The organism is Dactylosporangium aurantiacum, assembly GCF_000716715.1.
Classification (GTDB): domain Bacteria; phylum Actinomycetota; class Actinomycetes; order Mycobacteriales; family Micromonosporaceae; genus Dactylosporangium; species Dactylosporangium aurantiacum.
Window position 1 is genome coordinate 56932 of record NZ_JNYJ01000009.1, and the last position, 56309, is coordinate 113240.

At 74.0% G+C, this 56309-nt stretch carries 50 protein-coding genes, 4 pseudogenes and 1 riboswitch (2 of these 55 only partly in view); of the genes and pseudogenes, 29 read left to right on the top strand and 25 right to left on the bottom strand.

Going from position 1 to position 56309, the window contains the following annotated elements:
• The 4 genes and pseudogenes from OP18_RS12605 to OP18_RS55050 all read left to right on the top strand — a co-directional run.
• Window positions 1-80, top strand: partial view of a response regulator gene (locus OP18_RS12605; RefSeq protein ID WP_033359028.1) — the end only. Its footprint begins 577 nt before the window's first position; the window shows 80 of its 657 coding nt (coding positions 578-657); its start codon lies beyond the left edge, outside the window; it ends in the stop codon at window positions 78-80.
• Window positions 81-182: 102 nt separating this feature from the next.
• On the top strand, window positions 183-1979 hold the full coding sequence (locus OP18_RS12610) for a GMC oxidoreductase (protein WP_063745502.1): 1797 nt from the start codon (window positions 183-185) through the stop codon (window positions 1977-1979).
• Window positions 1980-1997: 18 nt separating this feature from the next.
• Entirely contained in the window at window positions 1998-2639 is a 642-nt protein-coding gene (locus tag OP18_RS12615; RefSeq protein ID WP_033359029.1) for a hypothetical protein, read from the top strand.
• A 41-nt stretch (window positions 2640-2680) separates the two neighbouring features.
• Window positions 2681-3573: pseudogene (locus tag OP18_RS55050) on the top strand (IS5 family transposase).
• 145 nt (window positions 3574-3718) lie between these two features.
• Here OP18_RS55050 and OP18_RS55055 read toward each other — a convergent pair.
• Complete coding sequence (locus OP18_RS55055; RefSeq protein WP_245635360.1) at window positions 3719-3982, bottom strand: cation efflux transmembrane domain-containing protein; 264 nt, start codon at window positions 3980-3982, stop codon at window positions 3719-3721.
• 136 nt (window positions 3983-4118) lie between these two features.
• On the opposite strand from OP18_RS55055, the gene OP18_RS12635 reads away from it, so the two are divergent.
• Both OP18_RS12635 and OP18_RS12640 read left to right on the top strand, forming a co-directional pair.
• On the top strand, window positions 4119-4928 hold the full coding sequence (locus OP18_RS12635; protein ID WP_211273520.1) for a phosphatase PAP2 family protein: 810 nt from the start codon (window positions 4119-4121) through the stop codon (window positions 4926-4928).
• 35 nt (window positions 4929-4963) lie between these two features.
• Complete coding sequence (locus OP18_RS12640; RefSeq protein ID WP_162189785.1) at window positions 4964-5641, top strand: phosphatase PAP2 family protein; 678 nt, start codon at window positions 4964-4966, stop codon at window positions 5639-5641.
• 220 nt (window positions 5642-5861) lie between these two features.
• Here the strand turns inward: OP18_RS12640 and OP18_RS60510 are convergent, their stop codons facing one another.
• A complete protein-coding gene (locus OP18_RS60510) occupies window positions 5862-6047 on the bottom strand; it encodes a helix-turn-helix domain-containing protein (RefSeq protein ID WP_245635361.1) in 186 nt (61 codons plus the stop codon).
• Window positions 6048-6227: 180 nt separating this feature from the next.
• A pseudogene (locus tag OP18_RS55060) lies at window positions 6228-7088 on the bottom strand (helix-turn-helix domain-containing protein).
• A 138-nt stretch (window positions 7089-7226) separates the two neighbouring features.
• On the opposite strand from OP18_RS55060, the gene OP18_RS12655 reads away from it, so the two are divergent.
• On the top strand, window positions 7227-7961 hold the full coding sequence (locus tag OP18_RS12655; RefSeq protein ID WP_156089479.1) for a hypothetical protein: 735 nt from the start codon (window positions 7227-7229) through the stop codon (window positions 7959-7961).
• 35 nt (window positions 7962-7996) lie between these two features.
• Here OP18_RS12655 and OP18_RS52370 read toward each other — a convergent pair whose 3' ends face one another.
• Complete coding sequence (locus tag OP18_RS52370; RefSeq protein WP_052386625.1) at window positions 7997-8734, bottom strand: TetR/AcrR family transcriptional regulator; 738 nt, start codon at window positions 8732-8734, stop codon at window positions 7997-7999.
• Window positions 8735-8874: 140 nt separating this feature from the next.
• On the opposite strand from OP18_RS52370, the gene OP18_RS12665 reads away from it, so the two are divergent.
• Both OP18_RS12665 and OP18_RS12670 read left to right on the top strand, forming a co-directional pair.
• The gene (locus OP18_RS12665; RefSeq protein ID WP_052386626.1) at window positions 8875-11118 is read left to right on the top strand and encodes an MMPL family transporter; all 2244 of its coding nucleotides are present in this window, start codon (window positions 8875-8877) and stop codon (window positions 11116-11118) included.
• Window positions 11119-11169: 51 nt separating this feature from the next.
• Window positions 11170-11541: a CYTH domain-containing protein gene (locus OP18_RS12670; RefSeq protein ID WP_033359035.1), complete on the top strand. Its 372-nt coding sequence runs from the start codon at window positions 11170-11172 to the stop codon at window positions 11539-11541.
• 442 nt (window positions 11542-11983) lie between these two features.
• On the opposite strand, the gene OP18_RS12675 is transcribed toward OP18_RS12670, so the two are convergent.
• Window positions 11984-13288 carry an FAD-dependent oxidoreductase gene (locus tag OP18_RS12675; protein WP_033359036.1) on the bottom strand — a complete coding sequence of 435 codons (1305 nt, stop codon included), beginning with the start codon at window positions 13286-13288 and terminating at the stop codon, window positions 11984-11986.
• A gap of 58 nt (window positions 13289-13346) precedes the next feature.
• Complete coding sequence (locus tag OP18_RS52375; RefSeq protein ID WP_081970716.1) at window positions 13347-14837, bottom strand: serine/threonine-protein kinase; 1491 nt, start codon at window positions 14835-14837, stop codon at window positions 13347-13349.
• Between the two features lie 101 nt (window positions 14838-14938).
• Here OP18_RS52375 and OP18_RS12685 point away from each other — a divergent pair, with 101 nt between their 5' ends.
• The 5 genes and pseudogenes from OP18_RS12685 to OP18_RS62525 form a co-directional block, all read left to right on the top strand.
• On the top strand, window positions 14939-15949 hold the full coding sequence (locus OP18_RS12685) for a methyl-accepting chemotaxis protein (protein ID WP_052386628.1): 1011 nt from the start codon (window positions 14939-14941) through the stop codon (window positions 15947-15949).
• 190 nt (window positions 15950-16139) lie between these two features.
• On the top strand, window positions 16140-16994 hold the full coding sequence (locus OP18_RS12690) for a PfkB family carbohydrate kinase (RefSeq protein ID WP_052386629.1): 855 nt from the start codon (window positions 16140-16142) through the stop codon (window positions 16992-16994).
• A gap of 145 nt (window positions 16995-17139) precedes the next feature.
• Window positions 17140-17376: a hypothetical protein gene (locus tag OP18_RS12695; protein ID WP_033359038.1), complete on the top strand. Its 237-nt coding sequence runs from the start codon at window positions 17140-17142 to the stop codon at window positions 17374-17376.
• Between the two features lie 91 nt (window positions 17377-17467).
• The gene (locus tag OP18_RS12700; protein ID WP_033359039.1) at window positions 17468-18838 is read left to right on the top strand and encodes a condensation domain-containing protein; all 1371 of its coding nucleotides are present in this window, start codon (window positions 17468-17470) and stop codon (window positions 18836-18838) included.
• A gap of 155 nt (window positions 18839-18993) precedes the next feature.
• A pseudogene (locus OP18_RS62525) lies at window positions 18994-19803 on the top strand (carbohydrate kinase family protein); the annotation flags it as partial.
• A 258-nt stretch (window positions 19804-20061) separates the two neighbouring features.
• On the opposite strand, the gene OP18_RS12710 reads toward OP18_RS62525, so the two are convergent.
• Window positions 20062-21342: a YbiU family protein gene (locus tag OP18_RS12710; protein ID WP_033359041.1), complete on the bottom strand. Its 1281-nt coding sequence runs from the start codon at window positions 21340-21342 to the stop codon at window positions 20062-20064.
• Between the two features lie 90 nt (window positions 21343-21432).
• Between OP18_RS12710 and OP18_RS12715 the strand changes: the two genes are divergently transcribed.
• On the top strand, window positions 21433-22545 hold the full coding sequence (locus OP18_RS12715) for an ROK family transcriptional regulator (protein ID WP_033359042.1): 1113 nt from the start codon (window positions 21433-21435) through the stop codon (window positions 22543-22545).
• Between the two features lie 62 nt (window positions 22546-22607).
• On the opposite strand, the gene OP18_RS12720 is transcribed toward OP18_RS12715, so the two are convergent.
• Both OP18_RS12720 and OP18_RS12725 read right to left on the bottom strand, forming a co-directional pair.
• Complete coding sequence (locus OP18_RS12720; RefSeq protein ID WP_033359043.1) at window positions 22608-23786, bottom strand: cytochrome P450; 1179 nt, start codon at window positions 23784-23786, stop codon at window positions 22608-22610.
• Between the two features lie 41 nt (window positions 23787-23827).
• Complete coding sequence (locus OP18_RS12725; RefSeq protein WP_033359044.1) at window positions 23828-24073, bottom strand: CBU_0592 family membrane protein; 246 nt, start codon at window positions 24071-24073, stop codon at window positions 23828-23830.
• 15 nt (window positions 24074-24088) lie between these two features.
• Window positions 24089-24155, bottom strand: a riboswitch (guanidine-III (ykkC-III) riboswitch).
• A gap of 100 nt (window positions 24156-24255) precedes the next feature.
• Between OP18_RS12725 and OP18_RS12730 the strand changes: the two genes are divergently transcribed.
• Entirely contained in the window at window positions 24256-25494 is a 1239-nt protein-coding gene (locus tag OP18_RS12730; protein WP_081970694.1) for an outer membrane protein assembly factor BamB family protein, read from the top strand.
• A 93-nt stretch (window positions 25495-25587) separates the two neighbouring features.
• Window positions 25588-26229, top strand: coding sequence for a hemerythrin domain-containing protein (locus OP18_RS12735; RefSeq protein WP_033359046.1), 642 nt, complete (start codon window positions 25588-25590; stop codon window positions 26227-26229).
• A gap of 573 nt (window positions 26230-26802) precedes the next feature.
• On the opposite strand, the gene OP18_RS12745 is transcribed toward OP18_RS12735, so the two are convergent.
• From OP18_RS12745 to OP18_RS52380, 7 genes and pseudogenes are all read right to left on the bottom strand, one after another.
• A complete protein-coding gene (locus OP18_RS12745; protein WP_052386630.1) occupies window positions 26803-30006 on the bottom strand; it encodes an ATP-binding protein in 3204 nt (1067 codons plus the stop codon).
• Between the two features lie 15 nt (window positions 30007-30021).
• Window positions 30022-30960: a ribose-phosphate diphosphokinase gene (locus tag OP18_RS12750; RefSeq protein WP_033359048.1), complete on the bottom strand. Its 939-nt coding sequence runs from the start codon at window positions 30958-30960 to the stop codon at window positions 30022-30024.
• A gap of 75 nt (window positions 30961-31035) precedes the next feature.
• On the bottom strand, window positions 31036-32283 hold the full coding sequence (locus tag OP18_RS12755) for a glutamate-cysteine ligase family protein (RefSeq protein ID WP_033359049.1): 1248 nt from the start codon (window positions 32281-32283) through the stop codon (window positions 31036-31038).
• A 589-nt stretch (window positions 32284-32872) separates the two neighbouring features.
• On the bottom strand, window positions 32873-33352 hold the full coding sequence (locus OP18_RS12760) for a CAP domain-containing protein (protein WP_052386631.1): 480 nt from the start codon (window positions 33350-33352) through the stop codon (window positions 32873-32875).
• 251 nt (window positions 33353-33603) lie between these two features.
• Window positions 33604-33751: pseudogene (locus OP18_RS55070) on the bottom strand (transposase); the annotation flags it as partial.
• Window positions 33752-33930: 179 nt separating this feature from the next.
• A complete protein-coding gene (locus OP18_RS12765; RefSeq protein WP_156089481.1) occupies window positions 33931-35007 on the bottom strand; it encodes a hypothetical protein in 1077 nt (358 codons plus the stop codon).
• A 946-nt stretch (window positions 35008-35953) separates the two neighbouring features.
• On the bottom strand, window positions 35954-38116 hold the full coding sequence (locus OP18_RS52380; protein ID WP_052386632.1) for an ATP-binding protein: 2163 nt from the start codon (window positions 38114-38116) through the stop codon (window positions 35954-35956).
• 202 nt (window positions 38117-38318) lie between these two features.
• Here OP18_RS52380 and OP18_RS12775 point away from each other — a divergent pair, with 202 nt between their 5' ends.
• Together OP18_RS12775 and OP18_RS12780 are read left to right on the top strand one after the other, a co-directional pair.
• Window positions 38319-38612, top strand: a complete 294-nt coding sequence (locus OP18_RS12775) for a hypothetical protein (RefSeq protein WP_156089482.1) — start codon at window positions 38319-38321, stop codon at window positions 38610-38612.
• A gap of 119 nt (window positions 38613-38731) precedes the next feature.
• Window positions 38732-39481, top strand: coding sequence for a PP2C family protein-serine/threonine phosphatase (locus tag OP18_RS12780; protein ID WP_033359052.1), 750 nt, complete (start codon window positions 38732-38734; stop codon window positions 39479-39481).
• A 28-nt stretch (window positions 39482-39509) separates the two neighbouring features.
• Here OP18_RS12780 and OP18_RS12785 read toward each other — a convergent pair whose 3' ends face one another.
• Together OP18_RS12785 and OP18_RS12790 are read right to left on the bottom strand one after the other, a co-directional pair.
• A complete protein-coding gene (locus OP18_RS12785; protein ID WP_033359053.1) occupies window positions 39510-39875 on the bottom strand; it encodes a hypothetical protein in 366 nt (121 codons plus the stop codon).
• 339 nt (window positions 39876-40214) lie between these two features.
• Window positions 40215-40787: a TetR/AcrR family transcriptional regulator gene (locus OP18_RS12790; RefSeq protein ID WP_033359054.1), complete on the bottom strand. Its 573-nt coding sequence runs from the start codon at window positions 40785-40787 to the stop codon at window positions 40215-40217.
• A 55-nt stretch (window positions 40788-40842) separates the two neighbouring features.
• Between OP18_RS12790 and OP18_RS12795 the strand changes: the two genes are divergently transcribed.
• Both OP18_RS12795 and lon read left to right on the top strand, forming a co-directional pair.
• Complete coding sequence (locus tag OP18_RS12795; protein WP_211273521.1) at window positions 40843-42057, top strand: FAD-dependent monooxygenase; 1215 nt, start codon at window positions 40843-40845, stop codon at window positions 42055-42057.
• A 44-nt stretch (window positions 42058-42101) separates the two neighbouring features.
• Window positions 42102-44408 carry an endopeptidase La gene (lon, locus tag OP18_RS12800; RefSeq protein WP_033359055.1) on the top strand — a complete coding sequence of 769 codons (2307 nt, stop codon included), beginning with the start codon at window positions 42102-42104 and terminating at the stop codon, window positions 44406-44408.
• Between the two features lie 54 nt (window positions 44409-44462).
• On the opposite strand, the gene OP18_RS12805 is transcribed toward lon, so the two are convergent.
• The 4 genes from OP18_RS12805 to OP18_RS12820 form a co-directional block, all read right to left on the bottom strand.
• Window positions 44463-46127, bottom strand: coding sequence for a DUF262 domain-containing protein (locus tag OP18_RS12805; RefSeq protein ID WP_033359056.1), 1665 nt, complete (start codon window positions 46125-46127; stop codon window positions 44463-44465).
• A gap of 8 nt (window positions 46128-46135) precedes the next feature.
• Complete coding sequence (locus OP18_RS12810) at window positions 46136-47083, bottom strand: hypothetical protein (RefSeq protein ID WP_033359057.1); 948 nt, start codon at window positions 47081-47083, stop codon at window positions 46136-46138.
• Window positions 47073-48374, bottom strand: coding sequence for an AAA family ATPase (locus OP18_RS12815; protein WP_033359058.1), 1302 nt, complete (start codon window positions 48372-48374; stop codon window positions 47073-47075). The genes OP18_RS12810 and OP18_RS12815 overlap by 11 nt, the downstream gene beginning before the upstream one ends.
• A 69-nt stretch (window positions 48375-48443) precedes the next feature.
• Window positions 48444-48746, bottom strand: a complete 303-nt coding sequence (locus OP18_RS12820) for a hypothetical protein (RefSeq protein ID WP_033359059.1) — start codon at window positions 48744-48746, stop codon at window positions 48444-48446.
• Between the two features lie 50 nt (window positions 48747-48796).
• On the opposite strand from OP18_RS12820, the gene OP18_RS12825 reads away from it, so the two are divergent.
• Entirely contained in the window at window positions 48797-49231 is a 435-nt protein-coding gene (locus OP18_RS12825) for a DUF1877 family protein (protein ID WP_033359060.1), read from the top strand.
• Between the two features lie 76 nt (window positions 49232-49307).
• Window positions 49308-50213 carry an endonuclease III gene (gene nth / locus OP18_RS12830; RefSeq protein ID WP_052386634.1) on the top strand — a complete coding sequence of 302 codons (906 nt, stop codon included), beginning with the start codon at window positions 49308-49310 and terminating at the stop codon, window positions 50211-50213.
• A 1-nt stretch (window position 50214) separates the two neighbouring features.
• Here nth and OP18_RS12835 read toward each other — a convergent pair whose 3' ends face one another.
• Window positions 50215-51276, bottom strand: a complete 1062-nt coding sequence (locus tag OP18_RS12835) for a DNA glycosylase AlkZ-like family protein (protein WP_033359061.1) — start codon at window positions 51274-51276, stop codon at window positions 50215-50217.
• A 53-nt stretch (window positions 51277-51329) separates the two neighbouring features.
• Between OP18_RS12835 and OP18_RS12840 the strand changes: the two genes are divergently transcribed.
• The 3 genes from OP18_RS12840 (at window position 51330) to OP18_RS12850 (ending at window position 52790) form a co-directional block, all read left to right on the top strand.
• Window positions 51330-51779: an SMI1/KNR4 family protein gene (locus tag OP18_RS12840; protein ID WP_033359062.1), complete on the top strand. Its 450-nt coding sequence runs from the start codon at window positions 51330-51332 to the stop codon at window positions 51777-51779.
• Between the two features lie 268 nt (window positions 51780-52047).
• A complete protein-coding gene (locus OP18_RS12845) occupies window positions 52048-52353 on the top strand; it encodes a hypothetical protein (protein WP_033359063.1) in 306 nt (101 codons plus the stop codon).
• Between the two features lie 128 nt (window positions 52354-52481).
• Entirely contained in the window at window positions 52482-52790 is a 309-nt protein-coding gene (locus tag OP18_RS12850) for a hypothetical protein (RefSeq protein WP_033359064.1), read from the top strand.
• 63 nt (window positions 52791-52853) lie between these two features.
• Here the strand turns inward: OP18_RS12850 and OP18_RS12855 are convergent, their stop codons facing one another.
• Window positions 52854-53105, bottom strand: coding sequence for a hypothetical protein (locus tag OP18_RS12855; RefSeq protein WP_033359065.1), 252 nt, complete (start codon window positions 53103-53105; stop codon window positions 52854-52856).
• A gap of 41 nt (window positions 53106-53146) precedes the next feature.
• Here OP18_RS12855 and OP18_RS12860 point away from each other — a divergent pair, with 41 nt between their 5' ends.
• Complete coding sequence (locus OP18_RS12860; RefSeq protein WP_033359066.1) at window positions 53147-53926, top strand: methyltransferase domain-containing protein; 780 nt, start codon at window positions 53147-53149, stop codon at window positions 53924-53926.
• A 70-nt stretch (window positions 53927-53996) separates the two neighbouring features.
• The gene (locus OP18_RS12865; RefSeq protein ID WP_033359067.1) at window positions 53997-54983 is read left to right on the top strand and encodes a malate dehydrogenase; all 987 of its coding nucleotides are present in this window, start codon (window positions 53997-53999) and stop codon (window positions 54981-54983) included.
• A gap of 123 nt (window positions 54984-55106) precedes the next feature.
• On the opposite strand, the gene OP18_RS12870 is transcribed toward OP18_RS12865, so the two are convergent.
• On the bottom strand, window positions 55107-55385 hold the full coding sequence (locus tag OP18_RS12870; protein ID WP_033359068.1) for a DUF6582 domain-containing protein: 279 nt from the start codon (window positions 55383-55385) through the stop codon (window positions 55107-55109).
• A gap of 114 nt (window positions 55386-55499) precedes the next feature.
• Between OP18_RS12870 and OP18_RS12875 the strand changes: the two genes are divergently transcribed.
• Window positions 55500-56309, top strand: the 5' portion of a protein-coding gene (locus OP18_RS12875) for an STAS domain-containing protein (protein ID WP_033359069.1). 57 nt of this gene lie beyond the right edge of the window; only the first 810 of its 867 coding nucleotides appear in the window; its start codon is at window positions 55500-55502; its stop codon lies off the right edge, out of view.

Here is a 56309-nt window from a genome sequence, read left to right on the forward strand (position 1 = left end):
CCAAGCTGCAGGTCGCCGACCGGGCCCACGCGATCGACGTGGCCCGCGAGGCCGGTCTCGGCCGGCCCGGCACCGGATGATCAATACGCCGGTCCGGTGGTGCCGCCGCCGGTAGGCTCGCTGGTGCCGGCTTCCTCCCTTTGGTTTGGACCTCGACCCACCAGCCCGGAGGTCTCAGCCCCATGCACACCGCAGCCTCGACCCCGAACGCCAACTACGGCTACCCCGTCCCCGGCCCGCAGCAGCCGACCGGCCAGGACGTGATGGACAACGTCTTCTTCGTCGGCGCCGACGACTGGGAGCGCATCCGCGCCCAGGAACGCTTCGACCACATCGTCATCGGCACCGGCCACTGCGGGCTCGCCTTCGCCGAGCGGGTTTTGCAGCGCCGCCCGGAGGCCAGGATCCTCATGCTGGAGCGCGGCACCTTCTTCCTCGCCGAGCACTTCCAGAACCTGCCGCTGCCGTACGAGCAGACCCTCGGCGGGCTGTCCGAGACGTTCCCGTGGACGCTGTCGTCGCGGACCGTCAACGGCAAGCACATCCGCTGGCAGCACGGCATGGTGCCGTTCGTCGGCGGCCGGTCCATCATGTGGAGCGCATGGTGTCCCCGGCCGACGGAGGCGGAGATGGCCGGCTGGCCACGGCCGGTCATCGACGTCGCCCACGAGTACTTCGAGTCCGCCGAGCGGCTGCTCAATGTCGTGTCGGCCAACGACATCGACAGCGGCCCGACGGCGCCGCCGCCCGGGTACCGGCCGATCTTCGGGGCGCTGCAGCACCGGCTCACCGAACGTCTCGGCGCGCACCTGGACCGGATCCCGGCCGCGACCCGGGTCATGCCGGCGCCCCTGGCCGTCGGCGCCCCGCAGCTGCACGGGCTGGACTTCGACAAGTTCGCCACGCCCGGCCCGCTGCTGGGCCTCGTCGACCGGCAGCGCCGGCTCGCCGTCGAGGGCCACGGCAACCCGCTGCACGTCCTCACCGGCTGCACCGTGCGGCGGGTCGTGTCGCAGGACGGCCGGGCGACCGCGCTGGACACCAGCCGCGGCATGATCACCGTCGGGGACGCCGACGTGGTGCTCGCCATGGGCACCCTGCCGCCGACCACGCTGATGCTCAACTCGTTCCCGCGGCTGCAACGGGCGGGTGAGCGGTTCACCGCCCACTTCATCAGCGCGGTCGTGGCGCGCGTACCGCGGCAGGACTACCCGTTCGCCGCCGAGATCGGCGACCTGGAGCTGGGCGCGATCTACCTCGCCGGGCTCGACGAGGGCAGCCAGGGCCAGTTCCACGTGCAGCTTTCCGTCCTGGCCGACCGTGACCCGCAACGCAACGCGCAGACCGCGGCCCGGCACATGCCCGACGTGGTGGCGACCGCGACGCCGGAGCAGCTGCGCACGTCGACCGACCACGTCGTGTTCGTCTGCGCGGTCCTCGGCGAGCTCGACGCCGACAACCCCGACAACTGGCTGCACCGGCACCCCGACGGGCCCAACGCCGACGACCCGACCACCAACGTGCTGCTGCAGGTGGTGCAGAACGACCGCGACGCGTCCACCTGGCACACGATGGACACCGCGACCTTCGCGATGCTGGAGGAGGTGCTGTCACCCGCCGGCGCCGGCCGGGTCGAGTACTGGCACGTCGACACCGACGGCCGGCACGGCCGCTGGCTGCCGCAGCGCCCGCCCACCGACCAGATCCGGGTGCCGGCCCTGGTCCACGAGGGCTCCACCATGTGGATCGGCGAGCACGACGACGCCCCGGTCGGCCTGGACTACCGGCCGCGCGGCGTCGACAACGTCTTCGTCACCGGCGGCTCCCTTTGGCCGCGCGGCGGCTCGTGGAACCCGACGATGACGATGGTCGCGCTCGCCCAGCACCTCGCGGACCTGCGGACCGACGCGGCGAAGAACCGGGTCCGTGACCCTCTCGGCTCCCTCGAACAGCGCCACACGCCGTACACGATGTCCTGAGGCCATTATCCTGCAGCGGTGGACTGGCTCGATGTCGTCGGCTGGGCCGGCTCGGTGGTGCTCGTCTGGTCGCTGTCGCAGGCCCGTCTGCTGCGCCTGCGGGTGCTCAACCTGATCGGGTCCGTGGTCCTCGTCGGCTACAACGCCGCGTTGAGTGTCTGGCCGATGGTCGGCCTCAACGCGGCGATGACCGGCGTCAACGCCTGGCACCTGTACAAGATCCTGACGACCCGGCACGACGAGGCCACCTACACGGTCGTGCAGGTCGGCACCGACGACACGTTCCTCGCCCACGTGCTGCGGGTGCACTGGGCGGACCTGGCGAAGTTCAACCCGTCGTTCCGCTTCGACGACGCCCCCGACCGCGCCGCGTTCCTCATCATGCGCGGCGACGAGGTCGTCGGCGTGCTCTTCCTGCGCCCCGCCGGTGAGGGCGTCGCCCAGATCGAGCTGGACTACGTCACGAAACGCTTCCGCGACGTGAGCCCCGGCGAGTTCGTGTTCCGCAGCAGCGGCCTGCTCACCGCCCGCGGCTACCACCGCGTCCGCACCCCGCCGGGCATGGTCGCCCCGTACTACGGCCGCCTCGGCTTCCAGCGCCACGGCGACCACTACGAGCTGGAGCTCGCCGACCCACCACGGGACCGCGACGCCGACTAGGCGGTGACTAGCGGATCTTGGGGTTGGGTCGTCGTACCGGTGTGGCGCGTTTCGATCTGACCGATCGTGAGTGGGCGATTCTGGAGCCGTTGCTGCCTGTGCAGGGCGGGCGCGGCGGGCGGTGGCGGGATCACCGGCAGGTGATCAACGGGATCTGCTGGGTGGAGCGAACCGGGTTGCCGTGGCGGGACATGCCGGAGCGGTACGGGCCGTGGCGGGCGGCGCGTCTGCGGTTCCGGCGATGGGCGGAGGACGGGACCTGGGCCCGCCTGCGGCAGCAGGTGATCGCCCTTGCGGAGGTGGATGGTGACATCGACTGGGAAGCGCAGGCGGACTCGACGGTGGTCCGGGCGCATCAGCATGCCGCTGGGGCTCGTAAAGGGGGCTCGATCCGGCTGATTCGCAGGCGCGGCAAGGCCTGGGTCGCTCCCGTGGGGGACTGACCACGAAGGTCCACACTATGGCCGACGGGCGCGGGCGGTCGCTCGCCACGCGGATCACGCCCGGTCAGGCTGCCGACACCAAACAGTTGATCGCATCGCTGGAGCAGATTTCGGTGACGCGGCCGGGTGGGGTGGGCCGGCCGCGGAAGAGGCCGGACTCGGTGACGGCGGACAAGGCGTACTCGTCCAAGGCGAACCGGGCGGCGCTACGGGCTCGTGGGATTGTCGCGGTGACCCCGCAGCCGAAAGACCAGATCGCCAACCGGGCAAGGAAAGGATCACGCGGCGGTAGGCGACCCGCGTTCGACCCGGACCGATACAAACGCCGGAACCAGGTCGAACGCGGCTTTGGCCGCCGCAAGCAGTGGCGCGGGCTGGTCACCAAATACGACAAGCTCCTGACGAGCTACCGGGCCACAGCCGACCTGGTCGAAACCCTCGACTGGCTCCGCGCCGTCCCCGACCGCACCCAAGATCCGCTAGTGCTCTGACCACGAACGTTCACGGTGTTGCATGACACGCCACCATTACCGTCTGGGGTCTGCCGGCCGCCTCGACAGCAGGAACATGCACCACGCGGCGGCGACGTTGACCACCACCCCTGCTCGGTCGCGGCCAACACGAGCCCGCCCGCGGTCAGCGGCGGGTCCAGCAACCGGTGCACGGCCTCGTAGCCGAGCCACCCGCCGAGCAGCAGCAGGGCCCCAGGCCGTTGGCCTGGGCGGAGAGGATCTCGGCGCGTTTCAGGCCGTAGGTGTAGCCGCCTTTCGGTGGCCGGGCCGCCAGCCGCGTCGCGACCAACGCGAGCACGATCGCGGCGGCGTCGGTGAGCATGGGCGCCGCGTCCGACAGCAATGCCGGGGGTGCCGACCTGCTGCGCCTGGTCGGCTCGATCCGCACCGGCGCGTGTCAGCCTGCGACGTGCTGCGGATGCTGTCCCCGGGCGGCGCGGCGACCCAGCCCGGCGAGGCCCTGGCCTCCAGGCGATGCGCAACCTCCACGAGGTTCAGGATGCGGAATCGAGCCCGGCATTTCCGTGATCGCGGAGGCGCTCTGGTTGATCTGGCCGCCTTCTGGGCACCAACTCGGGGTGGCCCACACTGCCGATTCGACGCTGACGGGGCGCTGGCACCGCCTGCGATTGCGCCCGCGCCTCGCCCTGGCGGCGCTGGCCGCATTCGTGATCGCGGTTCCGGTGACGCTTCTGACCCTGGCCGTGCGCAGTGGATGGGGGCCGGTGCACCAGCTCGACCTGTGGGTCGCCGATTACCTGCACGGAGCCGTCGGGTCGCGGCCGGCGCTGCTCAGCGTGCTGCTCGTCGTTCAGGACGTGCTGCACCCGCGGGTCTTCCGGGCCGCGGTCGCCGTGCTCGTAGTCGTGCTGTTCGTGCGCGGCGCGCGCCGGCTTGCCTGGTGGGCGGCGATCACCATGACCGCCGGCAGCTTCCTCGGCTTCGCCCTCAAGCTGCTCGTGGCCCGCACCCGTCCGTCGTTCGACCTGCCGCTGGACACCGCACCCGGCTACAGCTTCCCATCGGGTCATGCGTTGAACAGCGCCGTCGGCGTCTTTGTGCTGGCACTCGCGCTGCTGCCTGTGGTGCGCAGCGCCCGGTCGCGGCTGATGTTGTGGCTGGCCGGGGCGTTCGTGATCGTATTGACCGGGTTCGACCGCATCGCTCTGGGCGTCCACTACCTCAGCGATGTGGTCGCAGGCTGGCTGGTGGCCGGGGCTTTGGTCGCTGCGACCGTCGCCGCGTTCGAGACCTGGCGACGCGATGTCGGGAGGCCGCCGCATGATCCGCTGGAGGGTGTCGACCCTGAGGATGCTGAGCGGGTGATGTCATGAATTTCCGGGCGGCGGGCCGGCACGTTCTGCGCCGGGTGGTGGCGCCGGGCCTGATCGTGTACCTGGTCCTCGTCGGGTGCGGGCTGCTGCTCACCCGTCCGCTTCGGGGGATCATCGCCGGCGAGGACGAGGTCAACCGCGGCTTCGCCGAGGGCCGCACCCACGACTGGAATTTCGCCACCCACCTGATGAGCATGGCGTCCGACACCTCGACGGTCGTTCCGGTGCTGCTGGTGTCCGTGCTGCTGATGCGGTGGATCTTCCGCCGGTGGGCGGAGGCGGTGACGTTGGTGACGGCCGTGGCTCTGCAGGAGACGGTGTTCCTGCTGGTCGTGTTCGTGATTCACAGGCAGCGGCCGGACGTGCCGCACCTGGACCCCGCGCCGCCGACGTCGAGCTTCCCATCTGGGCACGCCGGGGCGGCCGTCGCGCTGTACGGCACGCTGGCAGTAATCATCGGCTGGCGCATGCGCAATGTGGTGCTCAAGGTGGCGCTGCTCAGCGTGCTGATGTCCCTGCCGTTCCTCATCAGCGCGTCGCGCATGTACCGCGGGATGCACCACCCGTCGGACGTGCTCTTCGGCGTGGCGAACGGGATCGTCTGGGTGGCGATCGCCGTGCACGCCTTCCTCCCGACGGCCGGGCAGCCACGACCGTTCCAATGGCGAGTGGTCAGGCCGCGTTTGCCCGATGATGACCGGGTAGACGCATGACCCCATCGGCGGTGCGCGGAATGTTGCGGACCATGCTGCCGAACACGACGGCGTGGAACGGCCACACCGCGGCCCGGTACCCGTATCCGACCAGGTCGCGTGGCAGGAAGACGGCCCGTTCGGCGCTCATTCGCCGGGCAGGATCCGGGCCGACCGCGGTCGTAGCTTCGTAGCAGTCGGCGGGCAGGTCGCCGGCGGCGGTCTTGCGGACGCCGGCGTTCTACGCGGTGGTGGTGATCAGCTCGGCGAGGGCGCAGCCAAGGATGTCGCACAGCGGGGACAGCACCTGCAGCGAAAGCCACTCGAGGGTGCCACTGCCGACGATCGCGCGGTGGTTGCGGAGGGACGACATGGGAAGGCTCGACCGTGCCATGGATGAGCTGACCTCGAACGTCGACCAGATCATGCGCCGAACCTGCATCGCCGACCGTGACCACGGTCGGGACTGCGCCCGGGTCGATGACCACCGTAGATAGACAGATCAAGGCCGGATGCCGGGATCGGCATTGGTGGTGGTGCTTGCTGATCGGTGGCTGGATGCGATGGGTCTGGCTGGTGCTCTGACCACGAACGTTCACGGTGTGGGTCAGGCCGCCGCTTGTGCGGCGGGCTGACCCCATCTGCGTTGGCGTTCGGAGCGGATGCGGGCGCGTTCGCGGCGTTGCGCTTTGAGGACGTCGGGGTGGCGGGCACAGCGGAGCGCGGCGAGGGTGTTGCTGCGGACTTCCGTCGGCGGACAACACCCCACAGGGTGTCGTCGCCGACGCTGTAGCAGCCGTGGAACTGCCGGACGCCGTGCAGCTTGTGGTAGTTCGCGGGGAGCCGGTCGGGGTGCCCGGCCGGCGCCCAGGTCGCACCTGCGTGCGGGCGGATGGTCAGCGGCCCGAACTCGTCGAACGCGAAGACCCGGTCCGGGAACTCGGTCATAACCTGTTCGATCCGGGCGAGCTTGACCGCCTTGGCCGGGTCGTTGGACTCCTTCCACGTCTTCGTGCGCTGGAAGGTGATGTCGTGCTTGCGCAAGATCTACCGGAGTCGTTCCCGACCGATCCGTATGTGGCGGGGCCGTGGTTGTGGGTGAGGTAGTCGGCGAGTTTGCGCAGGCTCCACCGGGTGAACGGCTGGTCGAGGGCTTCGGGTCTGGTGCTGGCCGCCGCGACGACGACCTGCTCGTCGTCTTCACTGATCAGGCGGGGACGGCCACCCGCCCACTGAGGGTTGAGGCAGGCCATGCCCATCTCGTTGAACCGGTGGATGACCTGCCGGACGGAGTCCTCATCGGCTTGGACCAGCCTCGCGATCACCGGCACGCTGTTGCCGCCGGCGGAGGCGAGGACCACCATTGCCCGGCGGAGTTTGATCGCTGAGCTGGTCCTCGTCTGGTTATTCGCAGGAGCTGCTGACCTTCCTGGTCAGACAACCGCCGCACACGCACGGGTTCTGCCATCGGCACAGCCTGAACGCAGACACGCCGCCCACCCCGGAGGCTGAGCGGCGAGTCATCCAACACCGTGAACGTTCGTGGTCAGAGCACTAGTCACCGCCTAGCCTCCTCTGGCTGGACGCGATCGGGGGAGGCGCCGTAATGATCGCCGCGCGGGCAAGGGCGGCCGTGGCGCCGCTCGCCGGGTTCTCCCTCATGCTCGTGGTGCTGCTGGCCGGGGTGCTGGCCCTGTTCCTCGCGTACGCCCGGCTGTACCCGGCCGTCGCCGCGCCGATCGACGGGTGCTGGACCGGGAGGCCGACGCGACCCTCGTCGCGCTCGCGGGCCGCACCGGCGCGGCCGAGGTCCTGCGGCGCGGCGCGGTCGTCGAGGTGGCGTGGCAGCAGTACCGCAGCGGGCTCGTCGACCCGTTGCGCGAGCGGGGGGTACGTGCCCGCCGACCTGTTCGGCGGCTTCGCGCGGTTCCTGGCCGCGCGCGGCGAGCCGGCGCTGCCCGCCGAGGTCCGGGACCGGATCGCGGTGATCACCGCCGGCCCCGGCGCCGGAGCCGTCACCGACCTGCGCCCCGCGCCGCACCTGGTGAGCGCCGACCTCGACGAGCTGCTTCGCCGGCTGGAGGCCGGCGCGTTCCAGGGGCCGGGCCTGCGCGTCATGCCGTGGCCCGAGCTGTCGGCCCGGGCCGCGACCAACGCCGCCCAGCTCGACGCGGGCGCCGCCACCTGGCAGCACTCGTGGACCGGCCCGGCGCGGCTCGTCGCCCACGACGGCACCCCGGTCCCGCTGGACGAGCTCACCGCCCGCGGCCTCGACCGGCGACCGCCGGCGACCTCGCCGCCGAGCTGGCCGCCGAGCTGGCCGCGGCGACGCCCCCGGTGACCGCGGGGCGCCCCGGCCGCCTCCGGTGGCTCGCGTCAGTCGTGGCGGGCGGTATTCGGGGCGGGGATGCCGGCGACCTCGGCGGCGAGGCGGGCGTGGCCGTCGAACAGGGCGTCGCGGCCGGCCTCGTCGATCCAGTCGAAGTGGCCGTACGCCTCCAGGGCGGCGAAGCCGTGCAGCGTCGACCAGGTGTGCAGCATCGCCTGGAACGTCTCCGGCGGGATGGCGGTGGCAAGGTGCTCGTTCTTCTGGGCGGCGCACTCCGCGATGACCGGGTGGACGTCGCGCAGCCGCGGCGGGCCCAGCACCCCGCGCTCGATGGCCTGCACGAACAGCGACGACAGCTGTGACATGGCGCGCTGCGCGGCCTCGGTGGTGGGGCCGTCGACGGGGGCGGCGTAGCCGGCCACGGGCAGGCCGAGGATGAGCGCGAACTGCTGCGGCTCCTGCCGGGCCCACTGCCGGTAGGCGTGCGCGACGGCCAGGAAGCGGGCGCCGATGTCCTCGTCCGGGACGGCGTCGCGGGCCTCCGCCACGACGCGGCCGAGGTCGTTGTACGCGTCGGCGATGAGCGCGCTGAGCAGCTCGTCGCGGTCGGCGAAGTACCGGTACAGCGCGGGCGGCGTCATCTCCATGGCGCGGGCGATGTCGGCGAAGCGGAAGTCGACCGTGCCCGTCTCCCGCATGTGGGTGAGCGCGGTGAGCTTGATCTCGTCGATGGTCGCCGCTCGGGCCTTCTCGCGTCGGGGGGCCGAGCGGCTTGACGTGCTCATTGTTCCTCCTGATGACCGTTGCGTTAAGCATCGTTACAGACGTGAAGGCGCTTGACAAGTGACGTGGCGTCGTGTTGGTTAATAGTCGTAACGCTACTGATGCCCATTCACTCATAAGCCCAAACCAGGCGGGGACAACCATGACCGAGCTCGTCACACAGCCGAAAGAGCCCGACCTCCCGAATCCCGTGCTCGGCCCGCTCGGGCGGCTCGCCCGGGTGGCGTACCGGCGCCGCGGCCGCACCCTCGTCGCCTGGGCCGTCGCCCTCGTCGCGGCCGTCGTGCTGTCCATGGCGTTCGGCGGCGAGTTCGCCGCCGACTACTCCGCGCCCGGGTCGGACTCCAAGGCCGCGCAGCGGCTGCTGCAGGAGCGCTTCGCCAGCCAGTCCGGCGCGACCGTCACCGTCGTCGTGCGCGCCGACAACGGCGTCGCCGGCGCGAAGAGCGACGTGCAGGCGCTGCTGGCCAAGCTCGCCACCGCGCCGCACGTCGCCGGCGTCGCCGACCCGTTCGCCGCGCCCGGCGGGATCTCCGCCGACGGCCGCACCGCGGTCGCCGACCTGCGCTTGGACGTGGTCAACCCCGACGACATGCCGGTCGAGGCCAGCCAGCGGCTGATCGACATCGCCGGCGAGTTCGGCCGCGACGGGCTGAAGGTCGCCCTCGGCGGGCAGAGCATCCAGCGCGCCGAGCAGGGCGAGATCGGCTCCGAGGGCATCGGCCTGGCCGCCGCCATCATCATCCTGCTGCTCATGTTCGGCTCGGTGATCGCCGCCGGCCTGCCGGTCCTCGTCGCCGTCGCCGGGCTCGCCGTCAGCAGCACCCTCACCGGGGTGCTCATCCGGTTCGTCGACGCGCCCGACTGGTCCACGTCCCTGGCCACCATGATGGGCATCGGCATCGGCATCGACTACGTGCTGCTCATGGTCACCCGCTTCCGCGAGTGGCGGGCCGCGGGCCTGGACCCGGAGGCGGCGACCGTCGCCACGCTGGACACCGCGGGCCGCTCCGTCATGGTCGCCGGCAGCACCGTCGTGGTCAGCATGCTCGGCCTGTTCGCGATGGGCCTGTCCTTCATGCGCGGCGCCGCGCTCGTCACCATCCTCGGCGTCGTGGTCGTCCTGGCCGCCAGCGTCACCCTGTTCCCGGCGCTGCTGGGCTACCTCGGCAGGCACGTCGACCGGCTCCGCCTGCCGCTCGGCCGGCGCGCCACCGTCACCGTCGCCGCCGGCGGGCACGTCGAGCCGGGCCGCGGCTGGCTGCGCTGGAGCGCCCTGATCCAGCGGCACCGGTTCGTCTCCGCCCTGCTCGGCGTGGCGATCCTGCTCGCGCTCGCCGCCCCGTTCCTCGGCGTCCGCTTCGGCTTCCCCGACGCCGGCAACAACCGCGAGGAGACCACCACCCGCCAGGCGTACGACCTCGTCGCCGACGGGTTCGGCCCGGGCGCCAACGGCCCGCTCGTCCTCGCGGTGCAGCTGCCCCGCGCCGGCGACACCGCGGCGCTGGACAAGCTCGCCGCCGCGCTGCCCGGCGTCGACGGGGTTGCCGCCGCGATGCCCGCGCAGGTCAATCAGGACGGCACCACCGCGGTCGTCACCGTCCTGCCGCGCACCGGCCCGCAGGACGCCCGCACGGAGGACCTCGTCGAGCGGCTGCGCGACATGCTGCCGCAGACCGTCGCCGGCACCGGCGCCGAGGTCCACGTCGGCGGCGTCACCGCCACCGCCATCGACAGCACCGCCAACATCGCCCGGCGGATCCCGCTGCTCATCGGCGGCGTGGTGCTGCTGTCCATGCTGCTGCTCCTGGTCTCCTTCCGCAGCGTCGCCGTCGCGGTCAAGGCGGCCGTGATGAACCTGCTGTCCGTCGCCGCCGCGTACGGCGTGGTCGCCCTCGTCCTGCAGGGCGGCTGGGCCGGCCGGCTGGTCGGCATCGACACCGAGACGCCGCTGCCCGCGTTCGTGCCGGTGCTGATGTTCGCGGTGCTGTTCGGCCTGTCCATGGACTACGAGGTGTTCCTGGTCAGCCGGATGCGCGAGGTCTGGACCCGCACCGGCGACAACCGCCGCGCCGTCACCGACGGCCTGGCCAGCACCGCCCGCGTCATCACCGCCGCGGCCGCCATCATGATCGCGGTGTTCGCCGCCTTCATCCCGAGCCCCGACCTGGTTCTCAAGGTCATCGGCGTCGGCATGGCCTCGGCGATCCTGCTCGACGCGACCGTGGTGCGCCTGCTGCTGGTGCCGGCCGTCATGCACGTCCTCGGCCGGGTCAACTGGTGGATGCCGAGGTGGCTGGCCAGGGTCCTGCCCGAGCTGCACGTCGAGGGCAAGGCCGAGGAGCACCTGCCGGCCGAGCACAAGGAGCTGGTCGCCGCCGGCTGACCCCGACCGGCGGGCGCCCCGGCACACACCCGTGTGCCGGGGCGCCCCTGTATGCCCGGCGTTCACCCGAGGTCCCAGCCTCAGCGGATCGGCGGTCATCGCGCGCTCCCGCGGCGCAAGCTGCGGATCCGCCACCAGGGCGACCGGTTCGGCGGCACCGACGACACGACGGTCCACGTCGAGATCAAGCAGCGGGTCAACCGGGTCACGCAGCAACGGCGGGTGCCGCTGCGGTACCGGCCTGCGGGTAACCCTCGACCACCGGTCCGCGCCCGGGACCGCTGGGTCCACCGGTTCACCCAGCGCGACGTGCTGATCCGGCAGTACCGGCAGCTCCTCGCCGGCTGCGCCGCGTTCCTGGCAGTGCTGACGCTGGTCTTCGGCACCGACCGGGTCCAGCCGTTCGTCACCGGCCCAGGCTGAGGGGCAACTCGACCCTCGCCGGACTGACCAGAAACGGTCAGGCCGGGGAGGGCGGGTTCCGTCCCGGCGGCGGCGCAGCGCCCGGCGGGATCGGCCGGACCGTGCTGCGGGCGGAACAGCCCGAGACGCTTGCCTGGCTGATCAGTTTCGACACGAACGTCGACGGCCGCCGCCACGGGCCGGTTCAGGGTGGTGGCCTGGGACCACAACCTCACCTTCCGCGGCACCGCCGACCAGGGCCCCTACGACGCCGGCCGCACGCCCGGCCGGCTGGGCGGGCACCGGCTCCACACTGGACGCGATCACGAAGGTGCCCGGCAACGACCCGGCCGCGAGCGCCGGCGGCGCCGAACGGCTGCGGACCCTGCTCGTGGCCCGCACCCAGCACCTCGCCGCCGACCGGTCGCCCGACGCGCTCCGGGTCGTGGCGGCGGGCGCGGGGTCAGGCGGACAGCACCCGGCGCAGGACCGCGGGGGCGAACAGCGTCTGCGGCGGCGCGGTCAGGTTCACCACGCGGTGGAAGGCCACCGCCACCTCCGGCGAGGTCTCCGCGGCGCGCAGCAGTCTGGCGATGTACCAGTTGAAGAACCGCACCTTCGCCGTCCGCCGGCCCGGCACGGACGGGAACGCGAGGTCACCGCCGACGGCCATGTCCCACGGCGTGTCGATCACCGTCGACGCCCTGGCGTAGAAGCGCCGGGGCAGGCCGGCCAGCCCGTCGCGCAGCGCCGCGCGCAGCTCCAGCGCCTCCAGCGCGGCGACGGTCATGCCCTGGCCGTAGATCGGGTTGAAGGCGCAGATGGCGTCGCCGAACGCGACGAAGCCCTCCGGGTGGCGTCCGATCCGTTCGTACCGCCGGCGCACGCTGGCCGGGACCCGGAACGGCCGGGGCGGGGTCAGCGGCCGGGACCGGTGCACGACCTCGGCCAGGTCGGCGATCGGCAGGCGGGTCGCGTAGGCGGCGAAGCCCTCCTCGTCGGTCGGCGGCACGTCGTCGCCGAGGCCGGCGAGGGTGAGGATCCAGCGGTCGCCCTCCATCGGCAGCAGCGCCGCGCCGAACGGGTACCGCGGCGTCACGCCGGTCAGCACCCCGAGGGTGCCGCCGGGCAGGGGTGCCCGCTCGTACTCGCGGGTCGCGTACACCACGCCGGCCATGACGCTGTCCTGCTCCGGCGGTGCGTAGCCGAGCTCGGCGAGCCAGGTGGGGCCCCGGTTGCCGCGGCCGGTGGCGTCCACGACGAGGTCCGCGGGCAGCGCCTCGGTGGCGCCGCCGGGGCCGAGCGGCACGACCCGGGCGCCGGTGACGGTGCCCGCCTCGTGCAGCAGCCCGGTCGCCTCCAGCCCGCCGCGCAGCCGCACGTTGGGCAGCTTGCCGACGCGGGCCCGCAGGTAGTCCTCCAGCGCGGGCCGGCTGACGGCCAGGACGACGAGGTCGGACGCGGCGCGGGCCATCGGCGCCGGGCCGTTGTGCCAGGCGAACCCGGCGTGGATGTCGACGGTGAGCGCCCCGGCGGCGACGAGCTCGTCGGTGAGCCCGGGGAACAGCTCCTCGAGGATCTCGCGGCCCCGGGCGAACAGCATGTGGGCGTGCCGGCCCTGCGGGACGCCCTTGCGGGCCCCGCTGCCGGTGAGGTCGTCGCGGTCAAGGACGGTGACGGTGTCGAAGGTCTCGCTCAACGCGCGCGCGGCGAGGAGCCCGGCGATGCTCGCGCCGAGGACGACCGCGCTGGTGGTTGCTCTGCTCATGCCCCCAGACGACCATTGGTCATCGGCGATGCATAGGTAGAAGTGCGCACAGCGCGGATCAGCGGGTGTCGCGGGTCACCGTCATCTCGGGGGTGCCGGACGGGCAGGTGAAGGCCATCCGGACCAGGTCATTGCCGCGCCGGAACTCGACGGCGGCGGTCGCGGCCGGACCGTTGTGTTGGGTTTCCGTCTTGTACGGCCGGATCGCCGCCGCCGTGACGACCCGGACCTGACCGCCGCCGGCGCAGGCGACCTGGACGGTGCCGGCCTCCGTGGTGAACGTGACCGGGCGGGTCGGCGCGGGCGACGGGCCGGCGGTCCCCGGCGGCGGTGCCGTGCCGGTGACGGTGGCCGCGCCGCCCGGCGGCGCGGCCGGCGACGACGCCGAGCCGTCGGTGGCCGAGCCCGGCAGCTGGCCCGGCTGCTGGCCCGGCTGCGTGGCGGACTGTGCCCCGCCGGTCGGCCCCGCCGCCGCGCCGCCGGCGGACCCGCCCGCGGCGGTGTCGGGCGCGGCCGTCACCGCACCGGCGGTGCCCTGCGGCCGGTCGGCCCGGTCGATCGCGGCGGCCAGCCACGGCAGCCCGGCGGCGAGCAGCAGCACGACGGCGGCCAGGGCGTACCAGCGGGCGCGCGACCGCGTCGGGTCCGGCACGGCGGCGTGGTGCGCCGGGACCCGGGCCGGCAGTGGTGCGGCCGCCGTGGCCGGTGCCGCGGCGGACGGCTCCGGATCGGTGGCGGCGGCCAGGACCGCGGCGGACGTGGACGACTCCGGGTCGGCGGCGGCGGCCAGGACCGCGGCGACCCGGCCCGCGGAGGGGCGGGCGGACGGCTCCTTGTCCAGGCACGCCATGCACAGCCGGGCGACCGCGTCGGGCACCCCGGGCAGCGGCGGCAGCGGCACCGGCGGGGTGAAGACGTGGTCGCGGATCAGCTGGGTGGTGGTGCCGGCCGGCCACGGCAGGGTGCCGGCGAGCAGCCGGTAGAGCAGCACACCGAGGGCGTAGACGTCCGAGGCCGGCACGACGTGGCCGGACAGCCGCTCCGGCGCCAGGTACGCGGGGGTGCCCAGCACGTCCTCGACCGGCTGCGGGCCGACGGGGGCGGCGAGCCCGAAGTCGACGAGCTTCGCACCGCCGTCGGTGACCATGATGTTGGCCGGTTTGACGTCCTGGTGGACCAGGCCGGCCGCGTGCGCCGCGGCGAGCCCGGCGGCGACACCGGCACAGATGCCGAACACCTCCGCGGGCGGCAGCTCCCCGGCGTCGACGTGCTGCTGCAGGGTGCGGCCCCCGACCAGCTCCATCACCAGGAACGGGAAGCCGTCCTCGCCGAAGTCGTGCACCTGGGCCAGGTTGCGGTGCGACAGGGCGGCCGCGGCGCGGGCCTCGCCCATGATCCGCTCGCGGGCGGCCGCGTCGCGCAGGTGCAGCACCTTGACCGCGACCGCCCGGTGCAGGACCTCGTCACGGGCCTGCCACACCACCGACATGCCGCCCGAACCGAGCAGCTCCTCAAGGCGATAACGCCCGCCCAGCAGCAGCTCACTCATCGCGACCATCCTGCACCATCGATGGCCGAAGTCCATCATCGGCAACCGCCGTTTCCCTGTGCCGCGCCCGTCCGCTGCCGATAGGAGTCGGGGAGGCTGCCGTGACCACGATCTTGATCATGCTGGTATGCGCCGTGGCGGGCGCGGGGATCGGTTTCGCCGCGGGCCGGCGGCGCACGGGCGGCTGGGACGCCGCCGCCGCGGTGCTGCGCCGCGCCGCCGCCGGCGACCTCACCGGCCGGGTCCTGGCCGGCGCGGACCCGCAGGTCGCCGCGGCCGTCAACGGCACCCTCGACCGGGTCGCCGGCATCGTCCGGCAGGTCGCCGCGGCGAGCGGTGCCCTCACCGACGCCGGGCGGCAGCTGGGCGGTGTCGTCGAGGAGATGCTGACCTCCGCCGAGCGGTCCGTCGCCGCGTCGCAGCGGGTCCTGGACGCCGCCCGGGACGTGCACGCCCAGGTGACCAGCGTCGCCGACGGGGCGAAGCAGCTGGACACCAGCATCGGCGAGATCTCCCGCAGCAGCACCGAGGCGGCCACCGTCGCCGCCGACGCGGTGCGGGTCACCGACGCCACCGGCAGGACCATGACCCGGCTCGGCGACTCGTCGTCGGAGATCGGCGCGGTCATCAAGGTCATCACGTCGATCGCGGAGCAGACCAACCTGCTCGCGCTCAACGCCACCATCGAGTCCGCCCGCGCCGGGGCGATGGGCAAGGGCTTCGCCGTCGTCGCCAGCGAGGTCAAGGATCTGGCGCAGGAGACCGCCACGGCCACCGAGGACATCACCCGCCGCATCGCCGCGCTGCAGTCCGACACCACCGGCGCCGTGCAGGCGATCGGGCGGATCACCGACGTCATCGGCCGGGTCAGCGGGTACCAGAGCACGATCGCCCGCGCCGTCGAGCTGCAGAGCAGCACCACGGCCGGGATGAGCGGCGGCATCGGCCGGGCCGCCACCGGCGCCGCCGAGATCGCCGACACGATGACCGCCGTGGCCGCCAAGCGCAAGGAGGCGCACGACACGGTGCTGCGGGCCCGCGACCTCACCACCCGGCTGGACCGCCTCACCACCGACCTCGCCGGGGCGGTCAGCGGATTCACCATCGGCTGACCCCGACCCCGCGGCCGGTCCTCACCGTTCGGGTGGTGTCGTGGCGGTTCCCGCCCTGTGACCGCACGGACGGCTGAAACTGGTGGTACCGGAAGCGAAGCACGCGATCGCACAAGCTCACCGGAAGCGAGACGGCCGGCCCGGGTGGCCGCGGGCCGGCCGGCGCTCGCAAGGGTGCATGATCGGGGGCGTGACCGTCCTCGTCGTCGGTGCCGTCAACACCGACCTGGTGATCGAGACCGCCCACATCGCCGCCCCCGGCGAGACCGTCATCGCGGCCCGGTCCTCGACCGGCCACGGCGGCAAGGGCGGCAACCAGGCCACCGCCGTCGCCCGCCTCGGCGGCGCCTGCACCCTCGCCGCCCGGGTCGGCGCCGGCTTCGACCCCGCCTCCCTGCCCGGCGTGGACACCTCCGCCCTGGTCCACGACGCCGCCCCGACCGGCCTCGCCGTCGTGCTCGTCGCCGCCGACGGCGAGAACGCGATCACCGTAGTGCCGGGCGCCAACGCCAACCTCGCCCCGGCCGACATCAGGCTGCCGCCCGGCCCGCCCGGCGTCGTCCTGGCCAGCCTCGAGGTGCCCCTGCCCGCGGTCGCCGCCGCCGCCCGCCTCGCCCGCGCCGCCGGCTGGCGGGTCGTGCTCAACCCGGCGCCCGCCGTCGCCCTCCCGCCGGCCCTGCTCGCCGACGTCGACGTCCTGGTCCCCAACGAGCACGAGCTGGCCGTGCTGGGCTCCCCCGCCGACCTGCTCGCCGCGGGCGTGGGCGCCGTCGTGGTGACCCTCGGCGCGGCCGGCTGCCGCGTGCACCGCCCCGGCGGCACCACCACCGTGCCCGCCCACCCGGTGCACGCCGTGGACACCACGGGCGCCGGCGACGCGTTCTGCGCCGCCCTGGCGTGGGCCCTGGACACCGGCCGCCCCCTGGACGAGGCGGTCCGGCTGGCCTGCGTCGCGGGCGCGCTCGCCACCCGCGCGGTCGGCGCCCGCGCCGCCCTGCCGGCCGCCGCCGACCTGAGCCGTGCAGCATCGTCTGCCGGCCGTTGACCGGGATCTGATCCGGGGCGCCGTGACCGGTGATGACGGCGGCGGCCCGGTTGACCGGTGGCCTCACCCGTCGGTCCTCACCCCGGCCCGCCCTCGGGTGACGGAACGCGGCGACGGCTGGCACACTTGCCCCATGTTGCGACGGATGCGGTGGGTTGTCGTGCCGGCGGTGGCACTCGTGGTCTTGACGGCGCTGCCCTCGGCGGCCCACGCGCGGCCGGCCGGTGGCGCGGGCGGCACCTCGTTCCTGTCGGACCTGTCGCTGCACGACCTGACGATGATCGTGGCCGGCATCGGTGTCTTCGGCGCGCTGCTGATCGTCATCGGCGTCGTCGCGCTGCGCCGGTCCCGCGCCGCCCGCCGGGCGTCCATCGCCCCCTGACGCGTCCGAGGACCGCGACCGCCGGACGGCCCATTGACTTCTGCGGATGCTCGCCCACAATTTCCATGGGCGGTCACAGAAGGGAATAGCGATGGGCATTCGCACAAGTCGCATCCTCGTGCCGTTCCACGGTGAGGGATCCGGCGTCGCCGAGCTGACCTGGGCGCAGCTCGGGATCTGGCAGACGATGCGCGACACCGGGCTCAGCATGAACATCGGCGGGACCGTGCCGATGCCGCCCGGCACCACCGTGCAGGGCATGGAGATGTTGCTGCGCTACCTCGTCGGCCGCCACCAGGCGCTGCGGACCAGGCTGCGGTTCGACCCCGACGCCACCCGGCAGGTCGTGTCCGCCGAGGGCGAGCTGACCCTCGAGGTGCTGGACACCGACGACGACCCGGCCGCCGCCGCCGAGCAGCTGCGCTCGCGGTACGAGCGGACCCCCTTCGACTACGAGCACGAATGGCCGGTGCGGATGGGGGTCGTGCGCCACGGCGGCGAGGTGACCCACGTCGTCGTGCTGTACTGCCACGTCGCCGTCGACGGCTCCGGCATCGACGCGATCGTGCGCGACATGGCCAACCTCGACCCCGAGACCGGCACGACCACGGCGCCGGTGTCGGGCCTCACCCCGCTGGAGCTGGCGGCGAAGCAGGCGACCCCGGCCGGGCGGCGGCAGAGCGAGAAGTCGCTGCGCTACTGGGAGCAGCTGCTGCGGTCCATCCCCGCGCAGCGTTTCGGCGTCTCGGACGACCCGCGGCGGCCACGGTACTGGGAGGTCACCCGCCGCTCGCCGGCGATGCACCTGGCGATGCAGCTGGTCGCGCACCGTACCGGCGCCGGCGTCGGCTACGTGGTGCTCGCCGCCTACTCGGTCGCCCTGGCCAGGCTGACCGGGCGCAGCCCGAGCGTGGCGCAGCTGGTGGTGAGCAACCGGTTCCGCCCCGGCTGCGCCGACTCCGTCAGTCAACTGGCCCAGCTGGCCATCTGCGCCGTCGACGTGGCCGACGCGACCTTCGACGAGGTCGTCGCGCGGGCCTGGACGGCGGCGACGAACGCGTACATGCACGGACACTTCGACCCCCTGGCACTCACCGCGATGCTGGAGCGGGTCCGCGCCGACCGCGGCGACGTCGACTTCTCGATCATCGTCAACGACCGGCGGACCCGGGACGGCGCGCCGCCACCGGCGGACCTCGCCACGCCGCAGCAGCTGCGCGCCGCGCTGCCCCGCTCGACCAGCTGGTGGAACCGGAAGGTCGACGTGCTCGACGCCGAGCTCAACATCAGCGTCGACGCCGCGCCCGACGCGGTGGACGTGTCGATCTGCGCCGACACGCACCGGCTCGGCCCGGCCGAGATCGAGGCCCTCGCGCAGGAGATGGAGCGGGTCACGGTCGAGGCGGCGTTCGACCCGGCCGCACCGACCCGGGTCGGCGCGCCGATCGCGGCGGGCGGCTGAGGAGCAGGGTGGGTTTCCGGTTCGACGTCGTCGGGGTGGGGGCGCTCAACTTCGACTCGATCGCCCCCGTCTCGACCGCCGCGCGGTCCCTGCTGCGCGGCGCCGTCGACTGGGGCGGCGAATGCCGGGTGGGCGCGGCCACCGTGGACGCGGCGATGCGCACCGTGCCCGCCGCGGCGGTCCGGGTCGCGGTCGGCGGGTCGGCGTACAACACGGTCGCCGCGCTCGCCCACACCGGCGCCGGGCTGCGGCTCGGCTACATCGGCGTGGCCGGCCGGCTGCCGGCGCCCGGCGCCCCGATCGTGCAGCGGCTGCGGCGGCTCGGCATCGACACCGAGCACGTACGGGACGTGCCCGGCGAGCTCAGCGGCGTCTGCCTGTCCCTGGTCGAGGAGGGCGAGCGGACGCTGCTGGTGCACCCCGGCGCCAACGACCGCATGGCCGCGCACCTGGAGTCGCGCTTCGAGCAGGTCGTGCAGTACCTGTCGGCGGCCAGGACCGTGCACGTCACGTCGCTGCTGGACGAGCGCAGCCCCGCCGTCCTCGCCGACATCCTGGCCACGGTCCGCGACCGCAGCCCCGAGACGGTGCTGACGTTCGACCCGGGGCACGTGTGGGCGGCCGGCGGCGCCGCCCCGGTCGCGGCCCTCGCCACGATGGCCGACCACGTGCTGGTGAACGAGCGGGAGCTGCTGGCCCTCGGCGCCACCGGCGACGACACGTGGGCCGCCGACCGGATCCTGCGCGTCGGCCGGCCGGGCCGGGTCGTGCACGTCAAACGCCCGTCGGGGGTCACCACGTTCACCCGCTCCGGTCCGCTGCTGCGGGCACGGTTCCACCCGCAGGACACCGTCGCGCCCGACCTGGTGCGGGACGCCACCGGCGCCGGCGACCTGTACGCGGCCGGCGTGCTGGCCGCGCTCGCCGGCGGCACCCACCTGTACGACGGTGTCCGGCTCGGCCTCGCCCTGGCCCGGCACAAGCTGCTGCACCTGGCCGACGCCGGCCACGCCGACCTCGCGGCGGTCTTCGACGACTGGCGGCAGACCACCCCGCGCACGCCGTCACCTGCGCTACCCCTCCGGCGCCGCCGCGAGCCAGGACTGAGGTACGCGAAGCCGGCGCGCACCGCGGCGGCGCCCAGGTGCCCGCCGACCGCGAAGCGCGGCATCCCAGCGCCCGGGTGGCACCTGGAAGCCACGCCGGCGGTGCCACCACGCTGCTCAGCCGTCGATCGCCAGGCCGCGGCGGCCGGTGGCGTTGAGCTGCTCGACGGTGAAGCGGCCCGGCCAGTCGCGCTCGTAGTGCTCCTCCGGGAAGTCCGCCGGGCTGGAGCCGGTGAGGAACGCCGCGCGCACCGACGCGCTGTACGCCTCGTTGCGCGGGCACCACGGGGCGGCCGGGATGTACATGACGTTGCCCCAGCCGCGCTGGTCGGTGACCGGTGCCACCGAGTGGATCATGTCGCAGTGCCACCAGACGGAGTCGCCGGCGCGCACGTCGGGGATGCCGCTGAGCGCGCGCAGCAGCGGGCCGTGCCAGCGCTCGTCGCCGGCGGGGAACGCCTGGTTGACCGTGACGCCGCACATGTCGTCGTCGGCGACGTCGGGCAGCAGCGGGCGCAGCATCAGCCAGGCCATCGCGCCCGGGATCGGCACCGTGTGCAGCACGCCCTGGTCGTGGTCCATGTCCGACAGGGCGGTCCAGCCCTGGAACGTGCGGAACGCCGAGCACATCGTCGAGCCCGGGTACTGCGGCCCGGCGGTGCGGTAGGCGGCGTCCCACGGGTCGTACTGCTCGACGCTGCCGTCGAACAGGTGCCGGAACGCCTGCTGGTAGGCCTGCGTCAGCCACAGGTCGAGGGTGCCGGGGTCGAGGTGCGCGCCCAGCCCGCCGGAGGTCGCGCCCGGCGGGCGGCGGCGGATGCGGTCCGGGTACATGGCGTCGCGCCGCGGGTCGAACCACCGCACCCCCTCGGACTCGTGCTTCCACAGTCCGTTGAGGAACGCCTGCACGGCCGCCATCCGGTCGCTCTGCCGGGCCTGCATCTGCGGCTGCGACCAGTAGATCGGGTAGATCTCGGGCTTGGACGCGACGCTGCCGAAGAAGTCGTCGGCCGGGCCGCGGTACTGCTCGAAGAAGGCGTTGCGTTCGACGTACGAGACGATCTCGCGATCCCAGCCGAGCGCCTGCTCCCGGTCGAAGTGCCCGCGCACCACCAGGCAGCCGCGGCGGCGCAGGTGCGCGAGGTCGGCCGCGGACACCGTGCCGGCGGCGATGTCGGCGTAGTCGATGACGGGCCAGACGGTCTCGCCGCGCTCGCGGGCCGCCTCGATGTCGGCGACCTCGGCCTCGACGCCCCGCTGGACGACGGCGAACACCTCCTCGACCGTGCGCCCGGACGCCGCGATCCGCGCCCTGATCGCGGCCTTGACCTCGCGGGTCGCCGCGCGCAGGTCATCGGGCGTGGTCTCCCAGTGCGGCAGTGCGGTCTGGACCGGCATGGCGTCGCGCTCCTTCTAGTCAGGACTCCTTACTAGATGACCGTACGGCGGGTCGCGGTTTTAGGCAAGAGTCCTGACTAGAATCGCCGCGTGACGCCGGTCAAGCCTTCGCTGGAGCTGCTGCGCTCCCTGTCCGACGAGCACGTGCTGCGCGCCCTCATGGACGCCGGCCGGCTGACCAGGGCGGAGCTCGCCGCGCTGGCCGGCATCTCCAAGCCGACGGTGTCGGAGAGCATGCGCCGGCTCACCGCGTCCGGCCTCGTCGTGGACACGGGGGAGCGGACCACGGGCCGCGGGCGGATCGGCACGTACTACGGGCTGTCACCGTCGGCGGGGACCGCCCTGGCCATCGACATCGCGCCGTCCGGGGTGGTGGCCGAGCGTCTCGACGCGCACGGCACCGTCCTCGCCCGGGCCGCGCGGCCGGTGGAGCGCCCGGCCAGCGCGGAAGGGGTGGCGGCGGCGCTGGTGGCGGTCGCCCGCGAGCTGACGGGCGGTGCTTCGGGCCTGCCGGGCGGCGGTGGTCCGGTGCGGGTGGCGGCCGTCAGCGCCGCCGACCCCGTCGACCGCGGCACCGGCCGGCTCGTCCACCTGCCCGACGCCCCGTTCCTCGTCGGCGACCTGGACCCGGTGCAGCTGCTCGCCCCGTACGTCACCGGCCCCGTCACCGTCGACAACGACGTCAACTGGGCCGCCCGCGCCGAGCACGCCGGCGACGACTTCGTCTACGTGTACCTCGGTGAGGGCCTCGGCTGCGCGGTCGTCAGCGCCGGCGAGGTCCTGCGCGGCCACGCCGGCTTCGCGGGCGAGATCGCGCACCTGATCACCACCGGCCCCGGCGGCCGCGCGATGCCCTTCACCGACGTGTTCGCCGCCCTGCGCCTGCGCCGCCCCGACTCCACCGCGATCCACGTGCCGTCCCTGCTCGCCGCCGCCCCCGGCGTCCTGCCCGTGATCGGCACCGCCGTCGCCGGCGTCCTGGCCGCCGCGGTCGCCCTCGCCGACCCGGCGCTCGTCGTGCTCGGCGGCCCCTGGGGCAGCCACCCGCCGGTCCTCCAAGCGGTGCGCACCGCCTTCGCCGGCCTGCCCCGCCACGTCCCCGTTCGCGCCGCGGCCCGCACCGACCACCCGTCGCTCGCCGGCGCCCGTACCCACGCCCTGCACGCTCTGCGCGCCGCCATCGTCACCGCCGCGTCGAGCTGACCCGGGCCGGTCTTGCGCCGGCGCCGCGGTCGCCGGATCCAGGCCGTGCCGGCGGGGCCGGTTCAGGTCCCGTACGCGATCGGCAGGTGGGTCGGGCCGTACACGGCCTCGGTGGGCGGCAGCCAGTCGGCGGGGCCGTCGGCGCGTGGGGCGGGCAGGGCGGCGGCGAGCCGGGGCAGGGACTCCTGCAGCTCGACCCGGGCGAGGGCGGCGCCCAGGCAGAAGTGGATGCCGCCGCCGTACGTGAGGTGCGGCGCGCCGATGCGGGTGATGTCGAACGTGTCGGCGGCCGGGAACACGCGCGGGTCGCGGTTGGCGGCGCCGGTCACCGGCAGTACGCAGCTGCCGGCAGGCAGGACCAGGTCGTTGACGGTGACGTCGGACTTCGCGATCCGAGGTACGCCGAGCAGCGCCGACGGGCAGTAGCGCACGACCTCCTCGGCGGTGCGGGCGGCGAGGTCGGGCCGGTCGCCGAGCAGCCGCCACTGCCCGGGGTGGGCGAGGAACGCCGCCATCGCCGTGCCGAGCTGGTGCTGCACCGTGCCCTGGCCGGCCGACATCAGGGTGACGACCATGGCGCGCAGCTCGGCGCCGGTGAGCCGGCCGTCGGTGACGAGGGCGCTGAGCAGGTCGTCGCGTGGCTCGCGGCGGCGCCGGGCGAGCAGGTCGTCGAGGAACGCGTCGAGGCCGGCCAGGGCGGCGGTGATCCGGTCGCGGTGGGCGGCGACGTCCATGCCGAACAGCAGCCCGACGTCGGCGGTCCAGCGCTGCACGTCGGCCGAGCCGTCCACCGGGATGCCGACGAACGTGTACAGCACCCGCAGCGCGAACGGCTGCGCGAAGGCGGCGACGAAGTCGCAGCGGGACGTGGCGGTCAGGTCCGCGACGAGGTCGGCGGCGATGCGCGCGACGACCGGGCGGAACGCCTCGATCCGGCGGGTGGTGAACGCCCCGCTGACCAGGCGCCGGACCCTGGCGTGCGGCTCGCCGTCGGTGTTGAGCAGGAAGCCGCGCATGGTGTCCACGAGCGGTCCCTCGGTGATGCCCTGCAACGCCAGGAGGTCCGCGCCCGGGGTGCGCAGCTCGCGCAGCTGCAGCAGGCGCTGCACCTCGGTGTGGCGCAGCACCGCCGTGCCGATCGCGGTCCGCGCGTACCAGCTCTGCTCACGCAGCCGGGCCAGTTCGCCGTACGGATCCGCGTGGAACTGCGCACCGTACAGGTCCAGCCACGGAGCGTCCATATATCGACGGTAATGGTTGCGGGTGGCGGCGGCCACCGGTGTCACTCGACCGGTACGTCTGCGTTGTCCGCCCTGACCTTGGTCAGCGAGTGCAGCGACACGGCCGCCCACACGCCCTCCAGCAGCAGGAACCCCCAGTCGTGGCCGATGGCGGCCTCGACCGCGAGCAGCGAGGAACCGGTGAGGTTGAGCCAGCCGTACCAGCGCGACGTCGACGACAACCGGCCCAGCTGGACCAGCACGAACGGCACCAGCACACACAGCGACCCGAACACCTGGACGAACATGGCGCACTCCCGGACACCACGCCGTCTTGTCGGGCCGGGTACGACGTGACTCGTCCGGGACGGCACAGGTGCGTGCCGCCGCACCCCGACTATGGCACGCGGTGCAGCTCAGCGGCCACACGGGCGGGTGGGAGTGCGGTGGTTCTCACCACCTTGCAACCTCACCCTGCTTCGCTGGGACCATGATCAGCAGGATGGCGGCGGTCGCCGCCGTGTGCGTCACCGGCGTGCTGCTCGCGACCCCCGCGGCGGCGCCGGCGGCCACCCCGGGCAACTGGCCGCAGCACGGCGGCGGCGCCGCCAACGACAACTACCAGCCGGGCACCGGCGGGCTCGACGTGCGGCGCCAGGTGTGGCAGCGGCAGGCCGGCCGCGACGACACGGTCGGCGGCGCGGCGGTCGCCGGCGGCCGGCTCACCGTCGTCTACGGCAAGGGCGCGCTGCGCCGCGTCGACGTGCGCACCGGCGCCGTCACCGTCCTCGGCGCGCTCGCCGGTCGCCGCCCGCAGCAGCTCGCCGACGTCGACGGCGCCCTGTACGTGCGCAGCCTCGACGCCGACGGCACCCGCAGCCGGCTCGCCTCCTACGACCACGCCGGGCGGCGCCGGTGGGAGGTGACGCTGCCCGACGACGAGGCGGTCCTGCCCTTCACCGTCGCCGGCGGGCACGTCCTGGTCACCAGCGGGCCGAAGTGCCACGACCTGTGCACCGGGCACCGGCTGCGCGCGTACCGGACCCGCAACGGCACCCTCGCCTGGTCCGGCGCGGTCGACGGCGACGCGGGCGGCGCCCCGGCCGTCGCCGGCGACACCGTCGTGCAGGCCGCGTACGGCCCGGTCAGCGGCACCGGCGACGGCAGCGGCGGGGCGAGCCTGCTCTTCGCGTTCGACGTGCGCACCGGCGTGCGCCGGTGGACCCGCATCCGGCCCGGGTTCGCCCTGACCGGGCACCGCGGGTCGCTGCTGGCCGCCGGCGCCGGCACCGACGCGCTGTGCTCGCTGGTCCCCGCGACCGGCGCGGCCCGCTGGTGCCGCGGCACCACGGCCGCCGACGAGTGGGTCGACGGGCTGTCCGCCGGCGGCGGCGCGGTGTTCGGCTACGGGCTCACCGGCACCGTGCGCCGCTACGACCCGGCGACCGGCGCCGCCGCCTGGGCGACCCCGCTGGCGCTGCCCGGGTACGCGTACAACGCCCTGCACGCGTCGCTGGTCAGCGGCGGCGGCCAGGTGTACGCCGCGGTCCACCACGGCAACTTCACCCCGGCGTCGGAGTTCACCGAGATCGTCGTGCTGCGCGCCGCCGACGGCCACGTCGTGCGCCGGCTGCGGCTGGCCGGGTACACCGACACCGCCGCGGAGCTGATGCTCGCCTCCGGCCGGCTGCTGCTCGTCGGCGACCGCACGATCCGCGCGTTCGGCTGACGGTCGTTCCCGACGGCAACCGGGCTTTAAGTGCCGACCAAGTGCGGGGCGGTCAACTCGGACCAGCACCAGCTGACCTAAGGAGACAACACCGTGCCGAACCTTGTCGGGATCACCGTGAACCACCGCTCCATGCGCGGCGACGCGCACCGCTTCGCCACGCTGCTGCGCGACATCGCCGACGGCGTCACGCCGAGCACCGCCGGGCGGGCCACGGCGATCGCCGCGTACCTGGAGACGCTCTGCGACGGGATCCACCACCATCACCAGGCGGAGGACGACGTGCTGTGGCCGGTGCTGGAGGCGAGCGCCGGCGCCGAGGTCGACCTGCGCGACCTCACCGACGACCACCGGCAGCTCGACCCGCTGCTCGACGCGATCCGCCGCGACGCCCGCGCGCTGGCCGCCGCGCCGCACGACCGGGCCGCGGCGCACCGGCTCGCCGACGTGCTCGGCACGCTGCGGGACCTGCTCGACGAGCACATCGAGGACGAGGAGCGCACCGTGTTTCCCGTCATCCGCCGGTACGTGTCCGACGCCGACTGGGCGAAGGTGGAGGCGGCGGTGCGCAAGGGCGGCAAGCTGGGCTTCGAGCTGCCGCGCATCGAGCGGTACGCCACGCCGGAGGAGCTCGCCGAGCTCAAGCGGATGGCGGGACCGGTGCTGCGGGTGCTGCTGGCGGCGACCCGGCGCAGGTTCGCCAAGCGGGAGGCGGTCATCTTCCCGACGGGCTGACCAGCCACGGGACCGCGCCGATCGCGGCGGCCAGGGCGTGTCCGGCGGCGCGGTGCGCGGCGGCCGCCTCCGGCAGGCCCAGCACGCCGGCCAGGTCGGCGAGGATCAGGTCCACCGGCGGGCCGGTCAGCGAGCCGCTGGCGAGGCCGACGAACTGCCCCGCCCACGGCAGCAGCGCCGCGTAGCAGTCGCGGGCGTGCGGCTCGCTGCGCAGCGCGGCGGCGTTCCAGCCGCGCAGGCCCATCCAGGCGAGCCAGTAGTAGTCCTCCCGGACGGCGACCGCGTCGGGCGACCAGATCCGCCTGGCCTCCTCGACCTGGCCGGCGTCCAGCAGGGCGCGGACCATGAAGTCGTTGAGGGCGTCGGGCAGCCGCTCGTACACCGGCCGCAGCATGGGCAGCAGCGTGTCGGTGCTGCCGGTGGCGAGGTGCACGAAGAACACCCCGGCGATGCCGACGAGGGCGGCGTTGGGCTGGCCGGTGCGGGCGATGCGGGCGGTCAGCTCGGTGTAGAGCCGTTCGGCGGTCGCGGGGTCGCCGGCCAGCAGCGCCCGCACCGCACCGAACAGCGCCATCACCGACAGCGCCACGCCGAGCTGCCCGGCGGTCGCGTGCCGCACCGCCCGGTCGACGTGCTCCTGCGCGGCGGCGAGGTCGTTGCGCTCGAGGGCGGCCTGGAACAGCACGTGGTGCGCCTGCGCCTGGAACTGCACGAGACCCGCCGCGGTCGCCTCCTCCAGCAGCCGCGCCCCGACGGCGGGCAGCTCGTGCCGGCGGGCCGGGTTGAGCACGGCGAAGTAGCGGGCGTTGAGGGCGTGGCAGCGCAGCAGCGGGTCGTCGCCGGCGAGGGTGAGCGCCTCGGCGCTGGCCGCGTCGCAGCGCGCCAGGTCGTCGCCCTCCAGCTCGTAGACGAGGGCCACCAGCAACCGGCACCGCGTCGCCGCGTCGGGCACGGTCCCGGGCGACGCTGCGAGCTTTGTGCCGGGCTTCGTCCCGGGCACGGTGCCTGGCGCGGTCTCGGGCGCGGTCCCGGGCGACGCTGCGAGCTCTGGGCGACGAGGGCGGTGTCGACGGCGCGTTCGGCGCGGATCGTCCAGGCGACCGGCGCGTCGTACGCGGTCAGCGCCGCGTACGCGGGCACCCCGGCGTCCGCGGCGGCCCGCAGAGCCTCGGCCCGGGCGGCCCGCGCGGCGGTCACGTCACCCGCGTTGGCCAGCGCCGACGTCAGCCCGCACAGCAGGTCGTGGCGGCGCGCCGGTGGCAGCGGCCCGGCGTCCAGGGCGCCGCGGTAGAGGGTGGCGGCCTCGCGGTGCGCGTACAGGCCGGTGGCCTGCCGGGCCGCGGCGGCGGCATACCCGGCGGCGGTGTCCGCGGTCGCCGGCGTCGCGGCGGCGAGGGCGTGGTAGCCGAGCGCCGCGACGTCGGCCGAGCCGAGCTCCTCGAGGGCGGTGAGGACCCGCGCGTGCAGCCGGCGGCGGCGCAGCAGGGGCATGTCGTCGTAGAGGACGTCGCGCAGCAGCGCGTGCGTGAACCTGACCCGGCCCGCCGCCGGCTCCTCCAGCAGCCCCGACACCACGCCCGCCTCCAGGCCGTCCAGCACGGTGTCCTCCGCGGACCCCTCGGCGGCGACGAGCACGTCGATGTCGACGTCCCGGCCGAGGACCGCGGCGTGCCGCAGCACCGTCTGCGCGGTCGCGGGCAGCCGGCTCAGCCGCCGCCGCAGCACGTGCCCGATGCCGGACGGGATGGCCCGCACCGCGCTGTCGGCGCCCTCCGCGGACACCAGCCGGGCGGTCTCGGTGAGGAACAGCGGGTTGCCGCCGGTGCGTTCGACGAGCACGTCCAGGGCGACGCCGGGCACGCCGAGGCTGCGCAGCAACGCCCGGCCGGCATCGGCGTCGAGCCCGCCGAGGTCGACGTCGGCGGCGCGGCGCCCGGCCAGGGCGGCCCGGACCGCGTCCAGGTCCGGCTGCGACTCGCCGGGCCGGTGGGTGGCGACGAGCAGCAGCGGCCGGTCCTCGAGCGTGACCGCCACGTGCCGCAGGACCTGCAGCGTCTCCCCGTCGGCGCGGTGCACGTCGTCGAGCACCACCAGCAGCGGCCCGAACCCGCTCAGGTGCTCGGCCACGGCCTGCGCCAGCGCGAACTGCCCACCCCCCACCGGCCCGGCCGCGTGACCCGAAGCGGGCGGGCCCAAGTGTTCGGCGGTGGCATGGTCCGGCGCGGGCGTGCCGAAGTGCTCCGCGGCGGCGGACGCGGCGGCGGGCGCGGCGGCGGACGCGGCGGCGGGCGCGGCGGCGGACGCGGCGGTGGACGTGGCCAGGGACGCGGGGGCGGACGCGGCGATGGACGCGGCGATGGACGTGGCGAGGGACGCGGTGGCGGGCGCGGCGGCGGATGCGGCCAGGGACGCGGTGGCGGGCGCGGCGGTGTGGTTCGAAGCGGGCGGGCCCTGGCGCTCCGCAGCGGCCCCGGAGCCGGCGGACAGCAGCGGGGCGAGACGGGCGTCCGCGGCCGCGCCGTCCCGCGGCAGCGCCCGCAGCACCTCGCTCCACGCCCACGCCGGCGGCGCGCCGTCCACCTCGGGGCAGCGCCCCCACGCGACCCGCCACCCGAGCCGCGCCGCGAACATCCGCAGCACCGTCGTCTTGCCCGCGCCGGCCTCCCCGCCGACCCACATGACCCGCACCCCGTCGCGCAGGACCTCCTCGGCGATCCGCCCGAGCGCGGCCAGCTCCCGTTCCCGCCCGAAGCCCTCCGAGGTCGTCGCGGATCCAGGTTTACCCTGCACATCATCCGACGACGCGGGCCAGGTCGGCGGGCCGGACGGGGGAGCGGCCGCGGTGGCGGCGGGCTCCGGCACGTCCGGTGCGGCGGCCCGCGGCGCCGGGTCCGCCGGCCGGGCCTCGCCGCCGCCGGCCAGGTGCGGCGCCTGCGCGAGCACGTCCGCCTCCAGCGCGCGCAGCCCCGGCCCCGGGTCGACGCCCAGCTCGGTCGCGAGGCGGTCCCGGGCGGCGCGCAGCGCGGCGAGGGCGTCGCCCTGCCGGCCGGCGGCGTACAGCGCCGACGCCAGCAGGTGCACGGCCTCCTCGCGCAGCGGGTGCGCCCGCACGTGCCGCTCCAGGGCCGGCACGACGAGCGCGGCCCGGCCGAGGCGCACCGCGACCCGCCCGCCCGCCTCGACGCACACCAGCCGCAGCTCCTCCAGGCGGCCCACCTCGGGCACCGCCCACGGCTCGTCGGCGAACTCGGCGTACGCCGGGCCCGCCCACGCCGCGAGCGCCTCCCGCAGCAGCCCGTCGGCCCGGGCCGGGTCGCGCTCCGCGATCGCGCTGCCGTCGCGCAGCAGCGCCTCGAACCGCCACGCGTCGACGGCGCCGGTCGGCAGGTGCAGCGCGTACCCGGGCGCGACCGTGACGAGCACGCTCGCCGGGGTCCGCGGCGCCCGGCCGGGTTCGAGGGCGCGGCGCAGGTTCGACACGTACACCTGCAGCGCGGCGAGGGCCTTCGGCGGCGGCACCCCCTGCCAGAGGTCGTCGATGAACCTGTCCGTCGGCACGACGTGCCCACCGGCGGCCACGAGCCGGGCGAGCACCGCGCGCTGCCGCGGCCCGCCGAGGTCCACGGCCCGCCCGCCGATCCCGGCCCGCAACGGCCCCAGCACCCCGACCACCGGCGTGCCGCCCGCACCGCCCGCGGCCGCGCCCGCACCGCCGGCCGGGGGCGGGGCCGGGGTGGCGCGCGGCGGCGCGGCGTCGGGGGGCTGGTCTGTGCGCATGCGCCGGTCGGTCCGTCAGTGGAACAGCGAGCTGACCGACTCGCCGTTGTGGATGCGCCGCATCGCCTCGGCCATCGCGGGCGCGATCGACAGCACGCGCAGCTTCGGCACGTACTTCGCCTTCGGGATCGGCACGCTGTTGGTGCAGACGATCTCCACCACGTCGGGCTGCGCGGCGAGCCGGTCCAGGGCCCCGTCGGTGAACAGCCCGTGCGTGCAGGCGACCCTGACGCTCGCCACGTCGCGCTCGCGGAGCCGGGCGAGCAGCTCGATGATGGTGCTGCCGCGGGCGATCTCGTCGTCCAGGACGATCACGTCCTTGCCCTCGATGTCGCCGATGACGGCGCTGATCACCACCCGGTCGTCGCTGAAGCGCTGCTTGGCGCCGGCGGCCACCGGTACACCCAACATCCGGGCGAAGGCCGAGGCCGCCTTCGCGTTGCCCAGGTCGGGCGAGACGACCACGCTGTTGGACAGGTCGAGGCCGCGGAAGTGGGTGGCGAGCTCGCGCAGCGCGTGCAGGTGGTCGACGGGCACGCTGAAGAACCCGTGCACCTGCGGCGAGTGCAGGGTCAGCGTCAGCACCCGGGAGGCGCCGGCGGCGCTGAGCAGGTCGGCGACGAGCCGCCCGCCGATGGAGATGCGCGGCTCGTCCTTCTTGTCGGAGCGGGCGTACGCGTAGTGCGACATGACCACGGTCGTGCGCGCCGCCGAGGCGCCCCGGGCCGCGTCCAGCATGAGCAGCAGCTCGACGAGGTGCTCCTGCACCGGCGGCACGAGCGGCTGGATGAGGAACACGTCGCGTTCCCGGCAGTTGGCCTGCAGCTGCACCTCGAGGCAGTCGTTGGCGAAGCGGTCGACCCGCACGGGCTGCAGCGGCACCTCGAGCTGGGCGCAGATCTCCTCCGCCAGCTCGGGGTGCGCGCTGCCACTGAACACGGCGATGTCCCGCACGGGCTCGGCTCCTCGGTGTGGTCGCGCACGGCGGCGCTGGGAATCGTCACCCCGTTGATACCACACCCGCGCGCCTCACCCGCCGGCGCCGACGCGGACCTTCCGGCGCTGCTCGCGGCGGTCCTCGGCAGGGCAGGAGCCGCGGGCGACGTACCGGTCGGTGAACTCGCCGACCGCGTCGCGGACCGCGAGCGGGGCACCCTGCCGCCGCAGGACGTCACCCGCGGCGGTGAAGCAGGCCAGGGCCGCGGCGGCGAGCGCCGGGTCGGCGAGCCCTTCGCGGGCCGCGCCGACCCAGTCGCGGTGCCGGCGCAGCGGCGAGCGCAGCGGCTCGGTCGCCGCGGCCGCCGCCTCCGCGCCCTGCGGGTCGTCGAGCAGGGCGGTGACGACCGCGACCGGCACGACCCAGCCGTCGCCGGGCTGCTGGTCGATCATCCGCAGCTCCAGGTACCCGCGGGGGCGCACCGGCGGCACCAGGGTGCCGAGGTGCCGCTCCAGGTCCTCCAGCGTGACGGGGCGCGGCCCGTGCCCGCGCAGCCACGCGCGCATCGTCAGTCCCGCCGGTACGTGCCACCGTCCGGGCCCGGCGATCATCGCGACCTTGGCGGCGAGGGCGTAGCGGGACCAGGCGGCGCGCGGGTCGTCGTCGCGCCGCGGCGCCCGGGTGCGGCTGGCGTCGGTGCCGAAGCGCAGCCCCTGCCGGTGCGACACCCAGCGCCGGCCGGACCGGGAGCGGTGCGGCGAGTTGGCGAACGCGGCCATGACCACCGGCCCGATCGCGTCGGCGAGCCACCAGCGGCGCCGGTAACCGCCCCAGTCGACGCCGTCCGCGTCGTCGACGCCGGCGTCGAGGCAGACCTGGATCGAGGCGGAGTTGCACATCACCTCGAGCCCCTTCGGGCCGCGGCGGTCGTGGTACTCGGCGAGCGCCACGTACCGGGGGTGGTCGGTGACCAGCAGCGGCGCCCGTACGTCGTCGAGGCCGGTGCCGTCCAGGATCAGCCCGTGGCCGGCCAGCACCGACCGCACGAGGGCGAGGTCGCGGCCCAGCGCGGCGACGCAGTCGGCCATCGACGCGCCGACCGCCGAGGACAGCTCCAGCTGCCCGCCGGGCTCGATGGTGACGCCGCTGCCGCCGGGCAGCGGGTTGCCGAGGTGGGCGAGCAGGTCGAGGAGGAGCTCCGGGGCCGGCCGGTGCAGCGGCCGGCTCAGGTCGCGCACGCAGTACTCCAGCTCCACCCCGACCCGACCGACCGGACCGACCCGGAACCCGGCGGCGGCCACGTACGCGGCGGCGGTTGCCTCGGTGAGGATGTCGTTCACGGCGGGCCTCCCGGAAGAAGGGTGCGAGCTACCCAGGGTGGTGTTTCGAGTGACGAGAGTGACGCGGCGGATGGTGGTGTGCGGCCGCGAACGACCACGGCCGTGTCCGGCTGGTGACGCATGGTGCGCCGAATGCTGGAAAGTGCGGCGGATGGCGGTGTTGTGCGGGCTGGACGTGCTGCTGCGGGGCCGTCGGGTTGCGGGTCCGGCGGGTGCATTCCATTAGGCGGTCCGGCGCCCGTTCTGTCCAGCCCAACCGGGCAACACGTGGTGAACCCTGGCTGTGAACTGGCTGAATGCCGCAAGATCTCCCGGCCGCCCGGGTCCGCCGAGGAGATCCTCCGTCCGCCGCCGGCACCACGGGCCGGCGAAAAAAGATCGAAAGGCATGGTTGTGTTGTCGTTTCTCGACAACCATTCCGTGGGGTCTCCGGGAATTGCCAGCCGTGCGGAATTCGGGCCGGGAACAGCGGCACGCCGGCCGCGTCGCGCGGCCGGCGGAAATGATCGGGAAATGCGATATCGGGGCGGACATGGCGGAGTTCCCGCGGGCGGTCGTCGGTGCCCGCGGGAACGCCCGTCCTGCGCCTTCAGCGTGGGCTGGCGAAGTCCTGGGTCCAGTAGGGCACACCGCGGCCGTTGTACGCCACCGCGACCCCCACGTTGCGGAAGCGGCAGTTGAGGATGTTCGCCCGGTGGCCGGGGCTGCGCATCCAGTCGCCCATGACCTCGTACGCGTTGCGCTGGCCCCAGGCGATGTTCTCCCCGTACGACGACCAGCGGTAGCCGACCGACGCGACCCTGGTGCCCGGCGAGCCGCCGCCGGGCGAGCCGTGCGAGAAGTACCCGCGGCCGGCCATGTCCCTCGAGTGCAGCCACGCGGCGTAGCTCAGCCGCGGGCTCAGCGTGACCGGGCCGCAGCCCGCCCGGGCACGCGCGGAGTTGGTCAACGCGACGACGCCGCGGACCGCGCCGTAGTCGGCGGCGAACGCCGGCACGGCCTCGACGGCGGCCCCTGCCGCGACGGCACCCGCCACGACCGCGACGGCGACACCCTTCCGGATCCCCATCTCACCTCCACGAAGTAGGGCAGATGAGCCGAAGCTAGAGGACCGCCCTATCGCTGACAGCAATCTGACAAAACTCGCATATTCCGGCGATTGGTGCGCTACGCCACGCGCGGCGCGGGTGGTGCGACGGGCACCGATGTCACCCGTGTGGGTGAAGGCGCGGCTGTCTGACGCGGCCGTCTGACGCGGCCGTCTGACGCGGCCGTCTGACCGGCCGGGCGTCGGGGTCGATGCTCCTATGGAAGTCAAGTGTGTAGGGCGTTGTTGGCGGCTCGGTCACCGCCGTGGTTGAGGCGGTGCCGGTCGGTGCGTCCGGAACTGGCCGGGACGGGCGCGGCTCCGCACAGGTGGGCCAGGGCGGGCCTCGGAACGCAACCGGTCGGGGTCGTCGCCGGCGGTGGCCACCCGCCCGATCTGGTCGACCGCGGCGGCGTGGTGAGGCTCGCCGTGAGTATCACCGCCACCGGTGACGTGCGGAAGCGGGTCACCCGGACCGGTCGAGGAATCGTCAGAAGGACAGCAACGTCGGTCGGTCGGTGAGTCAGACCCCCGGGTGCCCCGCACCTGCACCCTCACTGTCAGTCGGGGGCCGGGCCGTCCGCGGCGGTACGGATGCGGTCGGCGGGGACGCCGGCGGCCCGCACCGCCGTCAGGGTCGCGGCGACGGCGGCGGGGTCACCGGCCACGAACGCGTCATGCCCCGCCCAGTCCCCGCCCGCCGCCGCGGTGAACCGGTCGCGGATCAGCAGGGCGCCTTCCGGGGCGAGGTCGGCGAGGCGGTACAGGTCCCGCTCGGCGGCCGCCGGCCAGAACACCGTCACCGGCCGCCGGTCCCCGGCGGCCCGCAGCGCGCCGAGCAGCGCCCGTGCCGGTGCCTCGGTGTCGCGGGCGACGACGACCAGCAGCGGCCGGGCCGACCCGGGGTCCGCCGCCGGCGGCCCGACCGCGGGGCGCAGCCGCAGTACGTCACCGGGCGCGGTGCGCTCCACGAGGTCCGCCCCGGCCGGATCCCCGGGCCGCGCGGCGATGTGCAGCCGCACGGTGTTGCCGGCGGCCGGCACGTCGCCGACCCAGCAGCGCCGCCACCGCCCGGGCAGCCGGGGCGGCTCGACCGGCGCCAGCTGCCCGGGCAGGCACGGGTACGGCAGGTACGTGCGCACCGTCACCACCGCCGCCGCCGCGCCCGACCGCTCATGGGCGACGACCGGCGCGCTCCAGCTCGCCGGCTCGTGGGCGGCCGCGGCGGCGCCGTCGGCCAGCCAGCGCGACACCAGCCGCCCCGTGGTGGCCCACGCCTCCTCCTGGTCGCGGCGCACCACGACCCCGGGCGGGTTGGCCCGCAGCAGGTCCACGAACAGCACCGCCAGCTGGTCCAGCCGCTGCGGCGGTACGCCCAGCTGCGCCACCACCGGCCCCAGCTCCGCACACCGGGCCGCGAGGACCTGCGGCTGGTCGACGTGCTCGACCAGCCATCCGACCGCCTCGCGCAGCACCTCCCGCTGCGCCGCCGGCTCGTCGGGCAGCAGCGCCCGCAGGTCGTGGACCACGCCCCGCGCCGGCTGGACACCCGGCTCGGCCGCGACGGGTCCCGGCCGCTCCTCACCTGACCGCCCCGGCACCAGCAGCCGGCTCACCACCGGCACGGACCCGGGCACGGGCACTGCCGGCGGCACGGTCGCCGGCGTGACCGGGGGTTGAGCCGGAGCCAGCGGAGGAGGCGCGGCTCCCGCCGCGACGGGCGGCGCCGGCGGTGCGGGCGGCGCCGGCGGTGCGGGCGGCGCCGGCGGTGCGGGCGGCGCCGGCGGTGCGGGCGGCGCCGGCGGTGCGAGGGGCGCGGTGCCCGCCGGGGGAGGCGGCGGTGGAGCACCCGGCGTTGTCGCGGGTGTCGCCGGCAGCACGGCCGGCTGACCCGCAGGTGCGTTCGGCGGCAGCGGCGTCCCGGGCGGCGGCAGCGGCGTCCCGGGCGGTGTCGGCGGGGCTCCGGGCGGTGTCGGCGGGGCTCCGGGCGGTGTCGGCGGGGTGCCGGGCGGCATCGGCAACGGCGGGGTCCCGGACGGTGTCGACGGCGGGGTTCCGGACGGTGTCGGCGGCAGGGTCCCGGACGGTGTCGGCGGCGGGATCAGCAGCGGAGAGGTCCCGGGCGGTATCGGCAATGGCGACGTCCCGGGCGGTGCCGGCAAAGGCTGCGTGCCGGGCGACGGCCGGGGCGGTGTGACCGTTGGCGGCGTCCCAGGCGACAGCGGCGTTCCCGGCGCGACCGGCGAAGGCCGGCGACCCGGAGGCGGCAGCCGCTGCAGGTGCGCGACCAGCTCGTCGATGACCGTCGTCAACGCCCCCGGCCGGTGCAGCGTCTCCGCCAGCAGCAGCCGCAGCGCCGGCATCGTCAGGAACGCCCCCGCAGGCGGGCCGTCGGCGCCCCACACCGTCGACCCCGGCACCGGCACCCCCGCCGGCGGCACCCCCACCGGCTGCGCCGCCACCGGATGGGGCATGGCCGGGCGCAACGGCGGGGGTGCCGCGGGGTCTGGGCCGATCGTGGTCACGCTCCGAGTGTGGTCCGCGGCGGCCCGTGTCCGTGGCCGGTCCGGCCGATCACCACGCTCAGGGGCGGGCCAGGGCGAGGTGCCCGGCCGAGCCCGACAGGTCGAGCAGCTCGTCGACTGCGGTGCGCTCGCCGAAGCGGTACGCCCGGTCGAACGCGACCTCCGGCAGCGCCGCCCGCAGCGCCGTCTCCGTCCGCCGGCGGGCGGGCAGCTCGCAGGCCGGGGTGGGCGCGCCGATCTCGCGCCGGATCACGTCGGCGGCGCCGAGCAGGGCGGCGGCGTGGGCCGGGTCGCCGAGGCGGCGGCGGGCCTCGGCGAACGCCTCCAGGACGCTCGCCGACCGCCACCGGTCACCGACGCGGCGGTGGACGGCGAGGCTGGCGCGCAGGCGTTCGGCGGCGGAGGGGACCGCGTCGTCGGCGAGGTCGACCCGGCCGAGGAGGTCCTGCGCCCAGCCGATGCCTTCGGGGAACGCCAGCTCGGTGAACCGGTCGAGGGCCTCCACCAGGTGCCGGCGGGCGCTCGGCTGGTCGCCGCCGAAGTGGGCGACCGCGCCGAGGTGGGTCAGGGTCGAGGCGACGGACTCGTCGTCGGCGAGGTCCCGGAACGCGGCCAGGCTGGCGTCCAGCAGCGCCGCGGCCGAGGCGAGGTCGCCGGACAGCCACGCGGTGCCGCCGGCCAGCTGGGCGGCGCGGCCCTCACCCCACGCGTCGCCGGCGGCCCGGTACAGCGTGATGGCCTCCCGAAGGAAGCGGGCGGAGCGCGCATAGTCGGCGCGCTCCCGCTCGACGCTGCCGAGCAGGGTGAGCAGCCGGCCCCGGATCTGCGTGTCGTGGCTGGGCGCGTCGGCCAGGGCGCGTTCGGCGAGGCCCGCCGCGGCCGGGTAGTCGCAGTCGAGCATGGCCAGGGTCGCGGCGGCCGAGCAGGCGGCGGCGCGCACCGCCGGTGGTGCGCCGGGGCGCCGCGCGAGGGCGCCGGACAGCCAGTCGCGGCCCTGCCGGTACACCCCGGTGAAATGCTGGAACGGCGCGAGGGCGGTGGCCAGGCGCAGGTCGTCGGCGGCGCCGGTGCCGGGGCGGCCGGACAGCCAGGTCATCGCGGCGCGCAGGTTGTCCTGCTCCAGGGTGATCCGGCGCAGCAGGTCACGCTGGTCGGGGCCGCGGATCCCGGCGGCGGCCCGCTCGGCGAGGTCGAGGTGGTGGGCGGCGTGCGCGTCGCGGGCCGCGGCCTCCTCCGCGGGGACCTCGGCGAGGCGGGCGGCGGCGTACGCGGCGACCGTCTGCAGCATCCTGCCCCGCCGGCCGGCGGGATGCCGGTCCACGAGGCAGCGCACGGCGAGCGCGTCGAGCAGCCCCGGCCGGTGGGCGGGCAGCACCGCGGCCGCCGCCGGGCTCCACCCACCCTGGAAGACGGCGAGCTGCCGCAGCAGCGCCTGTTTGTCCGGTGACAGCAGCTCGTACGACCAGTCCAGGGCCGCCCGCAGCGTGCGGTGGTGCTCGGGGCCGGGCGCCTTCGCGTCGGCGAGGACCCGGAACCGGTCGGTGAGCAGCCGGTGCACCTCGGGCACGGACAGCAGCGCGGCGCGGGCGGCGGCGAGCTCCACCGCGAGGGGCAGGCCGTCCAGGGCGCGGCAGATGGCGGCGGCGCCGTCGCGGTGCGCCGCGGGCAGCGGCCGGCCGGTCCGCTCGAACATGCGGGTCTCGAACAGCCGCAGCGCGGTGGCGTCGTCCAGCGGGGCGACGCTCACCTCGGTCTCCTCGGGCAGGCCGAGCGGCTGCCGGCCGGTGACCAGCAGGCGCAGGGCGGGCGCGGCGGTGAGCAGCCGGGCGGCGAGCGCGGCGACGGGCACCGCGACGTGCTCGCAGTTGTCGAGCAGCAGCAGCGCCGGGGCGTCGCCGGCGGCGGCGGCCAGGGTGTCGACGGCGTCGAGGTCCGGGCGGCGGGCCGCGCCGAACGCGTCGAGCACGAACCCGGCCGCGTCGGCCGCCGGGTCCTGGCGGTCGGTGTGGCCGCCGGTGCGCATCGTGGTGAGGTCGGCGAACCAGACCGGTGTCGTCGCCGCGGCCGCGACCGCGACGGCGAGCCGGGTCTTGCCGCTGCCGGCCGGGCCGACCAGGGACACCAGCCGGTGCCCGGCGGCGAGCAGGCGGCCCGCGGCGCGCACCTCCGCGTCCCGGCCGACGAGGCTGGTCAGCGGGGCGGGCAGGGCCGCGGACTCCATCCGCGCACTGTACCGGCCGCGTTCAATGTCCCGGCTCCTCCGATCGGCGACCTCACCAGCCGAAACGTCCGCCGGTGGCGGGCCGGCGGTGGCCGCCGGTGGGTCCGCGGGGGTATTGGTTGGCGGACAACCGCCCGAACCTCCGCGCGACCCGGGGCGCGGCCGGTACCGTGGCGGCACCTGCGATCACGACGGGGTATGGATGGCGTTTCTGGTGGAGATGCCCGACGGCGGGTTCCTCGAGGTCGAGGAGCGCACCGACCTGGCGCCCGACGACCTGTCCGTGGTCGGTGTCCTGGGCGCGTCGCCGCTGGAGGGCACCGGACTGATCACGTTCGGCGCGGTCATCCGGGCCGGCCTGGACGAGGAGCAGCAGGACGACTTCGCCGACTGGATCTACGACCGGGTGGTGCGCTTCGCCGAGCTCGGCGGCGAGATCGACGGCTGGGACCGGCTGGAGGACGGCACGTGGCGGGTCGAGGCCCGCTGGGACTGACGGTCGGCGACTGCACGGATACGGGTGTCGTGCAAGTTACGGCGGTGCGTCGACGGTGAGGTGTCCGGCACATGAACCAGGAGCGCGCCGCCGGGCGGTCCGGGTTAGGCTCACCCTCGATGACGATCGAGGTCCAGGGCGCCGGGCGCCTCCTGCAGGTCGGCACCGCCACCGACGTCGGCCGGCGGTACCCGGCCAATTTCGACGTGCTGCACACCTCCGCGTTGCAGCGCCGGCCGGGCCTGTGCGCGGTCGTCGCCGACGGGATGGGCGCCAGCGAGGGCAGCCGCACCGCCGGCCGGACCGCCGTGGACATCTTCACCACCGCCGTGCAGGAGCACCGGGGGCCGTTCGCGCCACCGCCGCTGTTCGCCGCGGTCGCCGACGCCCAGCGCCAGGTCCGCGCCGCCGGCAAGACCCTGCGGGAGCTGACCGGCTGCACGCTGACGGCGCTGGTCGCCGACGCGACCGGTGCGTGGGTCACCCAGATCGGCGACTCCCGGGTGTACCGGCTGCGCGGCGGCCTGCTCGAACTGCTCACCATCGACCACACCGAGGCCTGGCTCGGCGCCGTGCACGGCTGGTACCCGGCCGACTCGCCGCAGGCCGCCGCGGCCCGCTACCAGCTGCACCGGTTCATCGGCCACCCCGGCCTGCCGGAGCCCGACGTCCTGAGCGTCACCATGTTCCCCGGCGACGTGTACTGCCTGTGCACCGACGGGATCGCCGAGCAGGTGCCGTACCAGCGCATGGAGCAGACGCTCAGCTCAGCCGCGCCCCCGGACGTGATGGCGTCGGCGCTGGTCGCCGCGTCCCTTGAGGCCGGCGGCCGCGACAACGCCACCGCCGTCGTCGTCAAGGTCTTCTGACCCCGCGTCCAACCGCCGCCGGCGCGGCTCAGATCACGAGGTCGGCGGCGGGGCGCTCGGCGGTCACCGTCAGCGCCTCGACGTGCCGGTGCGGCTGCGGCCCGTCCGCGTCCGGGTCCGCCTCAGCCTCGTCGGCGACGACCTCCAGGGCCGCCCACAGCGCCGCGAGCGCGTCGTCGCCGCCGCTGACGTGCAGCGACGGCCCGCCGCGCAGCTCCACCCGCACCGCGCCGCCGCCGCGCCGCTGCACCAGCGCCCCGTTGCGGATGCGCTGCTCGAAGAGGTCCCCGGCGGCACGCAGCCGACCGGCCAGCTCGCGCAGGGCGGCCGGCGGCCCGGCCAGGTCGAACACGTCACCCGCGACCCGCAGGCGGCACGGCAGCTGATCATCCACGCCGACCAACCTAACGCACGCGCCCGCCTGGTCCCGGAAGGCCATCCCCGGCAGCGCCGAGCCTGGTGTACGTCACCACCGCGCGGGGGACGCCGTGGTCGCCCGCGGCCAGAATCCCGCGCCGGGCGTCAAGGGGTCCGCTCGCGGGATACCCGCCGGGCAGGTGCCTCGCCGCCGGAGTCTCCGCCCCGAGAGCTCCGGTCGACGTCAGGGGTGCCCGGTCGATCGCACCGGCGGCTGAGGAGCCCGCCGACACTCCCGGCCGCGGCGCTCTCGCTCGGCCCCGGTCCGTCCACAGCGTGCCGGTTCACCGGACCGTCGCCCCGGCGGCGAGCGGGCTCACAGTGACGCGGCGATCATCCGGAGCGCCTGGGCCAGGTCGCGGCCCGTCGGGGCGTTGGCCGGGTCGATCAGCCACTGGGTCAGGACCCCGGTGATGAGCGCCTGGTAGAACGAGCCCAGCTGGAACGCCTTCTGTGGCTCGGCCGCCGGGTCGACCTGGTGGAACACCGAGGCCCACAGCCCGCGGGCGTCCTGCATGCCTGCCGAGATCATGGCCCGCACCGCCGGGGCGTGCTCCATCTGCACGAAGGCGTCGAAGGATGCCATGAACGCCGGGCGGTGGGTGGCCATCGAGGCGATGACGCTGTCCCAGTAGGCCTCGAACCGCTGCAGCTTGTCCTGGCCCTCGGGGTCGGTGGCCAGCAGGGCGGTCGCCAGCTGCATGCCCCAGTCCTCCAGGGCCTTCTCCAGCGCGGCGTTGAGCAGTGCCTCGGTCGAGCCGTAGTGGTAGCCGATCGAGCCGAGGTTGGTGCCGGACGCGGCGACGATGTCGCGGGCGGTGGTCCGCCCGTACCCCTTCTCGTAGATGCAGCGCACGGCGCCGTCGAGGAGGTCCTCGCGATGTCCCATGGTCCAGATCCTATGGTCTATACACGCGTATAAGACGAATGTATATTCGCACACCATGGACATCCTCATCTCCGGCGCGAGCGTCGCCGGCCCCTCGCTCGCCCACTGGCTGCACCACGCGGGCCATCGCGTCACCGTCGTGGAGCGGGCCCCCGCGCTGCGCGGCGGCGGCTACGCGGTCGACTTCCGCGGCCGGGTACACCTGGAGGTGCTGCGGCGGATGGGGCTGCTGGACGCGATGCGGGCCAGGGCGACGCACATGGGCGACATCGCGATCGTCGACCGCGACGACGCGGTCACCGCGACCATGCCGTCGGCGATCTTCAGCGGCGACCTCGAGCTGCTGCGCGGCGACCTCGGCGAGATCCTGTACGAGGCCACCCGCGACCACGTCGACTACGTCTTCGGCGACTCGGTCGCCACGATCACGCAGGACGCCGACGGCGTCGACGTCACCTTCGAGCGCGGCGCGCCCCGCCGCTTCGACCTCGTCGTCGGCGCCGACGGCGTCAACTCCAGGGTCCGTGAGCTGGTCTTCGGCCCGGTGCCGCAGCGCTCCCTCGGGGTGTACGGCTGCATCTTCACCATGCCCAACGAGTTCGGCCTGGACCGGGCGGGTCTCATGTACAACGAGCCGCGCCTGACGGTCACGATCGGCGGCATCAATCCCGACCAGGCGGTGATCTCGCTGTTCTTCACGGCCGAGGGGCTCACGTACGACAAGCGCGACCGGCACGACGTCGAGCGGCAGCGGCGCATCGTCGCCGACGCGTTCGCCGGCGCCGGCTGGCGGGTGCCGCGGCTGCTGGAGGCGATGCGCACCGCGCCGGACTTCTGGTTCGACTCCACCGCGCAGATCCGGATGGAGCGCTGGTCACGCGGGCGCGTGGTGCTCCTGGGCGACGCCGGCTACGCCGGTGGTCCGGGCGGCAACGGCACCGGCCTCGCGGTCGTCGGCGCGCACGTGCTGGCCGGGGAGCTGGCCACCGCGCCGTTCGGTCGCGCCTTCGAGGTGTACGAGCACCGCCTGCGCCCCTACGTGGAGACCTGCCAGAAGCAGGCGTCCGGCGGCGCGGACTTCCTCGTCCCGTCCACCGATCGCAAGATCGCCCAGCGGAACCGGTTCTTCCGCACGATCCGCTACCTGCCGCCGGTGAAACACCTGTTCAAGCACCTTGCGACGCGCACCGCCACGGCGTTCGACCTGCCGGACTACGGTGTCCTGGGTCACACGCGGGACCTTTCCGGGAACAGAGGGAACGTTTTGTAACTTAAGCCTGGCACGCTCAACCACAGTGATGGCAGGTGTCTGACATGGCTACTCTTCCGGTCCTTCCACTGACTGACGACGTCCTGCTTCCCGGCATGGTCATCCCCGTCACGCTCGACGCCACCACCCAGGCGGCGGTCGACGCGGCGCGGTCCGCCGGTGACAAGCGTGTCCTGGCCGTCCCGCGGGTCGACGGCGAGTACGGCTCCTTCGGTGTGGTCGCCGTCCTCGAGAAGGTCGGCCGGCTGCCCAGCGGCGAGCCCGCGGCCGTGGTGCGCGGCCTGTCCCGGGCCCGCATCGGCGCCGGCGTCCCCGGCCCCGGCGCGGCGCTGTGGGTCGAGGCCACCCTGCTCGACGAGCCCGCCCCCGCCGGCAAGGCCAAGGAGCTGGCCCGGGAGTACAAGGCGCTGGTCATCGGCGTGCTGCAGGAGCGCGGCGCGTGGCAGGTCATCGACACCGTCGAACGCATGACGGACCTGTCCGAGCTGGCCGACTCCGCCGGCTACGCGCCGTGGCTCACCCTGGCGCAGAAGATCCAGCTGCTCGGCGCGCCCGACGTCACCGCCCGCCTCGAGCTGCTCGTCGAGTGGGCCCGCGCGCACGCCGCCGAGCAGCAGGTCAACGAGAAGATCAACCACGACGTCCGCGAGGGCCTGGAGAAGACGCAGCGGGAGTTCCTGCTGCGCCAGCAGCTCGCCGCGATCCGCAAGGAGCTCGGCGAGGACGAGCCGTCCGGCTCCGCCGACTACCGCGCCCGGGTCACCGAGGCGACCCTGCCCGACGTGGTGCGCGAGGCGGCGCTGCGCGAGGTCGGCCGCCTGGAGCGGGCCAGCGACCAGTCGCCGGAGGCGGGCTGGATCCGCACCTGGCTCGACACGGTCCTGGAGATGCCGTGGGACGTGCGCACCACGGACAACACCGACCTGGCCGAGGCCCGCGCCATCCTCGACGCCGACCACGCCGGCCTGGCCGACGTGAAGGACCGCATCCTGGAGTACCTCGCCGTGCGCAACCGGCGCGCCGCGCTGGGCAAGGAGGTCGTCGGCGGCCGCGGCTCCGGCGCCGTGCTCGCCCTCGCCGGCCCTCCCGGGGTCGGCAAGACCAGCCTCGGCGAGTCCGTCGCCCGCGCCCTGGGCCGCAAGTTCGTCCGGGTGTCCCTCGGCGGCGTCCGCGACGAGGCCGAGATCCGCGGCCACCGCCGCACGTACGTCGGGGCGCTGCCCGGCCGGATCGTCCGCGCCCTGCGCGAGGCCGGTTCGATGAACCCGGTCGTGCTCCTCGACGAGGTCGACAAGCTCGCCGTCGGCTACGCCGGCGACCCGGCCGCGGCCCTGCTCGAGGTCCTCGACCCGGCGCAGAACCACACGTTCCGCGACCACTACCTGGAGGTCGACCTCGACCTGTCCGACGTGCTGTTCCTGGCCACCGCCAACGTGGTGGACACCATCCCCGGCCCGCTGCTGGACCGCATGGAGCTGGTGACCCTGGACGGCTACACCGAGCAGGAGAAGGTCGCCATCGCCCGGGACCACCTGTGGCCCCGGCAGCTGGACCGGGCCGGCCTGGCCGCCGACGAGGTCACCATCAGCGATCTCGCGCTGGGTGCGATCGCCGGCGAGCACACCCGCGAGGCGGGCGTCCGCCAGCTGGAGCGGGCCCTGGCCAAGGTGCTGCGCAAGGTCGCGGTCGCGTACGACGGCACCCCGGTCCACGTCGACGACGTCGTGAAGTACCTGGGCCGCCCGCGCTTCACCCCCGAGTCGGCGGAGCGCACCGCGGTCCCCGGCGTCGCGACCGGCCTCGCCGTCACCGGCGCCGGCGGCGACGTGCTCTTCATCGAGGCGACCTCGATGGAGGGCGACCCGGGCCTGACCCTCACCGGCCAGCTCGGCGACGTCATGAAGGAGTCGGCGCACATCGCGCTGTCGTACCTGCGCTCCAACGGCCGGCGCCTCGGCATCGACCCGAACGAGCTCGCCGCCCGCCGCATCCACCTGCACGTCCCGGCGGGTGCGGTCCCCAAGGACGGCCCCAGCGCCGGCATCACCATGGTCACGGCCCTGGCGTCGCTGGCCACCGGCCGCCCGGTCCGCCCCGAGTTCGGCATGACCGGTGAGGTCACCCTCGCCGGCCGGGTCCTGCCGATCGGCGGCGTCAAGCAGAAGCTCCTCGCCGCGCACCGGGCCGGCCTCACCGAGGTCATCATCCCGAAGCGCAACGAGCCCGACCTCGACGACCTGCCGGAGGAGGTGCGGTCCCAGCTGACCGTGCACGCCCTCGCCGACGTCGCCGACGTGCTCGCCCTGGCCCTGCGCCCCGCGGACGTCTCGACCCTCGTCCCGGCCGCCTGACTGTCTCGGAGATCGCCGGTAGTAGCCCCGTGGGGGCTACTACCGGCGACGCCGCTACTCGGTGTCGATATCCGCGTCGCCCTGGATGTCCACCGCGGGTTCGACGCCGAGCGTGACCATGAACGAACGCTCACGGTCGGCGAGATGTGCCGCACGTTCCTTGATGAAGCCCTCGAGATCACCGTCTCGCAGCCGCTCGACGGCGACCCGAGGGATGCCGTGGCTGGTCAGGACGCTGTCTTCCAACTCGGCCGGCAGCGCGGCCAACGCCTTTCGCAGCGATACCCCGGGCGGTGTCGGCAGAATGAGCCGGTTCGCGGGATGCGAGCCGCTGCTGATCGAGGTGGTGATGACTCGCCGGTACGCGTCCGTGTCGGCAGTCGCGAGGACCCGTAGGGCATCGAACGGAGCACCGTCCACCGATCGACGCCGATGACCGAACTCCTTGAGATCCCAGAGGACGAAGGTCCGCACCCTGGCGCTGCGCAGGTCGAACCGCTCCGGAAACGGCCGGGCAGTGAGCGCGTCGAGCCGCAAGCCACCCTCGCCGAGCGCGAACGCCCGCATCTCCGCCAATTCGTTCTTCACCTGCGTGGTGTTGGCTCCCGCGAAGTAACCGGACCATGACGTCGCCCAGAACCACCGCACCAGGCTCCGGCGCTGACCGTCGCTCGGGTCGCTGTTGAGGTGGAAGAACGCCACCAGCAGCATGATCTGCAGGTTGTACGGAACCAGCCGCGAGAGTGGCACGCCCACTTCATCCCGGAGGAAGTCGACGGCCTGTCGCAGCGACCGTTCGCTGGCGTCGACCGCGTCCGCCAACCGGCCCCTGACGCGGTCGGCGAGCGCTTCCCAACGAGCTTCCTGCACGTCCTCCTCGCCCGCGACAGCGAGCACGGACCGGAAAATCGTGATGCTGGGGATTGGGCCGAACCCCACGTCCGCCAGGCTTTCCTTGATCGTTGCGATGCGGTCGGCGAGGCTTTCACCGCCCTCGGGGTTGTAGGTGAGGGCCGAGACCATCTGATCCGGCGTCATCGACTGGCCGCTGCTGTTCAGTCGGGAGAACACCTCGACGGCGTGCTCCAGGCGCCCGCCGACGAGACGAACCACTGCCAGTTTGTATGACTTGATGCGTTGGGCGACCTGCTCCGCCTCGTCGACCATCGCGTCAAGCGCCGCAGGATCGAGCAGTCCACTGATCCTACGGGCGTAGGCCAGGAAGTCCATTGTCCGCAGTACCGCACGCATCGGCAGATATGTAGCCGGCGTGTCGACGGTGGACTTCCAGTGGCGGTAGCGGCTGCTGCCACCGCGCTCATGCCGAGTGCCGAGCTCTCGATAAACATCCCACTTCCACTGCTGCTGGCTCTGCGGGTCGCCGATGACGGGGCGCCTCGTGAGGCAGCCGAACAGGGTGGACAGCCGTTGATGCCCGTCGAGCAGGTATGCCACGGGTGTCTCTTGCGGCCGCGGAATGTCGATGCCGGCCACTTGCTCCAGGCTTGGCAACGGCTCGCTGGTGTCCCATACCAGAAGACTGCCGATCGGATAGCCGCGCTCGATGCTGTCGAAGAGATTCAGCATCTGATCCGGTCGCCAAACGAAGGGCCGCTGAAACCGGGGCACCCGAAGCCGGCCTGCGGCCATCTGCCCGAGAACGTCCTCAAGCAGCATGATCTCAGGCTTTACGGTGATCTCGCCGTCAAGATCAGCCATTGTCGCTCCTAAACCACACTTTCGATCTTTGCCAGGAGTGCACGCAGCTCGGCGGGTACCTCGCTGCCCAGTTGGGCAAAGTCGTCTTCGGTCAGATGTTCGCAATGCCGTGCGAGGCTCGAGAGCAGACCGTTGAGGCGGCCGCGAAGTGCAAGCTTCGTCTGCCAGCTTAGGTTGCTGTACAAGGCGTGCTGACGCTGGTCCAGCCTGGGCGGGCGAGCCGGATCGCCGAAGCCGTTCTTCATGTCGAAGTGGGCACGCTGTTCTGCGGAAAGCGAGTCCAGCAGGTCCAGTCGCTGGATGACTTCCTGCGGCAAGTGCGGCGTCAAACGGAGCACCTTCAACGGCACGTAGTTCTCCGCCTCCCGGCGCGCCAGCACGTGAACGGCGACGCCTTCCTGCTCTAGGGCCTGCGCCTTGTCATGGTTCGCCGTGCGCTGTCCTGGGACGAGACGGTCGCTGTCGAACACGGCTGCCACGCGTTTGACGTGTTGGAACTGGCCGAGCTTCTCCTTGGCGACCACAGGAATGCGGCCGGCGCCGCCGCCGTGCTCCACCACCAGCCATGTTCGTTTCAGGGCGTGCAGGACGCGTTTGGCGCCGAACACGGTGGCGACCGCATGGATGAAGTCGCGGTCGGAATCGAGATCTTCCACCACGACGACAGCAGCCCTGGACAGATCGTCCGCGGCGGCGTCCAGGACGCTTAATGTCAGTAGGACGCGGTCGCCGCTCGACGGTGTGTACGCCGTTGACTGCACCAGCGCCTTCTGCCCGGTCGCCGTGTACAGCTGGGCCTTGGTCGGAGCGTGAACAGCCAGGTACTCGAGGGCAGCGTCGAGAACCTCGGGACCGACGATCCAGTCGTGACGCTGACGGACGAACCCTTCCATGATGCTGATCAGGCTGAAGGCGTCAGACGCTTGGAAGACGTCGAGACTCAGCTCAATCCGCATCGCCGCGCTCCAAGCGGTCGAGTTGGGCCTCGGCCAGCTTCCGGGTTTCCTCGTAATCCTCGGCGAAGATCCCGGCCGGCCAATAGTCGACGTTGCCCTTGTCGTCGATGAAAATGCGGTGGGCGTGCGAGGTGCCATCGACTTGATCGACGAAGTAGACCGCGACAAGGTCGGCCGGGATGACTCGCTCGGCGATACGCCGCCGTAGGCGTAGCAGCATCGTTTCGCTATGAGTCTCGATCAGAAAACGGACGCTCGTCTGGGTCGCGGCCTGCAGGTAGAGATCAGCAAGGTCGGCATGGGCCGCTGGGTGAAGGTGCAGCTCAGGCTGCTCGACGATCTCCAAGGTCGGACCGGACGGTGGATTCAGGACGTCCATGGCGCGCTGCACCAGGATCGGTAGTGCCTGGGCCACGCCCGTGCCGGTGTCGGCGAGGTTGACCTGAAGATTCCGAGCGTTTCTCGAGCGCAGAATCATGGTGAAGAGGGCGCCGCGTTCGACGACGTCGACCTCCCACCCTTCGAGGCTTTGTTCGAACATCCGGTTGACCTGCCGTAGCAGCCTGCCCTGGTTGCGCACGAAGTCGCTGGCAAGGATCGGTGCCGTGTGCTCGCCGCTGAAACCGACGGTCCGATGGCGCCGCGTCGGAAGCCGATACCCGCGGGCCGGGCGATCCCGGAAGGGGCCGAGATATCGGATCTCATCGAACGCGGCGCGGATCGCCGAACTGGCGAACCTGCGTGGCGACCACGTGGAAGCATCCGGGTCGCGGAACTGCACAGCGTTTGGCAGCAGGCCGGCGAACCGTACGGCGCCGGCCACCGGTGCGGCGCCGTCCCGGGAAATCAGGTAGCGCTGCCGCTCGGGCTGTGGGTCGACGCCGTCCCAGGTGAATCGCGCCGTTTGATGGCCGACGCGGATCGTGGTGTCGCTGACGAGCTGGAGCCTGTACTCATCGATGTTCTGCACGGTCGCATCCACGTGCAGTGTCGGCTCGACCTGTCCAGCCCCGACGCTGAGGAGATCGAGCTCGATGCGGATGCTGCCATGTGGCCGTCCGCCATAGATTAAGTCGGTGAATGAGTCGAGCGTGTCGTCGCCGAACCGGTCGAGATCGAGCGGTGCCGTCGAGTTCGTCGCGATACCGGAGTTGATGACCAGCGGCGCCCGGACGAGCGCGCTCTTTCCTGAGTTGTTCCGGCCGAGGACGATGGTGATAGGTCGGAGCTCGATCTCTTGTCGATCCGCGAACGAACGGTATCCGGTGAGCGCCATTCGGACGAACGTCATGCCTGCCTTCTGCCGTTGATGGGCCGCGTCGAGGTTCGGGCCACATCTAACCAGGCGTGCGTTCTGCTGTCATTCCCTAACGCCGAGTGAATAAGGTTCCGGCGGCGGGTTCGTCGTGCGGATCTCCGCCAGCATCCGGCGGCGGGTGCGGCGGTCGTAGCCGGCGGCGTCGGTGGTGATCATCGACCAGGGGTCGGGGCAGTCGCCCTCGTGGGCCGCGTCCGGGCACAGCGCATCGACCAGGCGGCCGGTGAGCGCGTCCAGGTCGGCCGGGTTCACCAGCACGTTGATGCGGATCCTGTACAGCCGGTGCCCGGGCGGGACCGCCTGCAGCGGTGGGCGGCCGCGCGGGACCCGCTTCCTGCCGGCCATGGCCGCTCCTTCACCGGTCGCGACGGACGGTCGACGGTAGCATCGCGGGCGTGCTGGACGGCGCCCTCTACGCGGTCACCGACGAGCAGGAGCGCCGGCTGCTGGCGCTGGACGCGGCGGGGGTCAGGAGCTTCGCGGAGACCGTCGAGGAGGCGCCGCCGCACCTGTACCCGATGACCGCCGGCCTCGGCACCGCCTGGGAGCCGCTGCAGCGGTGTCTCGGCGGGCGGTTCCCGCTGTCGCACGCGGTCCTCGGCGGCCGGGCGCTGTGCGACGGTGAGGTCGTCGTGCGGCACGTCACCGCCGCGCAGGCGCAGGCCGTCGCGCTCGCGCTGGGCCGGCTCGACGAGGGGTGGCTGCGGCAGCGGCACGCGACCGCCGTCGGCGGCGACCCGCAGGCGGCGCTGGCGGCGTTCCGGCACCTGCGGAGCTTCTACACAGGGGCGGCGAAGGCGGCCCGGGCGGTCGTGTTCACCGCCGTGTGAACCGGCGCTGGGGTGGCCGGCGGGACACCCGCGAGGCGGACCTCGGCGAGCGCCGCGGCGACGTAGGCTCGTCACCGTGCCGAGCCGCAAGATGACCCCAGCAGCCGCCGACGCCACGGCCCCCTCCCAGAAGCCCCCCGCGAAGAAGGCCGCTCCCGCGAAGAAGGTCACCGCCGCGAAGCAGGCGGCACCCGCGACGAACGCGACCGCCGCGAAGGCCACGGCGAAGAAGGTGACCGCGAAGAAGGCGGCCGCCAAGGTCGTCGCGGCGGCGGCAGCGGAGGCGGCCGCGGCGGGACCCGACCAGGCGCAGACGGAGCGGGCCCGGCGGATCCTCGACCTGCTCACCGCCCGCTACCCCGACCCGGTGCTGGAGCTGGACTTCGCCTCGCCGCTGCAGCTGCTCATCGCCGCCGTGCTCGCCGCGCAGACCCTCGACGAGCGGGTCAACCAGGTCACCCCGGTGCTGTTCGCGAAGTACCCGACCGCGGCCGACCTCGCCGCCGCCGACCCGGCCGAGATGGAGCAGATCCTCATGCCGGTCGGGTACTACCGCAAGAAGACCCAGATCGTCATGAAGCTCGCCGCGGTGCTCGTGGAGCGGCACGGCGGGGAGGTGCCCATGACGTTCGAGGAGCTCGTCGAGCTGCCGTGGGTGGGCCGCAAGACGGCCAACATGGTGCTCGGCAACGCCTTCTCGGTGCCGGCGATCTCCGTGGACACCCATGTGGGCCGGGTCGCGCACCGGCTGTCGTGGGGGCCGGAGAAGGACGGCGAGGCGACCGAGCTGGGCGTGTCGGCGCTGTTCGAGCAGAAGGACTGGGTGCCGGTCAACCTGCTGCTGATCCTGCACGGCCGGCGCACCTGCCACTCCCGCAAGCCCGCCTGCGGAGCGTGTTCCCTCGCGCCGGAGTGCCCGTCGGCGGGCCTGGACGGCAAGGGTGAGCTCGACCCGGACAAGGCCCGCGCCCTGCTGAAGTAGGTCAGCCGGGCAGCCGGGCCAGCTCGGCGTCGATGCCGTCCTGCGGCACGGGCTCCCACACGTCGACCTCGACCCGCCCGCCGTCGCGCTGCCAGACGCCCTTGACCCGGCCGTCGTGCGCCACGACCGGCGAGATCCAGCCCTGCGGGCGGCTGACCTCGGCGCGCCGCTGGGGCGGCACGACCGTCGGGTCGGCGGTGCCCGGGCCGAGCACGAACTGGTCGAAGGCCGGCAGCAGCCGCACCTCGTCGAACGGCTCCGCGTCGGCCATCGCCGCGACGTCGCCGGCCCGCGCGTACAGCCGCCGCCCGTCGACCTCCACCTCGGCGAGCAGCCCCTCGGCGACCAGCGTCGTGAAGTACCCGCGCAGCGCCGCCTTCTTCGTCACGCCCCGGCACAGCCACTGGTCGAACGTCTCCGCCGAGGCCGGCCCGTACACGCCGAGGTACGCCGGCACGATCAGCCGCGCCGCGTCCGGTACCGACGGAAGCGCCGACCACGGCGGACGGGTGAACGTGACCCGGCTGCCGTCGCCGGGGCCGTGCACGAGCAGCCCCTGCCAGGCGAGGGGTTTGAGCACCGCCCCCCACCCGGAGCGCAGGTGCGCCGCCAGGTCCGGGTCGCCGGTGCGGGCGGCGACCGCCGTGACCAGCTCCTCGCGGGTGCGCGGCGGGCCGTCGAGGGCGTCGTGCACCGCGTCCCGGATCGCGTCCAGTTGCCCGAGGGTGACGAACGTCTTCTGCCAGGATCCCTTCTCCCAGGTCCTGGTCGCCGCCAGCAGGGCCAGCTGGGCCGGTGCCTGCGACGGGTCCAGCAGGTGCAGGGTGCCGCGCGCCGACCAGGTCTTCACCAGCGCCCCGCCGGCCAGTGCGGCGCGCAGCCCCGCCGGGTCGGGCACGGCCTGGCGGGCCGCGACGGCGTGCTCGGCGTACGAGCCGACCTGCGCCTGCACGCCCAGCAGCCGGCGCACCACCGTGACCGGGTCGGCGGCTCCCGCGGGCCGGTCCAGCAACTGCCGGCGGCTGCGCCAGCCGAGGACCCGGCGCCGGTCGAGCACGGTCATGGAGCACCTTCCGCGGTTGTGGATGTCGCGAGCAAGAATGGCAGACTGCTGCGGTGCACTTCGCCGAGTTCGACGCGCTGTTGGAGCAGGCGTTGCGGCGGTACGCGGCCCAGGAGCGCGACGGTGACGTCGCCGTGTTCGACCACTGGCGGGCCACCGAGGCGGACCTGGCACGGGTCGAGCGGCGGCTCGGCGTGCGGCTGCCGCACCAGTACCGGCGGTTCCTGCTGCGGTACGGTGCCGGCCGGTTCCTCTTCGTCGAGCTGCTCCCGGCCGACGAGGGCCGCCGCTGGGTGGAGACGCTGCTCGCGGCGAACGAGCCGGGCAGCGGGTTCGTCGCCGTCGCGCCGGTCGGCACCGGCGACTACTGGGGCTTCGTCGTGCGCGACGGGGTGTGCGAGGACGCGGTCAGCTTCCGGTACCAGGAGGACGGCGCCGTCGAACCGGCCGCCGCGGACTTCCTGGAGTTCGCCGCGACCGAGGGCCTGCGCGCCGGGCGGTGACCGACCGGCATGATTGGCGCAGTTCGACGGTCGGGGCGGCGCCGGAGCGCGGCGGAGGTGACGTCATGACCGGCCCGTAGCGGAGCGAGGAGCTGGTCATCATGGGGGCAGTTCGACGGTCGGGTCATGGGCGCAGTTTCAAGGTCAGGGCGGCGCCGGAGCGCGGCGGAGGTGACGTCATGACCGGCCCGCAGCGGAGCGAGGAGTCGGTCATCATGGGCGCAGTTCGAAGGTCAGGGCGGCGCCGGAGCGAAGCGGAGGTGACGTCATGACCGCCCCGTTCGGCATCGGTGCCGAGGTGTGGCCCGGCCTGGCCAAGGTCGCCGAGGAGGCCGGCGAGCTGCTGCAGGTGGCGGGCAAGCTCATCGCCACCGCCGGGGAGCCCGCCCACTACGACGGCACCGACCTGCGGGCGCGGCTGGTCGAGGAGTGCGGCGACCTGCTCGCCGCGATCGGGTACCTCACCGCCGCCAACGGCATCGCCGACGAGGTCGCCGCGCGCGCCGCCGGCAAGCGGGAGCTGTTCCAGGGCTGGCACGACCGGGAGCTGGCGCGGCGGGCCGCCGGCCGGTGACCGTCAAGCCCCCCGGCCCTCACGCTCACCGCCCTACGGCCCGCCCGCGGGCAGCCGTCGCTACATCGACGACCGTTGGGCCGGTAAGGCGGTTGCGTACCGGGGCGCGATCGCTGCAGCATTGATACATGCCGACCCTCCACGTGCCGCGGGTCGCCTGGGACGGCGCCCGGGTGATCGTCCGGGCATGCGCCGACCGTGACTGGGCGGTCTGGTTCGCCAACTGGATCAACGCCCAGGCCGGCCCGCCGTTCGGGCAGCTGGTGATGCAGACCCGGACCCGCCTCGCCGCCGGGTACGGCTACGAGGCCGCCGCGCTGGAGGCGGGCAGGTGGCGGGTGCGCCTGGACGACCTGATGGCGCAGCGGCCCGACCTGGTCGAGCCGCTCGCCGAGATCGTGCGGGAGGCGACGCAGCGCCTGCGCGCCGCGGCCTGAGCGCGGCGTCCGCGGGCGCCCGCCGGACGGGGTGCCGCCGGTCGCGGTGCGCCGGCCGGGCGGTCACCGCAGGGCGGCCGGCTGGCGGATCTCGCGCTGCGCGGACTCGATCACCTCGCCGCGGGTGTCGCCGAGCCACACGACCGGGTTCACCGGCGTGCCGACCCGCGACAGCAGCCCCGTCTCGTCGGTCCACGCGACCAGCGGGACAGGCTGCACGTGCTCGGTCTCCCAGCCGATGACACGGCCGGCGTGGATCTCTTCGTCGGCGGCCGTGGCCAGCCACAACACCTGGGTCTGCGGAATGATCGTCATGCAGTCAGTGATGCCCCGGCAACGGAAGGTGCAATCGCGTCATGGCCGACTTCGACACCCTGCTCGCCGAGGGCGCGTCGGTGCCCGTGGAGGGCTGGGACTTCGCCTGGTTCGCCGGGCGGGCCACCGAGGAGCGCCCGCCGTGGGGGTACGCGGGGCGGCTGGCCGACCGGTACCGCACCGCGGCGGCCGCCCTGGACGTGCAGACCGGCGGCGGCGAGGTGGTCCGGTGGGCGCTGCGGCGCGCCGGGACCGTCCCCGGGGTCCTGGCCGCCACCGAGTCGTGGGCGCCGAACGCCGCCCTCGCCAGGCGCGCGCTCGCCCCGTACGGCGGCACGGTCGCCCTCGTCGCCGACGAGGACCCGCTGCCGTTCGCCGACGACACGTTCGACCTGGTCAGCAGCCGGCATCCGGTCGTCACGGACTGGGCGCAGATCGCCCGGGTGCTGCGGCCCGGCGGCACGTACCTCGCCCAGCACGTCGGCGTCGGCACCGCGCACGAGGTCACCGAGGCCCTCCTCGGGCCCACCCCGGTCGCCCAGGGCCGTCACCCGGCGGCCGCGGCCGCCGCCGCACGGGCCGCCGGGTTGCTGGTCACCGACCTGCGCGAGGCCACGCTGCGGCTGGAGTTCTTCGACGTCGCGGCGGTCGTGGTGTTCCTGCGCAAGGTCATCTGGATCGTGCCCGGGTTCACCGTGGCGGCGCACCGGGAGCGGCTGCGCGCCCTGCACGAGCGGATCGAGGCGGAGGGGCCGTTCGTCGCGCACACCACCCGGTACCTGATCGAGTGCTCCAAGCCACATCGGGACGCCATTGGGTGAACGGTCGTTGGGTGGCCGGGGATAGTTTGTGTGGAGAAGCACACCCGCCGCTGCCCGCAGGAGAACTCTGATGAGTGAGTCCGTGAACGTAACCGTGACCGGTGCCGCCGGCCAGATCGGCTACGCGCTGCTGTTCCGCATCGCGTCCGGTCAGCTGCTCGGCGCCGACACCCGCGTCAAGCTGCGCCTGCTGGAGATCCCGCAGGCCGTCCGCGCCGCCGAGGGCACCGCGCTGGAGCTGCAGGACGGCGCGTTCCCGCTGCTCGCCGGCGTGGACGTGTTCGACGACCCGAAGCAGGCGTTCTCCGGGGCCAACGTCGCGCTGCTCGTCGGCGCCCGCCCGCGCACGAAGGGCATGGAGCGCGGCGACCTGCTGGAGGCCAACGGCGGCATCTTCAAGCCGCAGGGTGAGGCGATCAACGCCGGCGCCGCCGACGACATCAAGATCCTGGTCGTGGGCAACCCGGCCAACACCAACGCCCTGATCGCCCAGCGTAACGCCCCCGACGTTCCCGCGGACCGGTTCACCGCGATGACCCGCCTGGACCACAACCGGGCCGTGGCGCAGCTGTCGCAGAAGCTCGGCGTGCCGGTCTCGGAGATCCGCAAGGTCACCATCTGGGGCAACCACTCCGCCACGCAGTTCCCGGACATCCTGCACGCCGAGGTCTCCGGCCGCAACGCCGCCGAGGCCGTCGGCGACCAGCAGTGGTACGCCGACGAGTTCATCCCGCGGGTCGCCAAGCGCGGCGCGGAGATCATCGAGGTGCGCGGGGCGTCGTCGGCCGCGTCCGCCGCGTCGGCCGCCATCGACCACGTCTACGACTGGGTCAACGGCACCCCCGAGGGTGACTGGACGTCGGTGGCGCTGCCGTCCGACGGCTCCTACGGCGTGCCGGAGGGCCTCATCTCCTCGTTCCCGGTCGTGTCCCGCGGCGGCAAGTGGGAGATCGTGCAGGGCCTGGACATCGACGAGTTCTCCCGGGCCCGCATCGACGCCTCGGTCGCCGAGCTCGCCGAGGAGCGCACCGCCGTCGAGCGCCTCGGCCTCATCTGAGCGCGTCGGCGCGCAGCTGAGGGCGTCGTCGCTCGGCTGAGTGCATCATCGCGAAACGCCGGCCCGCCCACCCCGCACGGTGGGCGGGCCGGCGCGTCTTCGGGGCCGGCCCGCAGAGGGCGGTCAGTGCGGGGTGCGGCCGAGCTCGTGCCAGCTCGACTCCGACAACTCCACCTGGTAGTGCTCGGCGGCCTTCGCCAGGTTCGCGAAGGCGAGGTCGCGGTCGGCGTCGTTGACGCCGCGGACCTGGTCGAAGCGGGCGACCGCGTTGCGGACGTGCTTGGCGTCGGTCAGCGGCAGCTTGCGGTGCTCCGGGAAGGCGTAGACGCTGTCGGGCAGGCGCTCGCGGGTCTCCTCGGACAGGGTGCCGTGTGCCTCGAAGGGCCTCCAAGTCGTCTTCATACCGGTTTTCTTCCCTGACGGCGCGGTAGTGACACACGGATCGGCGGCGTCGTTCGCGGTGGGTGGTCCGGGACGGTACCGTTCGGTCCGACGCTCGACAGAAGGAGATCACGGGTGAAGGTGGATGCCGAGGCGCGGCAGCGGCTGACCGCGTTCCTGGGGACGCACGAGGAAGCGGTCGTGCAGCAGTGGACGGAGATCGCGGCGCGCACGCTGCGTGGCCGGCTGACCAACGCCGAGCTGGCCCGGCAGGTGCGTGACGTCTACGGTGCGCTGCTGGCGCTGCTGACCGCCGACGGCGACGGTGAGCTGGCCGGCGCGCACGGCGGTGAGTCCCGGGCGGTGCTCGCCGAGCTGTCGCGCGACTGGGCCCGGCAGGGCTTCACCCCGAGCGAGACCGCCAGCCTGGTCTTCACCGTGAAGGAGGTCGTGCTCAACCTCACGGGAGCCGGCGAGGCGGAGCAGCCGCTCAAGGACTTCCTGCTGCTGTCGCTGCTGGTCGACGACATGGGGCTGTTCACGTTCGAGACCTACACCAAGACCCGCGAGTCGGTGATCGCCGACCAGACCGAGCAGCTGCTGGAGCTGTCGACGCCGGTCGTGAAGCTGTGGGAGGGCGTCGTGGCGGTGCCGCTGGTCGGCACGCTGGACTCGGCCCGCGCTCAGGTGGTCATGGAGAAGCTGCTGCAGACCCTGGTCGACACCGGCTCCGGCTACGCGATCGTCGACATCACCGGCGTCCCGGCCGTCGACACGCAGGTCGCCCAGCACATCCTCAAGACGGTCGTGGCGGCCCGGCTGATGGGCGCGGAGTGCATCATCTCCGGCATCCGCCCGCAGATCGCGCAGACGGTCGTCGCGCTCGGCATCGAGTTCGGCGACATCGTGACCAAGGCCAACCTCGCCGACGCCCTGCTGCACGCC

Bases quoted from the DNA above. Each gene is read 5' to 3' on its own strand.
- OP18_RS12610 (WP_063745502.1), top strand. From the start codon at position 183: ATGCACACCGCAGCCTCGACCCCGAACGCCAACTACGGCTACCCCGTC.
- OP18_RS60510 (WP_245635361.1), bottom strand. From the start codon at position 6,047: ATGATCTGGTCGACGTTCGAGGTCAGCTCATCCATGGCACGGTCGAGC.
- OP18_RS12655 (WP_156089479.1), top strand. From the start codon at position 7,227: ATGATCGCCGCGCGGGCAAGGGCGGCCGTGGCGCCGCTCGCCGGGTTC.
- OP18_RS52370 (WP_052386625.1), bottom strand. From the start codon at position 8,734: ATGAGCACGTCAAGCCGCTCGGCCCCCCGACGCGAGAAGGCCCGAGCG.
- OP18_RS12665 (WP_052386626.1), top strand. From the start codon at position 8,875: ATGACCGAGCTCGTCACACAGCCGAAAGAGCCCGACCTCCCGAATCCC.
- OP18_RS12670 (WP_033359035.1), top strand. From the start codon at position 11,170: ATGCCCGGCGTTCACCCGAGGTCCCAGCCTCAGCGGATCGGCGGTCAT.
- OP18_RS12675 (WP_033359036.1), bottom strand. From the start codon at position 13,288: ATGAGCAGAGCAACCACCAGCGCGGTCGTCCTCGGCGCGAGCATCGCC.
- OP18_RS52375 (WP_081970716.1), bottom strand. From the start codon at position 14,837: ATGAGTGAGCTGCTGCTGGGCGGGCGTTATCGCCTTGAGGAGCTGCTC.
- OP18_RS12695 (WP_033359038.1), top strand. From the start codon at position 17,140: ATGCGGTGGGTTGTCGTGCCGGCGGTGGCACTCGTGGTCTTGACGGCG.
- OP18_RS12700 (WP_033359039.1), top strand. From the start codon at position 17,468: ATGGGCATTCGCACAAGTCGCATCCTCGTGCCGTTCCACGGTGAGGGA.
- OP18_RS12710 (WP_033359041.1), bottom strand. From the start codon at position 21,342: ATGCCGGTCCAGACCGCACTGCCGCACTGGGAGACCACGCCCGATGAC.
- OP18_RS12720 (WP_033359043.1), bottom strand. From the start codon at position 23,786: ATGGACGCTCCGTGGCTGGACCTGTACGGTGCGCAGTTCCACGCGGAT.
- OP18_RS12725 (WP_033359044.1), bottom strand. From the start codon at position 24,073: ATGTTCGTCCAGGTGTTCGGGTCGCTGTGTGTGCTGGTGCCGTTCGTG.
- OP18_RS12730 (WP_081970694.1), top strand. From the start codon at position 24,256: ATGATCAGCAGGATGGCGGCGGTCGCCGCCGTGTGCGTCACCGGCGTG.
- OP18_RS12745 (WP_052386630.1), bottom strand. From the start codon at position 30,006: ATGCGCACAGACCAGCCCCCCGACGCCGCGCCGCCGCGCGCCACCCCG.
- OP18_RS12760 (WP_052386631.1), bottom strand. From the start codon at position 33,352: ATGGGGATCCGGAAGGGTGTCGCCGTCGCGGTCGTGGCGGGTGCCGTC.
- OP18_RS52380 (WP_052386632.1), bottom strand. From the start codon at position 38,116: ATGGAGTCCGCGGCCCTGCCCGCCCCGCTGACCAGCCTCGTCGGCCGG.
- OP18_RS12775 (WP_156089482.1), top strand. From the start codon at position 38,319: ATGGCGTTTCTGGTGGAGATGCCCGACGGCGGGTTCCTCGAGGTCGAG.
- OP18_RS12780 (WP_033359052.1), top strand. From the start codon at position 38,732: ATGACGATCGAGGTCCAGGGCGCCGGGCGCCTCCTGCAGGTCGGCACC.
- OP18_RS12790 (WP_033359054.1), bottom strand. From the start codon at position 40,787: ATGGGACATCGCGAGGACCTCCTCGACGGCGCCGTGCGCTGCATCTAC.
- OP18_RS12795 (WP_211273521.1), top strand. From the start codon at position 40,843: ATGGACATCCTCATCTCCGGCGCGAGCGTCGCCGGCCCCTCGCTCGCC.
- lon (WP_033359055.1), top strand. From the start codon at position 42,102: ATGGCTACTCTTCCGGTCCTTCCACTGACTGACGACGTCCTGCTTCCC.
- OP18_RS12805 (WP_033359056.1), bottom strand. From the start codon at position 46,127: ATGGCTGATCTTGACGGCGAGATCACCGTAAAGCCTGAGATCATGCTG.
- OP18_RS12810 (WP_033359057.1), bottom strand. From the start codon at position 47,083: ATGCGGATTGAGCTGAGTCTCGACGTCTTCCAAGCGTCTGACGCCTTC.
- OP18_RS12815 (WP_033359058.1), bottom strand. From the start codon at position 48,374: ATGACGTTCGTCCGAATGGCGCTCACCGGATACCGTTCGTTCGCGGAT.
- OP18_RS12820 (WP_033359059.1), bottom strand. From the start codon at position 48,746: ATGGCCGGCAGGAAGCGGGTCCCGCGCGGCCGCCCACCGCTGCAGGCG.
- OP18_RS12835 (WP_033359061.1), bottom strand. From the start codon at position 51,276: ATGACCGTGCTCGACCGGCGCCGGGTCCTCGGCTGGCGCAGCCGCCGG.
- OP18_RS12845 (WP_033359063.1), top strand. From the start codon at position 52,048: ATGACCGCCCCGTTCGGCATCGGTGCCGAGGTGTGGCCCGGCCTGGCC.
- OP18_RS12850 (WP_033359064.1), top strand. From the start codon at position 52,482: ATGCCGACCCTCCACGTGCCGCGGGTCGCCTGGGACGGCGCCCGGGTG.
- OP18_RS12855 (WP_033359065.1), bottom strand. From the start codon at position 53,105: ATGACGATCATTCCGCAGACCCAGGTGTTGTGGCTGGCCACGGCCGCC.
- OP18_RS12860 (WP_033359066.1), top strand. From the start codon at position 53,147: ATGGCCGACTTCGACACCCTGCTCGCCGAGGGCGCGTCGGTGCCCGTG.
- OP18_RS12865 (WP_033359067.1), top strand. From the start codon at position 53,997: ATGAGTGAGTCCGTGAACGTAACCGTGACCGGTGCCGCCGGCCAGATC.
- OP18_RS12870 (WP_033359068.1), bottom strand. From the start codon at position 55,385: ATGAAGACGACTTGGAGGCCCTTCGAGGCACACGGCACCCTGTCCGAG.